Here is a 53,740-nt window from a genome sequence, read left to right as displayed (position 1 = left end):
CGAAATAAAAACCGGTCGTGTCCAGGTCATTTAGATCCGTGTTGGAGATAAGCGCCGACGCAGCCCCTATTCCAAATGCGCCCACTTGCATGAGCTTGCCTACGGTTGCATCAGTCGGAGACAACTGAGATTTATTCTTAAGTTTGAGCGGCGTGATGGCCGTGGCATCGCTGGTACCTGCGGCGACCTCAGCATCAGTTGCAATGCGAATTACACCGGCAACCGATTCTGTCGCCGGAGGCACGACAACAATTGCACGCCATGACGATCCCAGCCCCACGTTTGGGTCTGAGTTATTGTCATCAACCACCGACATCACTTCGGTCACGCCATCGTTGAGTACGATTCGATGACCGATGTCATAAGTCAGCGCCGGATTGAATTTGTACCGGCCACCCGCCTGCTGGAACACCGTATGTTGCGATAACAGATTGAGCGCACCGTTCATGTCGTCGCGTTGCGGAGCCTTGCCGCCAGTTTCTAGCGGCTGCTGCGTCTCGGGCGGAAAGCCGCTTTCCTGCGACATCCGCCCATGCCCTGCCTCGGCAGCAGTTACAGGCGGGAGCACCTTGCTAACAGAATCCTCTGCCAAGGGTTTTAAAATCAGATCAGGCTGATCCATTGTTCTAGACCTCTATGGAGCGATGGGTTCTTCAACCCACGTGTAGGAAACGCAGCCAGGGCGCGGAATCATCCAGTCAAGGTTCATGACCGTCCGTTCCCATGGCAGCAAAATAAATCGGAAGGTGTACTGGATCTGCATCGGGCCGGTTTCGAGGACGTACACATCCCCTCGCCCCTTGAACACCAGCGACATGAAGCGATTGATGGTGGGAATCGTGGCGTTGCTGATGTTCGAAGCAGCCTTGAGCATCAGGAACTTGCGGTACGCCTCATCCTCCAGACGGTAGTTGCGCGTGAGACCGCCCGCATCGAACGCGGCGTGGTTGAACGGCTGCAGGCCACTGCCGGCGAAACCGAAGCTGTTGACGGCGGAGATTTCGACGATCCGACCGAGGCCGAGAATCCGCCCCCAGTTGTCCAGCCCCCAGCCCTGCGCCTGGCTGATATCGAAGACCTTGCGGAAAAACAGTTCGATGTCTTGCGTCGGGTCAAGCTGCTTGGCCATGCCCTGAACCAGCTTGATTAGGCGCGGGCTCGATGAGTATTGAGACTGGATTGTCTCTTCGGCGGTGATCATGCGAACACCGTCAGGACGTCGGCCAAATTGGGCAGCTGGTTCGCATTGACCTCGATACTGTTGAGCTGGCCACCGCCGATGCTCAGTGTCACCGATACCAGATCCTCAACGCCGGCACTGATGACCGGCGTGTAGAAGCGCGAGGCGTATAGCGTGGAGGCCATCCGCACGCGGTCGACCGAACCGCGCCCGTAGAAGTTGTCCGTCACCGCCTTTTTGATCTTGTCGGCGATATCGCTGGGCGTGGTATCGGTGGCCTTGATTGTCGCGGTCAGCGTGATATTGAGGTTCGCGGGAACTTCGTAGTTGTAGGTGTACGTCGCCAGCGGATAGGCCGGGTCGACGTGCGTGATAGGTGTATTGCCCATCGTGGCGGCGCCACCGTCTTTCTTCTGGTAGATGGCCTTGGCGATGTCAGCACCAGCACCACCCGCTGCAGCAATAAAAAACGTGTGCGCAGGGATGGTCACGCCATGCTCAGTGATGGGTGCGCCCTTGTAGTTCTCGATCACAATTGAATCGATAACGCCCGTAACAGCGGCCACGGCGCCGTTGATGGCCACCGCTCGGCCTTGTGAGTTGTTGGCCACACTTGCCTTTCGCCGCGCCTCGAACTCTTGAGGGCTTTCAATTAAGCGCCCCTCTACGCCAGCAGCAGGATTGTCGACGGTGTCCCAACCAGGAACCGTTGTGATGATCGTGGTGACGCTGTTGGCAGGAATGACAATCGGGCCTTCCTCCACCGTGCGAAACGACACCAGAACGCGACCCGTTGGCGGGATCTCCACCGGAGCCACCGTCACCAGTCGCATTCCGGTTGCCGCCTGTACGGTACCCGAAACAGTCGTCCCCGCCAGCCCGGTGCAAAGGCATTCAACCAGTGTCGGAGCGGCACCCAGACGTTCCTGAAAGTAGATCTGGCCGAGAGCGTCTTGCCAGATCCCTTCATTCGCTGCAGGGTTAAACTGGTTGGACAGGTACAGCACCTGACGATCCTTGTCCGCCACCAGCGCAGTTTGTGAATCGATCAGTTGGCCGATGGGCGAGCCGGCGGAAACATCGACATCATTACCCAGCGCCTCTCTCCAAAGCGCTTCGGTCTCCGCTCGAATGACCGCCGTGTCGTCAGCGTAGAGGCCCGTCGCAGGATCAAAACGCAACATTTACAGTCTCTCCGAAGGTCTCAATAGAAATGACACCAGTCGCCACGCGCTGAACAACCGAGAACGCGGTCATGGTCGCGGAGTCCACGTGCCTCACCGCGAGAGCGGCGCGAATCAGGCGTTCTTTCACGACGTCCGGACTTGGGCGATGACCCAGACTGATATCGAAGTGCGGGACGCCCTCGGTCTGATTGAAATAGGCGTCCTGTGTGAACAGCCGAATGGCGTTGGCCACCGACTGCGCCACGGCCAAAGGACCGGACGCCATCGCGAACTGGCCGGATGCATCCAGCTGCAGATCCCACTCGGGAGTGAGCAGAAGAGTCTTCATTGCGGAGCGCTCGTAGGATCGCCGGGAGCCGCGCAGATGTGAGTGTGAGTGCTTAACGAGATACCGGTGCCGAGCACGTCGCCGGCGGCGGTAATGGTGCTATCGGTGGTCACCGCACCGGTGACATGCATGTCGCAATCAACTGTGAAGCCGCCCGGTGCGACCAGCTTGGCTTTCCCGTCCTGAGTCAGTTCAAGGAACACGGTCGGCGTTTGGTTCAGCACCCAGCCCACATACAGCGCGTCACCCTGATCGAACGTGCGCAGGCTTCCGGGCTGGCCAGCGCTTTTTGTCAGCTTGACCGTGGATATGTCGCGCTGGGCAAACAGCGCGATACCGATGTCGCCCGGTACCGGATCAATGATCAATGCAGCAACACCACCCTGCACGCGTGAATAGGGCACGTCGTAAATCGGCTGCGGCGGCAGCGTGTTGCCCTCTCCATCGATCTGCGGCACCAGCGGCGTGACAGCCACTCTGGGGGCTGCGGGGCTCGGGTCGACCTCATCCACCCGCACCAGCGTGCAGGTGTTGAGGGTGCCCGCCAGCATGCGCTCGACCAAGAAGCTGATGGCGTTGGTGGGCGAGTTCGCGCTACTGAGTTTCTTCGCGCCCTTGACCGGCTCGCTCATGCTTTTTCCTTTCTGTCTTTTTGGGTCTTGCCGTCGTGCGAGGCTTCCATTTCGGTGATCCAGGCATTGTCGGAACCGGGAATGTTGGCTTCGATCTGGTGCGACAGCTTGGTGATAATCCAATCGCCCGACGCCATGGGGACAATGGACTGCACGTTGATCAGGCCGCCCAGCTCCGCGTCAGGCTGGTAGTAGCCCTTGAGCTTGATGCCGTCCGATCCGAACGTGGGATAGCCGATCATTCCGGTTTCTGCGCTCATCGGGACCGGCTTGTTACTGCCCACAAACCCATCGGGCGGCGCGATCCGCAGACGGTTGTCGTCAATGAACAATTGCACGCCGGCATTGCGGCAAGCGGTGCGAGCCTTCTCGATAGGCGAGCCGTTGAGGATGGGATTCAGCAGCGAAGCCGTGACGCCAAAGTTTTCGAACTGGTATCCGATATCCTTCGCGATGCCGCTGACGATCTCTTCAATCGATACAGAGCCGCGAATGGACATCGGCGCCGCGGGCGTGACGCTCGGGTAATAGCCGGCCAGCGCCTCGACAACGAACGCGATATCAGGTGCCGAGTTGTAATCGGCAAAGGCGCTGGTGATCTCGCCCGCAAAGGCTATGGACGTCGAACCGCCCACCACACCTGCTGAAATCTGGATGAGATTTTTCTGCACCTGCAGCGGGCGGAAATTGAGCGTCGTCAGTCTGGCCATGTCATCCGGCAACAGGCCGAAGATCGTCACCGACGCGCCGTTTTTATCTGGCAAGCCCGGCTTGGTGATCTTGCAGCGCGTGGCAAGGCCGTTGACGACCTTGGTATTACCGCCCGCCGAGAACTGGCCTGCGCCCAGCGTAAAGCGGACCTCTATTTGCTTCTGCGTGAAGCTGGTCATAGTTCATCCTCAGATAGGTACAGCAAGACCCAGCGCGTATCAAGGCCGTGGTATTGGGGAGGTTCGTTGCCTTGGGTGTCGACAAGGAACAGTCCTCCCTTAAAGGGCATGGTTTTAAATTGCTTGATGTTGGTTCTGTTGTTGCAAATAGCGCCGCTGATGACGCGAGCGGTGCCCACGTCTACATCCATGTACATGCGCTCGCCCTTCTGTCGTAGGGTCAGCGTGACGTTTTGATCATCAAGAATGATTTGCAGGTTTTGACCAGGAACTGGGGACAGAGGAACTTCGATCATTTCGACCAGCCCCCGAGAATGCTTTGTCTAGGCGGCTTTGGTTGTTGCTTGCCCTTCTCTTCTGTCGAGGCGTCTGATTTGTTCTTGGCTTTGTCAGCGCTGATCGGCTTGGACGAGCCGCCGACCGGGGAAACCGAGATGCTGGTATATCGCGCCTCGATCTGGCGTATTTCTACAAGTCCAAGTTCGAGCTCCAGCAAACCAACAGCCCCGCCTTCCTTAAGCGTGTAATTCAAAGATTCAATGTTGCCGTCAAGGTATGTGTAAAACGGCGTCGTCACGTTCACCAGCTCGACCCCAGCGGCATAACGTTGGATCACGAATAGGATGTTACGCAGACGCTCAGGCGATCCCGTAATTGCAACTTGCACAGGGATGGACCAAGGCGAAACGACCTTATTGGCGGAAAAGAAGCCGCCTTTTTCGACGGGGTATCGCGTGTCTTTCGCTTCAAACTTGTAGCTCATCCCGAGGAATGAACTGATCGGAGCGATGGGCTTGTTATTCACGGCATCGGTGATTTCGTAGGTCATTGCATAACCCCCGAATCAACTGAATTAACCAGACCTTGCAGCTCGGTATTGGTCGCGCCGTTGAGCGCAGACGCAACGCCTTTGCCGTCCGTGGCTTGCGTGTTTACGGTCACGCTGCCGACCGACTGAGTGACGGTTACAGTCTTATTGCCCGCACCCGCGCCAGCGGCAATGGCGGAAGGCGAAACGGCGTCTTTGGCAGTCGGCGCACCGGCCCCTTTCGCACCAGGTGCGCCCACCTCCGCGCCCTCTTCATCGCCGCCAACGCCGAAAAATTTTGCGATACCGCCGACGACCTCGCCCATGCCGCTAAACTTTTCGCTGATCCAATCAAAAAAGGGTTGGGCCAGACTCTTGATGCCTTCCCATAGATTTGTGAATACGTCGCCGAGGCCAAGCACCGTAGATTTAAGAAACTCAAAGTCACCTGTGAACAGCCCTTTAAGTATCCCAAATGCGATTTTTGCAGGCGTAGTCAGCAAATCCCAGACGCTGGTAAATATTTGCGCAAGGCTGTCGAATATCGGTTTGATGCCGGCCCAAAAAGTATCGAAATCTCCAAGCACAGAACCGATGGCCGACTCGCCGCCATCCATCCAGACCATGAAGTCTTCGACGAGCAAGCCAATTGCAGCAGATACCAAGGCAATAATTCCTACCATTGCTATCAGCGGTAGGTTGGCCAGAACAAACATCGCACCCGCTCTAAGTGACGCCATACCGAACTTAATCATCGCAGCTGCGGCGGTCATGACTGCGTTTCTGTAAATGACGCCGAATGCTGTCGCAGCCACTCCGAGCGCCACAACAATTACTGTCCCGTGGTCTTTGACAAAATCGCCTATCGCCTTGAAGCCCTTCCCTACCGCGCTTGCAACGACTGCTACCACTTCGGCCAACATCGAGAGCGCCGGCATGATCATCGTTAAAATCGGGATGGTTGCGCGTTCGATGTCAGCTTTTGTTTTTTTCATGCTGTCTTGGAGCTTTTTAGCTTGCTCGACATCTTTGTCAGTCATCCCCCCTTTTTCTTTTTGCACCTTGATCAGTTCCAAGGTGGCTTCTCTGCCTCCGTGAATTGACTTAATGGTCGCAGCATCGATCCCCATTGTTTCACCAATGGCCACCGCCTCGCCGATGGTCATCTTGCTCAGGTGGTCGGATAGGTCAAGCATCACATCTGATGACTTACGCATGTCGCCGTTGGCGTCGCGCATGCTGATTCCGAACTTCTCGAAAGCATCAGCACCAGGGCCACCGAATCCGGCGGCGAATTCACCCACCGCCGAGTTGAGATTACCCAGAGAGTCATTGAAGCCCTCTACGGTGCCGCCCTGCGCCGCCACTGCCTGGCCCATGGCGTTGATCTGCTCGACATCTTCGCCGAGGGAGTCGGCCAATACCCCCGCCGCGATGGCTGCGTCGAAGCTGGATTTCATCAAACCGGTGAACAAGGCAATACCGCCAATTGCCGCAAAGATACTGAGCGCGTTTGCCTTCATCGTTTCAAGGGCACCTGTAGCCTCTTTCGCTCCTTCTTCAATGCCGGACGGGTCGAGGGCATAGGTAACAATGAGTGCATCAATAACGGTGGCCATGCTCAGTCCTTACTCTTCATCGCGATACGCTCATTCGCATTGTTCACGCGGATGATCTCGACCATGTTCAGCGCGTCCTCAAAGGAGTAGTACTCCTCAAGTTCGCGCAAGGTTGCGTGCTTGTTGCTGGTGATAACGCCGATTAGCCCGGAGACGTTGGCGTAGCTGTAATACCGGCGACCGTCATCTTCTGGCCCATCGATTTCGAGAGCTTGCCGAAGTCTAAAAAACTGAAGTTCAGCTTCGCCGCCTCCATACGCAATTTGAAAAGTGTCTTTACGTCTTCGATGTGGACGTCAGCGTTCGATACAGACAGGTGTTCGAAGTGGTCGCCGACCATGACTTCGCAGCAGGCCAACAGCTCGTCGTAGAGCGGCTTGGCGTGCTCATAGCTCACGCCAGACAGCGCCTTGATGCCTGCAGATGCAGCGGCGTCGGTGCTGCCAGCAAAGACAGCAGGATCAAGATCGGTATGCCCGACCAGCAAAAGAGCTCGTGCGATCCATGCTTCAAGCTTGGTCGCCGGCATCTGTGTAATGCGGAAACTCTTGTCTTCGCCGCCGTCGTTAACGCTGATTGTGATTACTTTGCGAGCCATGATTACCAGTCCTGAATGTCGAGTGATTCGAAGTCGAATTTGAAGGTGCGGATATCGAGAACTTTCTTCACGTCCGGAACCGATTTAAGGCTTTTCAATACGCCGTCTTGGAAAGTCCACGTCTGACGTAAGCCCGGTACCGAGAACGACAGCGATAGGTGATAAATCGCCATGTTCTGGTGACTGCGGGCGTTGACCAGGTCGAGTGCTTTTGCGGCTTCGCTGATTGCCTCAAGCGACAGGGTCAGTACCTTGATGGACGGCACGTAGCCGGCCACCATCTTTCCGTCCACACCCATGCGGGTTTCTGCGACGGTCTCTTCGTCCATCGCAATGGCGGCGTCAGTGGCGTAGTTCTCGAGGAGAAAACCATTCGGAAACAGCTCATCAACCGTGATGATGCCGGTGGAGTTCGCCGAGGTGATGTTGCCCTTTCTTCCTGCCATGTCATGGGCTCCTTAAACGATTGCGCGGGACGCCACGACAAGCTTCTGAATAGAGCCGCCGTAGGTGTACCAAAAATTGATAATTGGGCTCTGCCGGTCCTTGCGGGCGACGGCGCCCGGATCAAGGATCTGGATGAAGTAGCCGCTGGTTTGCAGCTGGGACGAGATGTCCATGCCAGCCTGTGCCGCGATTTCGGCCTTCTGCGATTCGCTGAGGGTGATACCGGTGTCGATGATGCCGGCGCTCAGGGCGCGCAGGATCGGATCAAGCATCCACGCCCGCACCAGTGCATAGCCCTTCGCGTTATGCGGGGAACGACCGACACTCGACAGGCCGCTCATCAGCGACACCTGCAGCGCGTTGTTCAGCCAGATGGCATTGAGGTAGGTATCCACCCACAGATAACGACCAAACATCTGGCCAGGGTAATGGAACTTGAACTGGTCGTTCGCCGTGGCCCAGTCGCCGTAATAGTTGAACCCGTTTTCGGTCAACTGGTTGGCGGTCGCCTCATCAGTCACATTGAAGACGATGCCGTCCTGCGCCTTAAAGGCGGTCGTGATGGCGCCGTCAGGGCGGTTGTAGTCAATCGACGCCGCCACGCCCATCAGGAACGCGGCGTATTCGATTTCGCCGTACTCGCCCGCTACGCCCGACAAGTCCAGGTCCTGAATCTGGCGACCGATGTTGTCGGTGTTGCCCTGTTCGATGAGGTTCGGGTTGTCCTCGTACAGCACGTACAGATGGCGCACACCCTGATCGCTCGACCACTTGGCGAACTCCAGCTGCTCAGGCTCAGTAGGGATCGAGGTCACCTTGCCTGAGGTGAACGTCACCCAGTTGGTAGTCACCCGCTTGACGGCGTCCATGCACGCTGTAGGCGATTGGGCGAGAGCGCCTTGGAATGGCATCCCCGATGCCAAGCCCAGCGCCAAGGCGGCATCGCCGGTTGGCACGGCGATAACGCCTTCGGTGGCTTTGTGACTGGAGCCAATGGTGAAACGCTTCGAGACACCATCGTAGGTGCACACCGAAGCGAGCCAAAAAGGATCGGCGGATGCAGCGGCAATCATTGCAGCCTGAACAATGGCGGCGATGTCGGAAAACGAAGTGGCTGCGCTGAAATCCAGATCGCTGATGGTTTCGGATTCGCCACCCATGGTTAGCGTAAGTTCGCCGTCGCTGACGGCCTTCAGCTCAACCAACGACAGATGTTTAACACCGATGACATAAGGGGGCGTCGCTTCAGCTGTCCAGCGAGCGATAAACAACGCCCGCGGTTTGATCGGGCTATTGTTGTAGCCGCGAAAGTAGATGCTGATCGGGGCCAGGATGTCGGCGTCTGGCGGGAAAACCGCCTTTGCATCTTCGGCTGACGCAAACGCCCAAACCGCACCAGGAGGAATCAGCGGAGTGTCGTAGGCAAAGAGCCCGTTCAACTCCAGATCGGTACCACCCGGCACCAATAGTCCCGGATTGACTTCAACAATAGCCGAGGCTGGAATGCTCATTGGATTACCTCAGTTGTAAGGGTTGCATCGTCGAACCACGGCACGGCGACGCTGGTTTCGTCCCAGTAGGAAATGGTAAGGGTGATGACGTAGCGGACGGCGAACTGATCGGTGCCGTCGGGCTTGGTCATCTCCCGTGGGGTATCAGCGAACAGCGGCGCAATGCCGTAGGGCTCGAGGAAGTCACAGAACCGGGCGGACCGGCTCAGTAGTTCAAACTTGCCCGCATTGGCCGCAGCGTCGGCGCCGACGAAATCGATCTGCACCATGGTTTCGCGCAGGACACTGTCGGTCTCTTCGCCGTCTTCCTCGGTGTCCGGATCGAACGCGAAGTCGGTCGAGTTGGTGCCTCGGCGCCCAGTGTTGATCAGTGTCATCACGGCGTAGCTGTGCGGCGGTAAAGCCACCCGATTAGGCCAAGCGCGCAGGATGTTCTCTGCTGGTGTGGATGCGAATTTTTCGACCAGGTCGTACATGGCGCCGAGAACGTCGATCATGGGTAGGCCACCCCAACAGGCCCGGTCACCTGCAGAACACCGCGCACGCACACCCAGCCGGCCTGCGAAAAGTCTTCCGGTACCGCATTGATCAGCCACCATTGGTTACGCGCATAGATCATGTCGCCGCCGGTACCATCGGGACGGAAAACGCCGCGCCAGTCGCCATTGAGGTAGAAGTGCAGAAGCTTGCTGTTGTCTCCGACGCGATCAATTAGTTTCAGCGCCGCATCACTGACAGATTGCACTCGCGCCATGGTGGGAAATGCTGGCGCGTAAGTCGGCGTGATTTTCCCTCTGTCATTTGTCTGGCCAGTGCAGCGGAAAAGCACGACCTCTTCTTGAGGCGTTACGCTATTGAGAAACCCGCCCACGAGATTATTCAGATTCACCGGGCACCACCTCGTGCTTGACGCTGTTCAGCATCAAGGTTGAATCGATCAAAGGCCGGTCTTGCTTACTGCGCTTGCGCTCAATCGTGGACGGCGCGTTGCCGCCCTCGCCTGCGATTTTGAGAATGGTTGACTGGATGTCTTTGGCCATTTGCTCGCCCAGAACATCCAGCGCCCCTTCGACGCTGTTAGCATCAAGCTGATTAGCGAAACCGTTCTTCCAGGCACCAACACGCTCAGAGACGGTTCGGCGCATGAATGAGCGCGCTGGAGTTTGCTCGTTGCCGAACTCCTGCACCCCTGCGACCATCGCTGCATCTGTGCCGTCTGGATATTTCGTATTTTCCAGAATGCCCACACGCACGCGCGCGCCCTTCGCAGCTGCAAGCTTCTTCAACGCCGCTTTCAGCTTTTCACCGCCTAATACCTTGGCTCCGCTCATCACTCCACCCACAGAAACGAACGATAAGGGGCTGTTGACTGCCATGCCTCTTGACCGTATGAGGTTTGCAACCACCAGGCTTCACTACCGATGGCGACAGGGGCAGAAATGGATATGTTGGTTGAGCCCTGCCCAGCCGAAACAATCTGGCCGACCATGTTCGGATCGCGCCGACCTATCGTTTCGATATGAGCGGTAGCGAGATACAAAATCATCTCGCGAGGATCGACAGGAATTTCAGAACCAGCCGTATTATCGATCTGCATCGCGGCACGATTGAAGCTAGCGTGCAAGGAAAGATCGGGATATTCGGGCTCAGGAAAAGCCCCCGGAAAAGTTAACCGAAACTTCGCCGGGCTGAATTCGACTATCACTTACGGGCCTGCTGGGCTGGAGCGTTTTTAACGTCAGGATCGTCGTTGCGTTGAACGCCTGGAACGTTGTCCGGGTCCATCTTTTCCAGACCGGTTTTTTCATCCTTGATTTCATCGGCTTGGGCCTTCGCTTCCTTGTCGTTTTTCGACGCGAAAATAAAGCCCCTCTTGATCGCAACGTGCTTGCCGTAGACCTTAAGCACGCCCTCCCATAGCTCGTCAGCAATATCGTTTTTGCTGCAACCAGGCACAAGGCTGTCCGGGTTATCGTCAGCTTTTTTGATGATCACAACGGAGGTGCCGATAGTGAACTTCAGGTCTCGCGGAAGCTTGGAATAGATAATCATGGTCAGATCCCGATCATGGTAGCGATGGCGTTCGGTTGATACATGACCGCCCCGAAATTTGCGCCTGAGTACTTCTGACGCAGACTCGAAAGATCGCGGACTACGCCGTGAGCTTTCAGCAGCTCGACATAGCCAAGCTCGCCAGTTTTCTGACCCATGACGTCATGCGCGATGAGCATTGCCACCCTGCCGGCGGCGGTATCCATCTCGACGGCGCTGACGATTTCCATGTTCGGATAAGCTTTCTTAAGCGAGACCACAACGGACTCACCATAAAGGCTCTTTTTGTCCAGCTCGGCCTCGGAGTCGGTATCCAAGATCAGCGACATCTTGGTCTTCTTGTTGACGCGCCCACGGTTCTGGCCAACCAACGTTTTATAAAGCAGCTTTACGTCGGCATAGATCTCTTGATCATCCTTGTCAGCCCATTCCAAATCCGAACTGGTATTTGGAAGTGGTGGAATAGCTGGGTTTAGGCGTGGATCGTTCAAGATGCCCCAGTTCGCCAAATTCTGAACGCCGTAGAACCAGATGCTGTTATGCGCCGTCTTCATTACCAAGGCAGCTGCATCCTGCTTCTGGCTGGCAGCATCAATTTTGCCCTGCGCCATGACGGCTAATTCCAGATCCCCCCAAGTGACAATGGTCTGAAAGTAAAAGGCTTCACGACTTGGCCAGTTGGCGTTGAAGCCTGCATGGCCGTCGCGCCCATAATCAGCGTATGCGCCGACAGCGCCTGTGTGCTCGATCATCGGAAAGGTCGCCGTCATGGTGCCGTAACCACCCATGCGAGAAGGGTCGAATACCTCTTCGGCGCCGAGCTTCTCGGTCAATACCTTGATCAGCTTCGGGGATGTGTACTGCGTCATCCATGCAGGTACGCCGTTGTTCGGCGTGGTGACTAACGCGGCATCCTGTGCAATGCGCGCCCGCGCCGTATCGTCCAGCCACTGCCGTGGAAGGCCGCTGATACCGATCCGCTCAAGTCGTTGAAAGTCTTGACTGCTCATAGTGCGCCTCAGTGCTTGGAAATAACGATTGCACTGCCGGCTGCGCCTGTACCTGCAACCTTCGTGACGGTGAAATCTGTTTCGGTGTGGTCGGCGATGCTTGAACCAGCCGCACCGGTTGAAATGGTCCCGTTCAAGTTCGAGGCGAAGACCTTTTGCTTGACGGAGGCGGTGGTTTTCGAAACGGCATACCAATCACCGTCAATTACACCGGTTGCGTTGAAGCCAAGCGGGATGATGTTTCCGGCCTCTTTGAGAAAGCCGCCGAACACCCCAGTTTGATCACGCATACAATAGGCATCCGGCTTACCAGCCCCCAATGGCGAGAACGTCTTACCGTTCGCGCTACCCCACAGGAACAAGCCAGGTGCGCACGCATCCTTGGCTTGCTTCACGATGGTGGAGAACGGATTTGCGCTGGCCGGATCGCCCGGCAGGCCCTCGACAAGGCCGGTACCTACTTTCTGTTGAAAAGGCACTTTTATTTCTCCTTACTCAATGGAAACGACCGAGGTCTATATCGGCGAGAACACCAGACGGTTTCGCGTCCTGTGCAATCAATGGCGGCTGGCGCTGGTTGTTTAGAACAGCAACCATGCTTTTGTGTGACTCCGCCGGATAGTCCTTTGGGTTCATTCCCTTTTGCTCTAGCGCGAATGCGTAGATACCTCCCGCACTATCGAAGGCTGAAACAGTCACTGGGCCAACCAGAGGCCGAACCTCTTCAGCTGCTACTTCCTTATCGCGGAAGTGCGCCATTACGTTGGCTGTGATTTTCTTTTCATCAACCGCAATGACTGGAGTTTCTTTTTTTGGAGTCACTTGCAACTTCTTATCCGATGCCATTGGCTCTTTCTTCGGAGGGTTCGCAGGATCTTCATCGTTTGCGATATCTTCGGCAGGCTCAGAAGGCGCGAGCGATGCAAGTTGCTGCTTTAGCTTCTCAATTTCAGCAGTAAGAATCGCGATTGGATCTTGATCGCCCGCAGGCTCATCCTTGGGCTTTTCTTCAGCATCCAAGGCCTTTTCAATTTCATCAGCGGTAATAGCCTCATCCTTGGCTAGAAGACCTTTGCCGGAAAGTAGCTTTGCCAGCGCTAGCGCCTTATCTTTAACGCTCATCATTACACCTCTTAAAAATGGGTTCGAATCCGCCACTACCACATCGGAGCCGGCGCGACCTTCTTCGACCAGGGCGACGTGATTACCCCGAATGTTCTTCATGCGCAGCTCGTAAGCCTGACCTTCGAAAGTTCCTTTTTCGATTACCGCGTCATAGCGATAACCGGCACTCAATTCCTTTTGCTTGTTTGATTCAATCAGCGCAATTGCCGTCGCATCATGGAAGACAATCGCGTTAACGATGTACGGATCTTCCCAAGCAGCACTGGTCCCGGTTGTACCTACCCGCAACGCCTTCTGTGGGTCAAATGCCGAATCCTCTTTATGCTTTATGAGGATCGGCAATCCATTAAATGTACTTACAGCTTTCTCAAGCTCATCAGCTGGACGCAGTACCTGATAGATTCTGTCCGGCTCAAGGTCGAGACTTTCCCACTCTGGTATCTCTCGCCCGTAGTAGGGATTTACCGTCGCTTTAGTTAGCGCGGAAACCTCAACATGCAAAAATCCATTTTCATCAGTTCTACGCGCTGAATCATTCGCTAAAATAGCTTTATTCATGATGCGCTTTGCAAATCCACAACAAGAGAACGCATGAGCCCCACGAAAAATCGTGAAACCGCGAAAAGATAAATAAACGTCTATATATATTTAGCCAGAAGATCGGAGAAAGCAATAAGGATTTGTATATTATTATTCGAAGCCGGGAATTACAGGCGCCGCCATGCACGTACAGTTGATTTCTTCGCCCGGTTGAATCCATTCACCATCAATAAACATACCCTTTTCCAAATCAAACTCTTTGCCGCTTGCCGCCAAATGACTAGCGCGCGGTTCTTTTGAAGCATGCGTGTGTACCCAAAGTGCCTTTTTTATTCCTAGGTCCAACTGTCTGGAACGGTTAATTACCGAAGCAGCTTTATTCGCCTGATCCCGCGCAATGAAGTCTGCGCGCTTATCAGTAACGCCGCCTATTGATAAAAGATCCTTTTTTAATGCCTCAAGGTCGCGACCATTCGACATGGCCCGCATAACCGCACCTTCGATCTGCTCAAAGTACTTTGATGGAATCGATTTAATCAGGCCGACGTTTTCTTTGGTCATTGCTGTAAGCGTATTTTGTGTCCTCCTCGACATCTGCGGCTTTACGGTCGGCATGAACTCTTTAAGCGAGCTGAACAGGCTGGATGTCGTCGTGGTGTCAGCAGTATTGATAAACCACTTCGCCAGCCCTTCTGCCCTATCCCCGTAAAACCCCTTCCATTTTCGGGTCAGCTTTGAAAGTAACTTTTGCGCCTCGGCTGCCGGACTGGCATCACCGACCACTTCACTTTCCCGACCTCGATACATGGCCGTTAGCCACCACTCGACACTTGTGAACATGCCCTGATTGAGCTGCTTCAGCTTCTGAGCGTATCGGGACTTCAGTGCTGCGTTTGCCATCGGTGGCCGAGCAACCAAACCGCCCGACTTAGACTTGAGGTTCCGGAACGATGTCGGTCGGCTCGGCGGTTTCTGTTTCGAGTCCATCAATCAATTCCTCTTCAAGCGGTGCGAGTTCGTCCAATCCCGTAAAGCCACTTTCTTCGTCTGCGGAAAGCCGCTCCCTGACCTCCTCGGGCAGCACCACACCACGATCCAGATAGATGGCATCGGCGTCGGCATTGGTCTTGCGGATGTCCGCCTGCTCGGTCGGATCGGATTCTTTCAGTGGCTCCCACACTTCGGTGATACCTGGAGTGATCGAACCAAACTCGGACAGCTCGACTAGCTCTCGCGCCATCTTGAAATTCTTGAAATACAAGATCTCCTGCCACGTCCGGATCTTGTCGTAGAAGTTGCGCATATCCCCCTCACCGGTCGCGCTGAAGCCTTGCGGGGCTGTGCCGAATAGCTTGGTAACGGGAATGCCTGAAATGAGCGCGAGCAGCTCAAGCTGTTGACCGACCAGATCCTTAAGGCCAGACATGGGCGTATCGATCTGGAACATCTCTTCACTGGTTTTGTCGATGATTGCCATGCCCAAGGTGCGCTTTGCCCCTAACATCATCTTGGCGCGCCTCTGGAGCTGCTCCTTGCCGCCCGGAAGCATGACCTGCTTTAAGTCGGTCTTCAGACCAAGAAGCGAGAAGTTGTGAACGATCTCCGCCGAAGCATCTCGCGAGCTTTCGAAGTTTTGCACGTAGCGCAATGCTAGTTGCACCAGTGGAATCCCGAAGAAGTTGTAGGCCGGCTTGAGCATGAGGCTGGGGATGTTGTTGGTGAAGCAGAGGAACCGGCTGATGTGAACCTCAACACCCTGCACGATCCATGTATCTGGCCGGAAGTACCTCGGCGACAACGGGTTCGAAGCGTCATAAAGCCCTGGATAAACCTGCATCGGCTCGACTATGGTTAAGGCCTTCAACTTGCCCTTGCCAATAGTCTTGTCCGATATCACAAGTGGAGTGACCAGCTCTTCGTCGGTGGCACCAACGTCGATGAACAGGAGGCAACCACCTTGAAAGCCGACCATCTCGGACGCGGCCTTGAATACATCGCGTAGCTCCCATTTCTCGCAGGCGTCCGTAACGCGCTTGATGTCGTCGTCCTTTACCTTTTTATCAACGCCCTGGAGCGTCACCCACTTACGTGTTGATTCATCACTGATGGTGTCCACGATCAGCCGCATCAACGGGTTCTGCTGAAGGTTGGCCAGCGCAGGATATCCGGGAAAGGAAACACCAGATCCGCCATCAACTTGGGCAATGCCACCCATTGCCTGATCTGCGGAATACACGCCCGCGCTATCGAGTGCGGCGTCCATTGCCAAGCGCGTCGCCTTCCCCTTCTCACTGGCATCACAGAGATTGATGGGGGGCTTCCACTGATCTGACATTACGACATCCTTACTGCTTGTTCCGCCATCAAACACCGTTGCTGCAAGCGCACTGATATCCATAGGGGGCATATCGGCGGCTATCACCGGGTTACGTTTTTTCTTACGTCTCATTCAAATATGCTCGCTACTTCTTCAGAAATATTTAAACCGCCTTGGACTTCAAGCTCATTCGAGAAGCACATCACCAATGCATCGGCCAAGTTAGGCGAGCTGACTCCGCGCTTCTTCATGGCGCCCTTCCCTTCAACCTTTACTTTTCCGTTCACATACTCTCGTCGAGGCTGTGAGAGCTCCGCGCATAGCTTGTCGAGTCCAGGCAAATCACCAGCTAGCGAAATAACCTTTTCCTTGTCGTAAGGCCTGCCATTGACCGCATCAAATGTGCTCTTGAATCGGTCGGCCAACGTCCACCAAGCCTGCGCCTTGAGATTCAAAAACATGTCTTGGTTTTTCTTGCCCGGCGCGTAATCCGATTCAGAGTGAATGACCGCGCCGCCTGCATTGAAACCTTCCATTTCTGGCCCCCATCGACCGCTTTCGTGAGTTGCTGCTACCTCCTCCCGAAGCGCTCCCTTTGCGCCTGCGCCTACGCCGATGTTGTCGAAGATGATCAGATCGACACTGTGTTCCAGTGCTTCGGCATATGTGGCGCGTGCAGCGCTGTTGGGATCGTTGTCGCGCCATTCTTTGCAGGTGTTCACCAAAACCCCATGACGACCTATGGTTGCGTTGCTGTCCGGCCCTTCGTCGGCCACGTCGAACCCCATGAAACGACCGCCCGTGATTTCCCATCCAAGCACCAGGTGCGCGTTGATGGCAGCAGCAATCCAAGCCGGCTTGATGATCGCCAGCGCGCTATCTGCCACTGGCTCGCCGAGGTAAACATGGCGGAACAGTTCGTAATCCTGCTCCCGCATGATGTCGAGGTCGCGCTGCAGCTCGATGGGGAACCGTGGGTTGTCGGTGTAGTTGATCTTCTTAATGATTGTGTAGCGCTGGCCGTCGATGTATTCGGGGTATGGGCACGCGGTGACAAAACGCTTGTGAGTTTCGTCCAGCGGGTTCTCGGGGTTGTAACTGACCCAGATTTCTGAGCGATTCTTGCGCAGTGTTGGAATTAGAAACTTCCAGCTCGCAGCCGTAACATTGGCAGCCTCTTCCACCCAAGCAGCATCAAAGCCTGCATAACCTTTGAGCTTTTGCTGATTGCGAAACAGGCCGTCGAACTTGATCACGCCGCCGGATATATCGCAGTGAATTTCGTTACGAAGGATTCGGAAGTATTGCTCCTGCTCGCAACGCTCGATCTCATCAATGAACTCTTGGTACACAGAGTCATCAAGCGATTTCATGATTTCTCGGAAGCACACAAGGCGCCAGCCATAATGGAGAACGTTGTTTTTCAGAATGGCCACGAAAGTGCGTGTCTTCGCCGATCCGCGACCACCATAGGCAACCTTGAACCGCGCTGGCTGCAAGTAGTCGGCATATACAGGAAAGATCTCGGTCTGCATCACTCGCTCACTATTCTGTATTCGGGAGGAGTGAGCGGGCCTGCCGGTGTCACCTCAAGCCTGTCTTTGAACATGCCCTGATGACGCCCGAGCAGCTCGACGTTTGGCGTCTTGCTGGCCAGCTTCAATACAAAGTTTCCGTGCTTGTCCCATGACCAGCCGACTATGGCCCTACGGACATGCTCTGGCAGTTTGGCGATGTCAGCAGGCTTTTCTACACGCACACTGCCAATGTCCGCAGGGTCGTAATAGGCCATCGCGGCAAGCTCTGACAGCACGCGATCCTGAGCCATGCTCGCCCGAGCTGAACGGTTAGCGATGGCAACTGCGATAGCATCGGCAACTGGGGTTTTCTGTAGTAGGTCGCGACCGATGCTCGATGCTGACTTGATGCTGTATTTGGCACGGATGGCAGCCTGAGTTGCATTCAAATCGATTAAGTACTCTTCGACGAAACGCTTCTGTTTTGGGGTCAAGGAGCTTGACTCACCGATTTCATCTACGTCATCTGCATACCCAACCGGCTCTACAACGCAGGTATCCAAACTGGTATCCAAGCTTTCATGGATACCAACTTTGGATACCTGCTTGGATACCGCTTTGGATACCTTCAGAGCCTTCTTGGAAGAAGCCTTTTTGCCAGTCCCCCGCTCCCATCCATCGCGCTTTGCACGCTTGTTGATTGCTCCATGAGTAACATCATGCTGGGCAGCTATATCCCGAAGCGTGACTACCCCTTCTCGGTACTCTTGCTCGATGCGATACCAGTCAACGTCTTTCTTCGCGCCGCTCACGATGCCCTCCGTGACGGTACATCAATTGGCTTTCCGATCATGCGGCTACAATCCCTTCGCTGATCAAGATTGCTTGAGTGCGCATAACGCCCTCGGCGTGGTACTGGCGAGCCTCTGCGCGGTCGTCGGCGCTTCTTCGGCTATCAACGTAGTCATGGCAAGCAGAGCACGCCCAGGCGCCCTGCAGGTCGTTTGGCTTCATACCCATGCCGCACGTACCGGCCATGCGGTAATGAGCAAGCACGGTGGTTTCGGGATTGCCATTGCATACGCCTGGAATGCGAATCTGGCATTCGCGACCACGGGCAGCTTTGGTCAATTTCGTTTGCTTCGCCATTACGCATAACCTCCGATCATCGCGGCAGCGTCCATTGCACCTACTTCGCTGTCGAAGTGGGCAGACAACACCAGACGCCAGCACACGTTGAACACGTCGCGGTACAGGGCCTCAAATTCGACATCGTCCATGCAGGCCCAACTGATCGACTTACGCTCCCGGCGAACACCGTCAGGCGTGTACACCAGATGAAAATGACCGGCCTCGATCGTTACCCAATCACGGAAGGATTCGCGGCTCTTGTCGACAACCGAATACCGCTCAGTGCGGGCCTGCCTGAGCCCATCGACGTATGCAGCGACCGCGACCGATAACTGTCCAGGTCGGTTATTTTGAGCTTCAAAGAACTTCGCCAGACCGTTGATGCCGCGCATCTCCTGACGTGGTATCAAGCCTCCAGCGGGCTCCCAGTAGTCATAAGCAAGGTCAAGCATCGAAAAGAACTTGCCGTGAAATTTCGGGTTGCGCATCTTCGTGAACTTGCCATGGATGACCGTCCCGAGCTTCCACTTCTGGATGACTTCGCGATCAGCTTCGGTGGCTGGTACCAATCCGTGCGCCGTGCGGACTAAGGCGATTTCAGCCATGACTACCACCCCCCCCCAATTCACCTTGTGCGGCTTGAGCTTCACGCAAGCGCTGCTTTTCAGCCTGCTTGAAGCGAGCGGCCTCCATGTCACCGTGGACATCAAGGATCTTGCGAAGAGCCTTTGCAGGTACTTCAACCATCTCGGTTTCATCTTCGTCCGCGATCCCTTTTTCGGCTCTGGCCTTGGCGATCTTGTACAAGTGCGTGTGGACGGCCTGAGGGAGTGACGACTCGAAGTTATCCAGTTCGGTAATGACGGCGCTGGTGATCTTCGATGGGAGCGATTTACCCTTGATGCTGCCCATCGTTACTTTCTTGCCACCACGCTTTTGAAGAGATTCTTCAAGTACAGTGGCGGCGCGCTCGCCATGCTCACGAATGGTCTTAATAGCTGTATCAGCACCAACCGCATTCGAGCGCACCAGAGAGCGAACACTTTCACTTGCATAAGCAAGCAGCAAGTAATCGGCTACGTGAGTTCGGCTCTTGTTAACAATCTCTGCGATTCGATCCACACCTACATTTAAGGATTCAAGTTGCTTATAAACTTCTGCCTTCTCCAGCGGGCGCAACTCAACCTGATTATTGCTGGTAATGATACGCGCTATACGAGCCTCAGGGCCTCCCTTGAATTGAACAATGTTAATCAAATCAACCGGGAGACCTTCAGCGATCAATCGACCATATGCTTCGTGGCGGCGGTAACCTTCCACAATTTCAATATTGCCGCTTGACTCGTTGATGTGGACCTCTACAGCCGGCACTATCCCGCCATTGCGCAGATGATTCACCAGGTCGTTGATCTTCTCTTCCCAGTCGCCGTCATGGTCGCGCGCATTCCAAATCGGCACAAGTTTATTGTAAGCAACCTGCAAGCCAGTTCGAGCACGGATAATTATCTTATCCCCAACCAATTTTTCCAAACTAAATTTAACTGCCATTTGTTTCACCTCGATTCTTTAAGTTATTGCGAATAGCTTCTAACGCTGACTCGGCGACTTCAGTCGATCTATGTGACTCAGGTAACGGGGCGTAAGGCTTTTCACCGTCAACAAACTTTTTGCACACTTCGCTAAACTTCCTTTTGAACAGATCCTCAACTTGGCCTTTGGGAAATTGGTTTCTATTCCGCAGGTTTTGCCATCCGGTCTGATGCGCCGCATCCCAGACAAGTCGATGAGACTTCTTGCCTGCGTAGCGTGATTCCGCCATGGCGCAGGCCTCTTCGAATGCTTGGTCCTCACACGGCACGCCGTGGATCGAAAGGAGTTGTTTCGCGAAGTTAGGCATTGCCATGCACCCCCGAAGTTCGTGGCCTGGAAAACAATTGCGCTCTGGCAGCTTCAGGATCGACGGGGACGCCGAGCGCCTCCCGAATTTGAGCCTGATTGATTTCGGCCAAGCGGTTTGCTCGATCCGCCTGCTCGCAGACAAGTTCCGGTGGGGATTGCTGTGTCACAGGGCGAACCGGGGTAACCGGGGTAACCGGTCTAGGGTTACCGGTCTTCGCTTGGGGCGTGGCCGTCGCAGGGGGTTTGGGGGTAAAGCTTTTTTTCTTATCTTTATCTAAATCTTTATTTGTAGTAGACGTAGTAGGCTTTTCCGTAGCTACAGTAGGTGTGGCGTAGCTGGCTACGTAGTTGCATATACCTTCTACTGTAGTGACAGAGCCGCCAGAGATGGCCGCTATCAGATCAGTTATGCAGCTGCTCTTGCAAAACCACTCTCCTTCCGAGCGGAATTCAGCGAGTAGCTCATGAACTGATACTTCGGACTTTTCTACGGTTTTTATCGTAGCTGCTACGGAAAGTTCTACGCCATGACTACGGCGTAGCTCGCTCAGCCTAGCCCATGGGTTCTTTGAGTATCCAATTTTCACCAGGTCAGAACTCGGCTCAGTAACGAAGTACACGTACCCCTTGAAGCCCAGGAGACTTTCGCTGCCCGGTAGATTCTTGCCACGCGGCGCAGTAAGCACAGCTGCTATATCTCGCTCAATCCTCAGATGAATCCAGCTTTCACCGTCATCCTCGAAGAACTCACTCAGCGCGCCTTGAATCTCTGGCCAGCGCTCGCTGGGTACGCGTGCAATTCTCGATAAACGAACTTTCGGAATCGGCTTTCCCGTCTGCCAGTAGTTAAAAATCAGCAACAGGTATGCGCCATGCTCCTCTGTCGTGAGGTGCATGGTGTCTGCCAGATAGTCAGCCACGTATAGTTGCATGTACGGAAGAGCGGCCATTAGGTGGCCCTCCAACAAATGAGGGTAATGCGCATGAAGAAGCAGGAAAAAACAGAACTGGCATGGAAAGTCGAAGAACTTGATCGGCGGCTGAAGGCGTCAAATGACCTGGTGATTTTTTTGCTCGCATCGATAGCAGGCACACATTCAAACCTCTCGCAGGAACTGCTTGAGCAGTTCGAGGAGATAAAACAAAGCGAGGGTCTCCCCCTGAAGCCAGAATTTGAAAAGTTAATCAACCAATCCATAGCAGCCCTTGGCGACGGGGATTTCGATTTGGACGGCATCTTGGATCTGTAAAAACGGCTCACAATTCAGCTCCAGCCATTAGTTACCTATCTCCACGCGAGCGAAAACACTCTGTCGAGAGAGGCTGAAATAGGTGTCCGGCGCATCCGTGGTAAATTTAAGTTTCCACACCAAAGGCCCAAGGAGGCCGGACATGACTCAAAAAAACTTGATACTTGATCGAAACGGGATGTTCCTCTCTGTTCACCCCACGCCAATCACGACGCCATGTGAATTTACGCTCCATGAAAACGGAGAGTTCATCATCAGGTTTTTGGAGTCCAAACCGGACTGCCCGCGAGAAACTCGGGTGACATCCGTGACGCTCTCAAAGGAAGCGTTACGCGCACTGCTTGCGGAAATTCAGCTGCTTCGAATGCATCCGGATAAGCCTCTTGAAGTGCTCGGAATATTGGATTCTCCGCAGTAATCCACAGCGTGGTGGCGCGGATTAAATCCGCGGCACTTATGCCAGTGACCGGCGCACCATCTACTGCTACGAATGCTTCACTCATGGTCTTTCTCTCCACTGGTTATAAAAACAGCTATTCCGCCGCACTGCCGGAAAGGCGATGCAACGGGCAGAATTCGTCTTGTGGTCAGCCCGCATGGCTGAGGGCCTCGGGGGTGGCAGGATTCCGAGGGTGTTCCCTGAAATAGCTCGCCAAGGTCCGGAGCGTATTGATCCGCGGATTGTCGGTAAGCCCCGTCGCGATCTTGCACAAAGTGGAGTAACCCACCCCGGTGGACGTGCAAATTTCACGTCTATCGCCACGCCTTTTTGTGAGCTCATCTCGCACAAGGCCAAGCAAATCATCTTGAAAATCGGAGTTGGTCATAGCGCTTGTCTCGAATTATTCGCATGAGACTAGCTTATCCATATACGGATAATGCAGTCAAGCCACAAACGACTTGACCCAGCGGTTATGATTATCCGAATATGGATTAGGAATATTTCTATGGGATCAGTACGCCAAACGCTGGCCAATAATCTTAAATACCTAATGGCGGGAAGCTCCGAGCTGGAGACCCAGCAAAAGCTCGCCTCGCGAGCTGGTGTGGGACAACCCACCATTGGTCGCATCCTGAGGCAGGAATCGGATGCGGGAATATCCATTGTGTCCAGTCTCGCCGGTGCATTTAAGCTTTCCGCACAAGACCTCTTGGATAAGGGGCTTATCGATAGGCTGACCGGAGAGGATTCTAATATCCGGTCCGGGGGCGGCCTATTTGCTCCCGTCCCCTTAATTTCTTGGGTGGTCGCGGGAATGCTGACTGAGAACGTAGATAATCTCGCTATGTGCGAAGTCCAAGAATGGCTTCAATGCCCATACGCTCACAGCGCGAGAGCGTTTTGTCTTCAAAATAAGGGGCTGAGTATGTCTCCCGAGTATCGTGAAGACGAAGTGCTGCTTATAGATGCCGACGTGACCCCGCTTCATAACAGCGATGTCATCGTTAGAACGCCGGGGCCAGACGCAAAGACTACCTTTAGGCGTCTTCAAGTTACCCAGGATGGAACGTTCCTCATGGCGCTTAACAAAGACTTTCCGGATCGCCTCATAGCAATGCCGTCGGGCAGCAAAATCCTCGGAACCGTAACCGGATCCTGGATGCGCCGACACTAAAGCTACCGCTCATCTTAAAGCCCTCCATCGCGAGGGCTTTTTTTTGGCATCAAAAAGCCACCAATGAATACACTTTCAAATATTTATTCCTATATGGCTTGACACGTTATCCGTATACGGATAATTTTCACTTCAGGCCGCAAATTAACCTTATTTGGATAAACGGCTTAGGGTTAGCCTCATACGTATCGCAGCAACACACCGCCGCGAAGCGGCAACCCGAACCGCTCTTTAACAATCAACGCAACACACAACAGACCGCATTGCCTCTACCGGCGACCGGCGAGCAGACAGGCCCGAAAGCCTGCCAACGACAGGAACACCCTGTACGGCTGATCGATGGTGAAACGCCTTAACCGAGTGAATGACCCGGCATGCAATGCGCCCCGCGAATCCCAGCGGCAAAGGGGGAGAGACATCGATTTCACTGGATGACCTTCTCACGAGGGTCATCTGGGAAATTAACCGCAATGGGTACGAAAAAATGATCGACCACGACGGACTTGTAGATGAGGCACATGCCGCCATCCAGGACTACGTAAACAACTGCGACTGTCTGTCTGAGGAAGAGCTGGCGCGTTCACTAGAGACGCTCCTGCTCGCAACCTCCCTAGCTCTTTCAGCCGCGAAAGGCCAGGAAAAAACAGCGGCGTATATGCATCGATTGGCGGACCTCTCCGATCAAGGGAGCTTCGCCAATGTCGCCAGTTTTGAGCGCATCAACTGAGTATTCTTGAGAGTTTCACTAATGCACTTGGTGACGGGTGCATTGGGAAACCTACCGGAAATCCCCCCATGGAAAAGACCATCACAAAAGGTGCCTGGAAAGGTCACCTTGGCCGCGGTCTTGCACCGAGAGAGCTTCAATTTTTGCTCTCTGTTGTTCAGGGCCTGACAGCAAAAGAAGTTGCACGGGAGCATGGCGTTACACCCGGCACCGTCGTAAAGCGCCTTTCAAATGCCATGTACAAACTCGGCGTGAATCGCCAGACAGCGATGATCGCCGAGGCCATGCGCCGACAGATCATTTCGCCGATGTGCTTCGTACTGGCTGCGCTCATGACGCTAAACGCAATGGTCGCAGGTGGAAGCGGCGAAACAGGCCGTCGACCTCCCTCTTCGAGAACCGCTCAAGTGCGGATCGCTCGACGCATAGAAGCTTCAGCTTAACGGGCAGTATCACTTCTGCACCTAGTGACGGGTGCAGCGGGAAATCAACCACGCAATGAGAAAACACAATGAATCTACTACGACCAGGTGTACACGCTCGCGACAAGGTTACCGGCTTTGAAGGCGTTATTACTGCGCTTCTTCAAGAGGTCAGCGAACCCAATCAAATTCGCGGTCAATTTCGGTTGGAGTCGAAATCGCATGACGGCAAGCTCGGAGAGACTCAGTGGTTCGAAATCTCGCGTATTGAAGCTGCTGGCAGAGCTGGGCCAGGTGCCGAGGACGCTACACCGACGTCGGATAGGGCGGCGTCTAAAGACACCTCAAAAGCCGAAGAAGGCCGCATATCTATCAGGGACATGATCGAGATGCTGATGTCCATGGGAATCGCAAAGGTGGTTCGTGTAGGTGGATGCGATGACCCTAGCTGCCCCGTTTGCACTGCGGCGCGCAAAGAACTGAAGACTCATTAAATTATTCGTCTTGGCGGCGCTTCACTGATGTCGCTTCCACTGAGGCGGCATTGGGAAACCAACCAAAGCAAGGAAAATGGAACATGCTTATTTTGACTCGAAAAGTCGGTGAAGTCCTGAACATTGGTGACGACATCAACGTCACCGTATTGGGTGTCAGCGGGAAGCAAGTAAGGATTGGTATCGACGCTCCAAAGGATGTTGCGGTGCATCGTGAAGAGATTACCCAATGCATCAAAGCAGGCCTGACAAAGCCGCAGTGAAGAATCAACCAGCGCCGACGACAGCCTGTCGCTAACTGCCCGATCCTCTCTATGTGAGCGCATCGGTGAGCTCTGAAGCACAACGGTTGTTTCGTTGGATGGTTCGTGGGCCATCGCTTCAGAACTCACCGATGCCCTTCCCTCAACATCAACCGGGATAAATCGAATACAAGTGAATGGCGTATATGGACATCAAGATTACGATGCCAGCAACCATTCCGAACATGAGACCAATATGCATCGGTGTCACCCTGTAGCGCCATAAATGGATGATCCCTGGACGTAGCAAGCGCCTGCATACATTTTAGATCCTGCTTTAAAAACTTGCTGATATTCCCTCCCCGTTTTCATACGCCGCCACCTTGATTAGTTGACCTTGCGGAAGTCTCTTCCGGTCAGGGTGGCGACCTATGCGCTCGAATAACTCGCAAGGAGTTGGTCATGGCCACCAGCTACGCTGATAACCGGCAGCAAGAAGAACTGGATGAGCGCCTCAGGAACCCTGTCGCACGTTGTTCGCGTTGCGGCCTGAATCCTCATAACTTCGATAACGCCGAGTTTGCGGATGCACACACTGCTCGGCTCGCCGAAAGAAACGCTCGCCAACAAGCGAAGCAGAAAGAAAACGCAAAACGTATCCGGGCCGCTGTCGACCAGATAGCCGAATTCTGGAGCCGAAAGGAGAAGTCGAATGTGCCGAAACCGTGACCGATCAATTGAGATGGTTGAGCAACAAATAGAATGGATCGGCAAATCGTCTTTTCCGGACTCCAACCTTTGCGAAGGCATGATCCAAGCAAATCTAGCCCATGGTTTTATCAACCAGGGCGAATCGCTTGAGCTGACTGAGCGTGCGTATGGCGCGGCATCAGCTCGGCGTGCCGAACTCCACCGGCAGGATACGGCCCGCCGTTTGGCCGACATCCATGCATTGTGCAGGAAAGCGCCATGACCACCTCGCCAGTAAAGAGCTTAATCGAGGAAATGGTTGACGAATTGATCTCTGACCATCTGTCACCATCTCGCGAGCCGCTGAACGAATCACTGGGACTGCCACGCGAAACGCTCGTGATGAACATTCCCGTCCGACTGGCCGTTACCTGCCAGGGTGGGCGCAAACGACTGAAGGTGCGCCATGACCAGCATTCAGCGTAGTCGCCGTCATGCCATCTGGCGCAGTGCAGGTGTGGCCCTCTTCCTCAGCGTCTTCTTTTTCGGCCACGCAATCGGCGGCCTGATTACCCAATAACCCAAACCTTCAAACGCTGCGTGCATCGCGGCAAGGATTCCCCATGTCCGCAGTAATGAAACAAGCCGACCAAGCGCCAGCCATGTCCGAGTCAGCACTTGTCGAAGTTTTGAGTGGCAGCCTGTACCCGGGCGCCGCGCACAACTCGGTCGTAATGGTCTTGGCCTACTGCCAGGCGGCACACCTGGACCCAATGCTGAAGCCGGTCCACATCGTCCCGGTCTACCAGAAGGGTCGCGGCATGGTCGACGTGGTAATGCCGGGGATCGGCCTTTACCGAATTCAGGCTGCGCGCACGGGGCAATACGCCGGCATCAGCGAACCTGAGTTCGGGCCACCAATTACAGCGAAGCTCGCAGGTGTCGATGTCACCTATCCGGAGTGGTGCCGGGTCACGGTGAAGCGGCAGATGTTGAACGGGCTTGTCGCCGAGTTCACCGCAAGCGAACGCTGGATAGAGAACTACGCAACTTCCAGCAAAGACACCGTCGCGCCGAATGCCATGTGGAAGCGCCGGGCTTTTGCCCAGCTTGCCAAATGCGCCGAGGCGCAGGCTCTGCGCAAGGCCTTTCCCGAAGTTGGATCAGCGCCAACCGCTGACGAAATGGAGGGCAAGACATTCGACGAAGGGGCTCGCGATGTAACCCCCAAGCAGCCCCAGCCTAATTCTGATCCTGAGCCCGAACCTAAACCGCCGTATTCGGATGAGAAATTCGAAAAGATGCTTCCTGTCTGGCAGGCAGGCATTGACGAGGGCAAGACGGACGCTCAGTCGCTCATCGATTTTCTAGACCTCAAATACACGCTCAGCCCAAGCCAGATCGAGGCGATCCAAAAGCTTGCGGCCATCCCTGGAGAAACAGAATGAAGATTCACAAATTAGCCCAAGGATCAGACGCCTGGCATGCGCTGCGCGCTCAGCACTTCAACGCTTCGGAAGCGCCAGCCATGATGGGCGCTTCAAAGTATCAGTCCCGCACCGAGCTGCTGACCTTGAAGAAGACGGGGATCAGTCCTGAGGTCACCGCATCGCAGCAGTACATCTTCGACAAGGGACATGCGGCTGAAGATCTTGCGCGGATCATTGTTGAACAGAAGATTGACGATGATTTGTTTCCCGTCGTTGGCACCGAAGGAAATCTTCTGGCGTCCATGGACGGCATGACCGCGCTAGGCGAGACCCTCTTCGAGCACAAGCTGTGGAATGAATCACTGGTAGCCCAGGTGCAGGATGGTGAGCTGACACCGCAATATTACTGGCAGCTTGAACAGCAGTTGCTTGTCAGTGGCGCCGAGCGTGTGATTTTTGTCTGCTCGGATGGCACTGAAGAAAACTTCGTTTCGATGGAGTATCGAGCCGTACCAGGTCGCGCCGAGCAGCTGGTCGCAGGCTGGAAACAGTTCGAAGCTGACCTTGCCAATTTCGAATTGCAGGGCGCGCAATCAATCGTTGTCGGAAAGGCGCCAGACGAGCTGCCTGCCCTACGTATTGAACTCACCGGCATGGTTACCGCCAGCAACCTGAAAGTGTTTGAAGAGTCCGCGCTGGCGGTTATTGACTCGGTCAAGACCGAGCTGGAAACCGATCAAGACTTCGCGGACGCCAAAAAAGCTGTGAAGTGGTGCGGCGATGTTGAAGAGGCTGTCGCAACAGCCAAGAAGCAGGCGCTGTCACAAACCGAGTCCATTGAAGAACTGTTCCGCGCACTGGATCGCATCAGCGCGCATGCTCGTGACACCCGCTTGAAGGTCAACGGGTTGGTCAAGGCTAAAGAGCTTTTGGTCAAGACCAACATTAAGCAAAAGGCCGAGAAGGCTTTAGCTGGGCACGTCGCGGCGATCAACAAGACACTGGGCAAAGTGATTCTTCCGGCGGTACCGGTGGATTTCGCGGGTGCTATGAAGAACAAGCGCACCATCGCTAGCCTTCAGGATGCCGTGGATACCGAACTTGCCCGAGCGAAGATCGATACCAGTCAGGTCGCAGACTGCATTCGCTTTAACCTGGTCAGCCTGGCTGAGCTGACCGTAGATCACGAGTTTCTCTTCGGTGACATCCAGCAACTCGTGATGAAGGCCAACGACGACCTGGTGGCCACGATCAAAATGCGGATCGCAAATCACAAGGAGGCCGAAGATAAAAAGGCAGAGGCTCAGCGTCAACAAATCCGGGCGGAAGAATTGCAGCGGATCGAGGACGAAGAAAAAGCCAAGCAAGTCGCTGATCCGGTTGTTGAATATGCATCGGTCACCACCAAGGCTTCGGCAAAGCCCGCGCAGACTTATCAGGAGGCATCCAAACCGACAGCAGCATCCGGTCAGTCAGTAACATTGCAGGCTGAAGTCTTCGACTTTGAAGCTCTGTTCGAGGCCGTTGTTAGTGGCGAAGTTCCGCTCTCGGTGCTCGCTGTCAGCTGGGATGGACTTGATGCGCTCACTGCTGGAAAGGGATCCGACTTCACTCTGCCGGGCGTTCGGATGGTTGGCGCCTGCGCTGCCTGACCTAAGCGATGCCTTCCCCTTGGCGCCCCTCTCGGGGCGTCCTTTTTCGCTGATACCGGAAGACACCTTGACCACAGGGTGGCTTGCCAGTGCCTGCAATACTTCCAGCATGGAAGTAGTCATGCCCATGGATGCCTCAGATCGTTCCGGACATTCGTCGCATCGCGTCTTCGGCGACTTCAATGCTTCGTATTTTAGCTGCATCAAAACTCAGATAGACAGCCGTTTCGCGAAGTGTCCGTTCTTGGGCTCCCGGTGCAGTTACTTTGATATTGAAGCCCAGCGGGATTGGATTGTCTTCAGCACCCCAAACGAACTCGATACGGGCCGTTTCTCGATAGGGACCGTGCCAATCGATTGAACGGGGTCTTTCGTTAAGATCTTTCATCTTTCCTCCCTAAATCCGGGGATATACCGGATCACCAAGCAATAGCTCACCTCAACGCATCACGCCAGCCGGCGAGGACGACTCATGGTGTCTGATCCAAAAAAGCTAGAGCGCATCATCCGCAAAATAAAACGCTGCATGGCTCTTTCGCAAAGCTCAAACGAGAACGAAGCGGCAACAGCCATAAGGCATGCGCAGTCACTGATGCGTGAGTATCGACTGACCGAGACTGATGTTCGGCTAAGCGATGTCGGCGAGGTAGAATCCTCTGTGTCGCGACCTCGGCGCCCTGCGTGGGATCGCTATCTGAGCACGATAGTGGCTGAGGTATTTGGCTGCCAATCGCTCCGCTATACGCATTGGTGCAAAGCCACCGGTCGACGAGTTGAACGAGCTACGTTCGTTGGCGTTACACCTGCTCAGCACATCGCTTTGTACGCTTATGAATCTCTACTGACCAAGGTTACGCTTGCCCGCAGGGAGTACGCGGCGGGCGTCCGATCTGGAGTCCATAGAAGCAACTACTGCGCCGGAACAGCAGCGGATCATTTCGCCATCGCCTGGGTGCTCCAGGTGCGCGACAAGCTGGAAGCTCTGATTCCCAAAGGGGAATCGGACGCTCTCATAGAGCAAGCTGGTAACGGCAGCAGTCTGGTTGCCGTGGTCGCTCAGGACAAAGCGCTGATTGAACAATTTTTATCGGGCAAGCAAATAGGTAAATCCCGTAAAGCCGCCGAGTTCGAGCTAGATTTAGATGCGCAGATTGCCGGGATGCTGGCGGGATCTAAAGTGGAGCTGCATGCAGGCCTGGCTACCGGCGGCCAGAGCCTTTTCCTCACCGAAAACGCGTAGCGCTGCGTTACGCCTCTCCAACTATCTTCACAGCCAATCCTCACTCGCCACCAGGGAAACCCCTACACCACCAGCCAATGGAGGTATCGCCATGCCCACGCCTAAAACCAGCTTTCGCAATCGGCGGTACCGGCACAGGGAAACCAGAAAGCGGTACCTGGTCATCGATGAGCATGACGATATCTGTGATCTAGAAGGCGTTGATCGGCACTGCATCGAAGTCACGCGAATTAAATTAACCACCTGCGACACATGGGAGCGCATGCCATGAAGCACGAACCACCTGATAAACAATTGGAAGACGCGGCTAAACCCCTCCTATGGATGGGCGCCGTACTGGTGATTTTGGGAGTTATCGGGCTCGTATGGATGTTGCTATGAAAAAGATCCTTTTCGTGTTGCTGCTCACCCTCACCGGCTGCAGCAAAGTCATAACCATCGCGCACGACGAAGCACACGGGGTGACCTGCTGGGTTTCTTCCTCGAATGACATCAGCTGCCTGCCAGATGCTGCTGTTTTGAATTGCAGTGAGCATGACCATCAATCAGAGCAGGCGACGGCTCCTGCCTCGCACACCGAGGAGAGGTTTCGGCTATGACCGATAAAATCGAAATTTCGCGGGAACTGGTAGAGCGGATGGCGAAAGCCGCACGATCTATTGGCCTGTCCATCTCAGACGAAATCTACCAAGCCATAGATGCCGCCCCAGTCGTCGAGCTCCAGAATGACCCCGCGAAGCTTAACTTTCCAACCATGCTGCGCAAGATGTGGTCAGGCGGCGAGGTCCAACGCTGGATCGATGAACAAGGGCCGCTCTATCGACACCCTGAAAATCCCCGACATGGCGATTCTGCAATTTCGTCAACCGGAATTGATGGCTGTTCGGGCGATCTGTCAACCGAGCAGCACCAGGGCGAGAGCCCATTGAGCGAATTGGCCGTACTACGACAGACCTGCGCCCAGCTCGAACAATTCAGGGATCAGGTTGTCGCCGCTCGGCTCAAGCTTGAGCTGGAGGAAACTGAGATGCGGCGGAAGGTAATTCGTGAAGCTGGTTTTTGCACTAAATGCCACGGAAGCCGAATGATCCGCGGAACCTACGACTGCATGCCGTGCGATCAGTGTTGCTGAGAATGGTGCCCGCCCGACCCTGACCCACAGCTCACGTCGATAGAAGATCAGTGCCGGACGAACGGCGCAGACAATACAACAACATCCCTTCTTTTCAAAGTCATCCGCTATAGCGGTAAGGAATCCCTATGCCTCTCGAAAACATGCCCGTCATGAAGGGCGTCAACATCAAATCCATTCCTATGCACCTGCTCATGCCCTACGAGCGACAGGCAGTACGCAATCACAGTCAATCCCTGCAGCGTCTTGCCGAGCGCGGCGGGATGTGTCCGACCGAGATCCTCGGAATTATTCGAGGACTCAGCTGGATCCAGCTCAAGGTTCGCCCTGACGATGAAGCCGAGCTGATCAAGTGGGTCCAGAAACAATCCGCGCCCACCGACAGGCGCATTGAGCCAACGGTCTCCATGGCGCCAGCAAGTACCAGGAGCGAGCCAGCGCCGGAACTCCTGAATCCCTTGAGCCCCGTCAGCCCTCTGAATCCGATCAACCAGATCGACAACTACGAACCGCCCCGCTCCCACAGCCATTGCGAACCGAGCAGCTCCAGCAGTAGCTACTCAGGCGGCAGCTCGTCCAGTTCGAGTGATTACGGCTCCATCTCAAGCAACAACGGTTCCAGCTGCAGCAGTGACTAATTCAATTCCCCACCTTCTGCCGCCATAGGGCGGCATTCAAAAGCCAGCCATCACCGGTGTGGCGAGGAGTCTCCATGGCCAGAACAAAGCAACCAACCGTTGATGACCCTGCCGCCCTAGTCGTCGACAAGGTTTTAGAAAGACGGCTCGCCGAGCTCACCGGTTTAACCCAAAAGGCGCTGGAGCACAGGCGCCTATCTGGAGAAATCCCGCGAGACGTCTGGGAAAAAGTTGGCGGTCGAATCATGTACAGCTTGGAGCGATATAACAAATGGGCAGAAAATCAGTGGGCCTCCCTGATGGCGTCGAGACCAGGGGCAATAGCGTGCGAGTCCGTTTTACTTGGAACGGTCAGCGTCGGAGCGAGTCGACCTCCTATCAGCCGACGCCGAAAGGCATCGCAGCAGCCGGCAATCTCCGTGCTCGTGTAAAGGAACTGATTCGGCTCGGCGCCCTGACAGATGATCTGTATGCCGAGCTGTTCCCCGATTCAAGTTACACCCTAGAGAGAAGGACACCGACGTTCGGGGAGTTCGCGCAAATCTGGCTCGACAGTCGGGATATCGTAGACGGCACCCGAGCGGATTATAAAAGTATCTTTAATCGGTTTTGGATGCCGCCCTTCTCCGCCAAGCGCATCGACAACATCACGTCAGCCGATATCCGGAAAATGGTGTCTGCCACTGACTTTGGGCCTGTCGGCGTTCGTCGAAACGCCATGAACAAGCTGTCCAGCCTGATGGGGGCCGCTGTTCTTGATGGGCATATTTCGCGAAATCCGTGCGTGTCGATTCCTCGGACCAAACAGCTAAAGCGCCCGATCGATCCATTCGAGCGCGAGGAAGCTGAACGCATCATTGTGGATATGTACGAGCAGTTGACCGGTCCAACCCGAATTTACGCGGCATATTTCGAGTTCGCGTTTTTCACCGGCATGCGACCAGGTGAGCAGCGCGCACTGAAATGGTCGGAGGTCAACGAAGAGAAGTGCCGAGCGCATGTGTGCAGGGGTGTCGTGAAAGGCAGACTGTACGAGCGAGTCAAAACGAAAAACGTTCGTGATGTCCTGCTGAACCCTAGAGCGCTGAACGCCATCAGGGAGGCGCGCTCGCTGGCAAAAGAAGGTGCGGAGTTTGTATTTCCGCCAACGGAAGGACCAAGCGAGTTTATCAAGTCCGATGCAACCACGAAAAAGCACTTCCTGCCTTCCCTGAAGCGTTTGGGCATCCGTCGGCGTCGGCAGTACGACAGTCGACACACGTACGCAACGATGTGCCTGATGAAAAATATGAACGTCGCCTTCATTGCGGATCAGCTCGGGCACAGTGTACAAATGCTGCTCTCGACATACGCCAAGTGGATCAATTCCGCTTCGGATTGGGCGGAGCTGAACAAGCTTTAAACCTCGCAAAATGGCCCACTATTGGCCCAGCCAACTAAACAACCTAGCTGAAGCCCAGCAAAATAAGGACCTAACAGGTGGCGTGCGACATCTAACTACAAGGTCGTCCGCCAATTCGTCATCGCGACTGTTTTCTGGGGTGTCGTGGGCATGGCGATGGGGGTATGGATCGCCTCGCAACTGGTCTGGCCGCAGATGAATCTGGACGTGCCGTGGACCACCTTCGGCCGCTTGCGACCGTTGCACACCAGCCTGGTGATTTTCGGTTTCGCCGGTAGCGCGCAATTCGCTGCCAGCTACTACGCGGTGCAGCGCACCTGCCAGGTGAGACTGTATTCGGACAAGCTCGCCGCATTCACTTTTTGGGGCTGGCAATCGGTGATCGTGATCATGTTGATCACCCTGCCGCTGGGCTACACCACCACCAAGGAATACGCCGAGATCGAGTTCTCCGGCGCCGTGTGGATGGCTGTGGTCTGGGTCGCCTACGCCGTGGTGTTCTTCACCACTGTGGTGCAGCGCAAGACCAAACACATCTACGTCGGCAACTGGTTCTTCGGTGCGTTCATTCTGGTGATCGCCATGTTGCACGTGGTCAATCACCTGTCGATTCCGGTGGACTGGTTCAAATCCTATCCAGTCTATTCAGGCGCCACCGATGCCATGGTGCAGTGGTGGTACGGGCACAACGCGGTGGGTTTCTTCCTGACCACGGGTTTCCTCGGGATGATGTATTACTTCGTGCCGAAACAGGTCAATCGGCCGGTGTATTCGTACCGGTTGTCGATCGTGCATTTCTGGGCGCTGATCACCCTGTACATCTGGGCCGGCCCGCACCACTTGCACTACACCGCACTGCCGGACTGGGCGCAGTCGCTGGGCATGGCGATGTCACTGATCCTGTTGGCGCCGAGTTGGGGCGGGATGATCAACGGCATGATGACCTTGTCCGGTGCCTGGCATAAATTGCGTACCGACCCGATCCTGCGCTTTCTGGTGCTGTCGCTGGCGTTTTACGGCATGTCGACGTTTGAAGGGCCGATGATGGCAATCAAAACGGTCAACGCCCTCTCCCATTACACCGACTGGACCATCGGCCACGTACACGCCGGCGCACTCGGCTGGGTGGCGATGATCACCTTCGGCGCGACGTATCACATGGTGCCGAAAGTGTTCGGCCGCGAGCAGATGTACAGCACGCCGCTGATCAACCTGCACTTCTGGCTGGCGACCATCGGCACCGTGTTGTACATCGCTTCGATGTGGGTCAACGGCATCACGCAGGGCCTGATGTGGCGGGCAATCAACGAGGATGGCACGCTGACCTACTCGTTCGTCGAAGCACTACAGGCCAGTCATCCGGGGTTCATCGTGCGTTTTGCTGGCGGGGTGTTTTTCCTGACCGGGATGTTGCTGATGGCTTACAACGTCTGGCGTACGGTGCGGGTTGCGGACGTGGCACTGGCCCACCGTGAAGCGCAGATCGCCTGAGGCAGGGAGCCGGTCATGTTCGAATTTTTCTTGAATGGGTTGGGCGTGGTGTTTCTGTGGCTGGCGGTGGAGTACTGCTTGCGCCGTGAGACCGCGGACAGTCTGGATGAGGCCAGCATGGTGCCGTTTGCCGATGACCCGGAGGTGGCGCGAAGGGTTGAGCTGGCGACGGGCAAAACCGTGAAAGCGGTGGCTCCGGAGGTGGCGAAGCCGGGTTGGGTCAACCTGGATATGTGAGGGGTGTCAGGTGGACTGCCCTCACCCTAGCCCTCTCCCAAAGGGAGAGGGGACTGACCGAGTGGTTTATACGAGCTACGTCGACCTGAAGTATCGAAAGTGAATGCAATTTCAAAAACAACGGAAATCTGCTGTGTTCATCACCGAACGCAGATTTCGGCGACGACGAAGATCTGCTCCCTCCCGCCGAACGCAGATTTCGACGACAACGAAGATCTGCTCCCTTTCCCCCTCGCCCCCTTGGGGGAAAGGGCTGGGGTGAGGGGGTAGCTTTTGATCTTAACCGCGATCACGAGGGATCAAGCTCTGCAACTGCAACGCCAGAAAATCCGCATCAAACGCAAACGTATCCGGGTCTTTCAAGCCGTTGGTCTTGCGCCACTGCCACTCCCCACCCGGCAGCCCCACCAGCGAAATACTGCCGTAACGCGCCGCCGTTAAACCCATCACCGCCAACGAAATCTGCCCCGCGCTGCCCATCACATCCGGCACAAACTCGACCGGTTTGCCGGCAATCACGATGGTCAGTTTTTCAGTCTTGAAGGTCGACGTCTCGACTGGCGTGCTCGGCCCGAACGCGACATAGGCCTCACGGCTGACCTCCAGCAGATTTGGTGCCTGCACCGGTTCAAGCCATTGCTGGATTTGCCCGAACAATTCGGTAATCCGCGTTGCCCACGTCTGCGACTGGGTTTCGAACAGTTGCTTCTTGTGCGCCTCACTCTCGGCATAGTGACGAAGCATTTCGCCCAGTTGTTGTACGTCGTTCATGGGTACATTCCTCTGAGGGAGCCTGCGATACCTGATAGTGACAGATCGAAGCAGCGGCGTACGTTAAACCTCGAAGGCAGGCACCGTGACACTTTGCGGCTGGATCAACGGTACAGTTACTTTGCACTGGCGCACGTCTGGGAACAAATAGACACTCTGTTCCGGCCCAGCCTTTCGCCAGGGCCCGAGCCTTGGGGGAATCGAATGCGCACTATCGGCCTGATCGGCGGCATGAGCTGGGAGTCCAGCGCTGAATACTATCGCCTCATCAATCAACAAGTCCGCGATCGACTCGGCCCGTTGCGGTCGGCGCAGATGCTGATGTACAGCGTCGACTTCGGCCCTGTCGAGCAAGCCCAGCACGCCGGACGCTGGGATGACGCGGCGGCGATTCTGGTGGACGCCGCGCGCAGGCTCGAAACCGGCGGCGCCGAATGTGTGGTGCTGTGTACCAACACCATGCACAAGGTGGCCGAGCAGATTCAGGCAGCCATCAACATTCCGTTCCTGCACATTGCCGAACCGGCAGCGCAGGCGGCTTTAAAGATTGAGGCGCTTACGGTCGGGCTGCTGGGCACGGCGTTCACCATGGAGCAGGATTTTCTCAAGCAGCGATTGATCGCCCAAGGCTTGACGGTGTTGGTGCCGGACGACGCTGAGCGCAAGGACGTGCACCGGATAATCTACGACGAACTGTGTGTCGGCGTGATCAGCGAGGCGTCGCGCAAGGTCTACCAGCAGGTGATTGAATCCCTCACCGCGCGTGGCGCTCAGGCAATCATTCTGGGCTGCACGGAAATCGGCATGCTGATCAAACCCGAACACAGCGCCCTGCCCCTGCTCGACACCACCGAGTTGCATGCGCAGTCGGCGGTGGCGTTCGCGCTGGGCGACTGACTCAGGTTTTGGGACGATTGCGCAGACGGGCCATGCTCAGGGTGTCCACCCACTGCCCATCGCGCACGGCGTAGTCGCGGAACAGGCCTTCGGTCTCGAAACCGAACTTGCGGTAGAGACCGATGGCTGCCTCGTTGTCGGCGTACACCGAAAGCTCGACGCGGTGCAGGTTCATCCAGTTGTCGGCCACATCCAGCGCCGCTGCCAACAATTTCGAACCCACGCCTTTGCCCTGCCAAGCCGTCGCGACACCCATGCCAAAACTACCGGCGTGACTGCGACGAATCCGCGAAAAATGCTCCAGCCCCAAGTGGCCGACCACTACGCCCTGATGGAGCGCCACCAATTTCACTGCCCGCTCGTTATCGGCTTGTATCCGTTGGCGCCAAACCTCGGCGGACTGATACGGCATCTGCAACACCTGCCGGGCGACGGCGGCGTCGTTGTACAGCGCGGTGACACCCTCGACGTGGGATTCGTTGAAGCGCTCGAGATGAATGGCGGGGTCGTGGTCTGGCATGGCGGATCTGTCCGTGATCGATGTGTGGCCGGCCACTCTAAACCGCCCATTATCAATTTGGCGAGATCAAAAACTGTGGGAGCGAGCTTGCTCGCGAAGGCGGTGTGTCATTAAGCATTCATGCCGACTGATCGAACGCATTCGCGAGCAAGCTCGCTCCCACAGGGGATTGGGGTACTGGGGGTTTGGATTAAGTCTCAAACCACTCCTGGCGTTCGTTGAAGGTGTGGTGGATGAGTTCGATCAGGGTTTGCACTTCACTGACATGCTGCGAATCGGCATTCACGGCCAGCCACGCATGCAGTTGCATCGGCTGCTCAAACAAGCCCGGCAGCGCCACCAGTCCACGGTCATAGCGACTCATGTACATGGGTAGCAAGCCGATGCACGCGCTGCAACGGATCATCTCCAGCATCAGTTCGTAGGACTGCATCTGCACCACGCCGGCCAGACGTTGTTCCACCAGTTCGTTCCATGGTCGAAAGCTGTCGATCTGGCGGTCGTGCTGCCATTGCACCAGCATGAAATCGGCGAGGTCGTCGGGGCTTTCCGGGCGTGCGGTGACGCGTGAATAGCGTTTGGCAATGTGCGGCAGGTAGTCCAGGCTCGCCAGCCGTTGCGGCGGATTGGTGGCGAAGGTCGGACCGGGCGTGGGCGTGTCACCGTGGGCCAGCCAGAGGACGACGTCGGCGCTGACCGCTCGCAGGGCCAATTCACTGTCGAGAGCGATGATATCCAGGCGCACGCTGGCGTTGCGGCGCAACAACGCGATCAAGTCGCGACCGAGGATGTCATGCAGGATCGACTCGGCGACGGCCAGACGAATCAGCGGCTGCTCGACCACCGGCAGTTTGCATTCGCGGGCCAAGGCGACCAGTTTTGCCTGCAACTGCTGGCCTTCACGGGTAAGGCTCAGCGCACTGCCCTGGAAACTGAACAAAGTGTGCTGGAGTGCCTGCTCAAGCTGCGCCAACTGTTTGCGCAGCAAGGTCGAGCGCACATTGAGGCTGCGCGCGGCCTGCATGAAGCAACCGCAGCGGGCGCTAACCAGAAAGTATTGCGCGACGTCGGCGTCGATGGTCGCGGCTTGCGCCAGCCAGGGTTCACTGTTGTCCTGCGCCCAGCGAAAATCGGCGCTGCCCTGTCGTCCTGCGGGTTCGGTGAATGACATCGATGACTCCCTGTCGATCTTTGTTGTTTGTCTTGAATGCACCACTGAACCCATGTGGGAGCGAGCTTGCTCGCGAAGGCGTCGGAACATCCAATATCAGCGTTACCTGATACACCGCTTTCGCGAGCAAGCTCGCTCCCACAGGTTCTGCGGCAGCTTTGAGTCTATTTATTTGTTTCCAGGGCCCTGTTCAGTTCAGCACCATCAATACTCAGCGTCGCGGTATTGAGCATCCCCTCCAGATACGCCTGGGCGATCTGCTCCTGACGCTGGGCACGCAAGGCCTGGGTCAGTTGATCGCGCAGTTCATCCAGCGTCGCGGTGCGCGCCGGTTGTTGCTCGGTGAGTTTGATCACATGAAAACCGGCCGCACTTTGTACGGGATCTGAGACAGCGCCGACCTTGAGCCGCGCCACTGCATCACGCACTTGCGGCACCAATTGCTGCAACGGTTGCAAACCAGTGTCGCCACCACGTTCAGCCGTGACGCGATCCTGCGAGAACTGGGTCGCCAGCGCAGCAAAATCTCCCGGCGTCGCCTGCGCCTTTTTGCTCAGTTCCGCTGCCTGTTTGCGCACCGCGTCAAGGTTCTGCGGATCGTTCACCCCCAGGAAAATCTGGCTGACCCGATACAACGCCGGGGTCTGCCAATTCGCCTTCCCTTCGTCATAAGCCTTCTGCAGTTCGGCTGCACTCGGGTAGTCCGCCGGCACCTCGCTGACCGAGCGCAGATAATCGCGGAAGACGATCTGCTCGCTCGCTGCACGGGTTTGTTGCGCGACGTCCGGACGCTGCGCCCAACCCTGTGCGTCGGCCTGTTCCAACACCGCTTTCTCGGCCAGACGTGCACGAATCAAACGTTCCAGCGCTTCGCGATTGCCGCGCAGTTGCTCACGGCTCGCCGCTGGAACGGTCGCCAGCAACGCCTGCAATTCCGCAGGGGTGACCTGCTGACTGCCCAACCGCGCCACCGCCGGCCCCGTAGCAACCGCCACCACTGGCGACGATTGCTGGGCGGCGACCGGGTCACTGCCCGGTCGCACCACCAGCGCCACGGCCACCACTAATAGCGCTACAGCTCCCGCGCCGATCACCATGGCTGGTTTTTTCACAGCGCGACTTCCTCTTGCTCGGCGACGGCCACTTTGGCGGTCTGGGGCGTTGCACCGTTCTGGGTGAAATCACGCAGATAAACGATGAACTCCTGCAACAAACGATCCCACAATTCCAGGTTGCCACGCAGGTGATCGTTGCTGACGCCAGCGGCCAGCACCACGTCCATTTCCATCACCAGAAACTCGCCCTGCACCGACAAACGCGCAAAGCGCCGGGTTGCGTTCCACTGCTCGGCCACACCCTGCGGCAACTCACCCTGCACGCGCAGCGCACAGCTGAACGTGAAATCGACGTAGCTGCCCTGCTCCACCGCCGGGTTGCCGAAACGCACGGCATAGCCGATACCCTGGCTGGCGCTGAGCAACTGGACGATGCCGTTCTGTTCAGTCTGATTGACGCGATAACCGGCGGCTTGCAGGACGTCGGTCAAGGATTGCGGGGAAACGTGGCTGATCAATTGAGTCATTACTTCTTCCTTGTCTATCAGTGTGCGATCGCGGCTTGCGGCGCGTCGAATTGTGTCTTGTAGAGATCGTCGCCAAACCCTTGGGCCAGTTCATCGAACTTGACCCGGGCGCTACCCGCGAAGGGCTGACGGATCTTCATCACCTCGGCCACATCGATGTTTTCGTAGGCCGTGAGGATCTGTTTGGCGACGCCATACATCTGCTGATTCTTGACTGAACATTGCTGCACTTGTGTGTCACGTTCAGTCAATTGCGCCTGAAGCTTCGACCGCTCCGCTTCTTTGGCTCGGGCCATGACCAGCAACTCGTCATAGGCTTTTTTGAACTTGCCGGTCTGCTCCGTGCTGGCCGCGACTTGCGCCTGGGCCTGCCTGTGCAGGCTCTGCTGTTGCCCGGCCAGTTGCTCGGCGACGCCTTTGGCCTTGGCCAGTTCGGCGCTCAGTTGCTTGATTTGCGCTTGCGCTGCCTTCACTTCGCTCTGCGCCGCCAGTTGCGCGGCGCTGGCCTGGGCCTGCTGACTTTGCAGGGCCTGAAGCTGCTGGGTGGTGCTGCGCAATTGCGTGCGCAAGCGTTCTTCCATGCCTTCGGCACTGGCGCCTGTGGCGATCAGCATGCCCAACCCGAGCAGCGCTGCCCCTTGCAAAAACAACCGCGTTCTCATAACCCTCTCCCGGCGCCTTAGAAGCGCGTGTTGATCTCAAGCTGCAAGACGTCGATATCGAACGGCGCGCCGTACACCGCTTCGGTGCTCAACCAGCGACCGGTCGCAGAGACGTTCTTCGCCAGGCCGTAGTTGCCGCCGATGAAGTAACCCTTGGCGTTGGTGCCACCGAGGTGGAATGACGAATCGTTGAAGCCGTCCGGCAAGGCATCCGGCTGGATGTATTTGTAGCCGGCGAACAGGTTCCAGTCGCCCTGCTTCTTCAGGTCCAGCGCGTTGCCGAGGGAGAACTGCACCATCCACGCGTTGGCGCCGCTCTCGATCTCGCCGTTGCTGTCGAGGTTGTTGACGATCTGCCCGGCCGAACGCTTGCGCATTTCGCCTTCGTCGTAGCTGAGGTTGTGGATGTAGTTGCCCTGGCTGCGCAACTTGAAGTCTTCCGGCAAATCGGCGTCCCACACCACGTTCAAGTCGAGCAAGTTGAACTCGGACGCAAGGCCGACAAACTGCGGTTGCGCCGTGGTCGTCGGGTTGAGCGGGTTCGGCGTGATGTCACGCAGCAGGAACACGCTGTTGCCTTTCTGCATGAACGCCGCGCGGGTGCCGTCGCTGTCGCAACCGGGCTCACCGGCCCACGGTTCGCAAGGGCTGGAACGCTGGCCTTGAATATCGTCGAAGCGGTAGTAAGCCAACGCGCCCTTCAAACGGTTGTTGCTGTTGATCGCCCACTTGGCGCCGAGCTGCGCGCCGTACAGCCATTTGTTGTCGCTTTCTTCTTTATCGAAACCGTTGCTGCTGGTGGTGTCGTTGGTGTAATCCACCGGGAACGCACCGACGGTGCCGAACACGCCCCAATCGCGGTTGAGTTTGTGGTCAAAAATCGCCGCCACGCCATCGAAGTTGAGGTCGTTGGAATAGAGCATGTCGGTGGACATGAACGGGTTGGCGAAGCGGCCACCGGTCAGGGTCAACTCATCCGACGGCTTCCAGTTCAGGTAACCCTGATCGAGCCAGATATCCTTTTTGGCGAAGCCGCCGCCGAGGCTTTGCGTGGTCGACACCGGGTTGTTATCCGAGCCGGTGCCGATGCGGATGCCTGCGGTCCATTCCGGCGAGATCACCGCTTTCATGCCAAGACGGGCGCGAATGCGGAACTGGTTTTCGCGGTCCTCGCGGGTATTGAGCAACGGCGGCAGGCTGGTGCTGCTGTTGGGGTTCACGTCGTACGGGCCGTTGTTGTTGAGCTTGGCAAAGTCGACGATTTCATTGCTGTTGTTGCCCGAGTAGTAGCGCGATTCGTCACGCAGACGGATGTCGCCGTCGAAGCTGATGCGCGAGGCCCATTCCGGGAAGGTGTTGGGCGCGGCCCAGTTTTCCTGTTTGGCGGTGGCCATGACTTCGGCTTTGACCTGATCACGAATCTGGTCACGCACCGCCGCTGGCACGTACTGCACACGCACGTCGCCCGGTGCCGCAACCGGCCCGGCCGCCACCGCTGTTGAGGTCGCCGCCTGCTTGGCTTGGGCGGCTTCGTTCTGCGCCTGAGCGATCAGCGCGTCGGCCTTGTCCTGTTTCAGAATGCCCTGCTCGACCAGCAAGCGGATCAGATTGATCGTGGCGTTTTCCGAGGGCGCAGGCGCTGCCACGGCCTGACCGACCAGGGTCGCAATGACCATGCCGACCGCCAGGGACAATCGATTCACGTTGGAAATCATCTGCACACAACTCCTTTTGGCAAAATTCTAAAAATGGGGTTAACCCGGACGCCGCCCTTGCAGGGACAGGCGCACAGGCAAAGTCATGGAGGCCGGTGGCCGTTCGCTTAAGTGCGGCGCGTTGCGCAGCGCCGCTAAAACCTGGGTGTCTATTTCAGGATTGCCGCTGGACTTGATCATCTCGACCCGAGTGATTTCACCGACGCTGCTCAGCCAGATATCGGCCTGCAAGGTGAACGCGAGGTTGCGCAACTCGGGGTTCTCGCGCAGCAGCTTCTGAAAAGTGAACGCCAGAAACTGGCTGTAAGTCCCGGTGCCCAGCCGTCCGCCACCGGCGCCCGCCATGCCGCCACCCTTGCCGGCGCCGATGTTGAAGGCGTCGTTGCCGGACTGCGCATCGCCGTCCATCTGCATCGGGTTGGCCAGGTCGTCCGCCGGTGAAGGCGGCGCCTCTTCTTCAGGCTTGACCTCTTCTGGCTCAGGCGTTGGCTCGGGCTCGACGACTTTTTCTTCCACCGGAGTTTCCGGCTCTGGCGGTTTCTCCGGCGGCGGTGGCGGTGGTGGCGGCAACGGAATGATCGTCGGTACCTTCGGCGCTTCGCGGCGGACACCACTCATGTCGTTGGCCCACTGCCACAGCAGATACGCGGCGATGGCGCCAAGCAGCAGCCCAGCGCCCCACTTCACAAAACGCAGCGGCGACTTTTTCACGGGCAGCGGCTCGATGGGCAGTTGTGCGGTCATGTCTCAGCCCTGACTCGGTTTGCCGGTCACGAGACCGACCTGGGACAGTTCGAGCCGGCGCAACAGATCCAGCACTTCGATGACCTTCTGGTACTGCACCGTCGCGTCGCCGCGCACGATCACCGGAAAGTCCGGGTTCTGCGCTTTCTCGATGCGCAGGCGTTCTTCCAGCTCGGCCAAGGTCACCGGGTAGGCATCGAGGAACACCTGGCCGCCGTCGTTGACCGAAATCGCCTTGGTCTTGGCCTCTGACAGCGACACCGACGCGCTGGCCTTGGGCAAGTTGATCTGGATACCGGAGACCTGCGCGGTGGCGGTGAGGATGAACATCACCAGCACCACCATCAGCACATCGACCAGCGGAGTGATATTGATGCTGTCCACCGCAGCATCTTCATCATCGTCGTGGGAGGCATTTACGGACGCCATGTCAGTGCTCCTCAGGCCGGTACGGAAGTGTTGGCGTGATGGCCGCGCTGATGCGCCGCTTCACGGGACTGGCTCTCGCCGTGCATCTCCGCCAGACGGGTGATGAACTCGTCGACGAACACGCGCATGTCGGCGCTGACTTCCTTGTTGCGGGTGATCAGGCGGTTGTAGCCAAACAGCGCCGGGATCGCGACGAACAGGCCCATCGCGGTGGCAAGCAAAGCCGCAGCCATGCCCGGTGCGATGGCGTTGATGTTGACGTCGCCGGCCATCGCGGTGCCGAGAAACACCACCATGATCCCCAACACGGTGCCGAGCAGGCCGATGTACGGGCCGCCGGCAATGGCGTTGGACAGGGTCGAGAGTTTTGAGCTGAGCGCCTGGTTTTCGCGGGTGCGCACGCCGTCCATCGAACAGCGAATGGCTTCGATGGTCGCGGCGGAAACCGATGAGGTATCGGCACCCTGCTCGCGGCGGGTGCGGATCTCTTTCACCGCCACCAGGTACAGGCGCCACAACGACGAATGCTGCAAGCGCTGGGCGAGTTGGGTGTCGTCGGCGAACATCTCCAGGCGCGTGCCGACCTTGGCGAACTGTTCGCGGAACGCTTCGTTGGCCTTGCTGACACGGCCCAGGGTGCGGTTCTTGCGCAGCATGATGACCCACGACTGGAACATCATCAGCACCAGCACGGCGATGATCACCCAGGCATCGATTGGCACCGCGTTGAGCAAGAAGCCGAGGCTGCCGAAACCGTAGCCGGACTGCTCTTCATCGACGCCGTAAGCCACCAGTTTCGACTCGGCACCTTGCGACGTGGCGTCGGCCAACAACAGCGGCGCCGGGCGCGAGACTTTCGACAGGCGCAGTTCGTCGATAGCGCCCACGAACGGTTGGAAAGAACCTTCTTGCAGATCCGCGCCAATGGCCATGACCGAGTTGAACGCCGGCATCGCCAACGCCAACGTCGCCCCTTCGCGACCGTTGATGAACAGCGTGACCTTGGCGCCTTCAGCGGTGAGTGCAACGTGTTGCCATTGGCCCGGATTCAGCGGCTGAGTGGCGATTGCACGCTGGCCGTCGATTTCCACAAACGGCACACCTTGGTTGACGCCAATCAGCAGGCTGTTGGCGCCCTCACGGCGGGCCAGAATCAGTTGCTCGCCAATGGCCTGGTCCAGTCGCAGCCAGGCACTGAAGGTGAACGCGCTGCCAGTGTTGTGCTGCAACGAAGGGCTGGCCGGCAGCAGCAACGGTTGGCCGCTGAACTGCAACGCTCGCCCCACTACGCCGTCAATCGCCGCACCGGTCGCGCTCTGCGCGGTGTTGCCGTAGGCAGTGGTGTCTTTGGCCGGGGTGCCGGTGGCGCCGTCGAAGTGATAGAGCGCGGTGTAATTGGGGTCGAACGTCAGTTGGCCGTTGCCAGTGGCCGGGGCTTTCTGGTTGCCGTAGTACATCCAGATGTCCTGACGCTGACCACCCTCGACATTCGGCACATCGACCCAGATCAGCGCCATGCCCATCAGCGCATCGAAGCTTTCGATCTGATGGTTGAGCACGGTCTTGTCATCGGCCGCGACAAAGCGCAGGTCCGAACCATCCTCTTTCACCCCGTCGAAGGTGAAGTTCCCGGTGTGCAGGCGCACCAGCAACGCGGTGCGGCCCAGGGCCTGATTGATCGCTGCGCCTTGCGGCGTGGTGTCGACGCTGACCTGTTTGCGGTAATGCCAGTCGTCCTGCCACCAGGCCTGAGCCGTGGCCGGGAGCACGAAGCCCAGGCAGATCAACAACGAAAGGAAGAGGCGCTGCATGAACGTGCTCCTTGTCAGAAAGTGGCTTGAAGGTTGAAGTGCAGGCGCGATTCCTGTTTCGAGGTGTTCGGCCCTTCGAGTAGCGGGTAGCCCCAGTCGAGGCTGCCGGACAGCCATTTGCTCAGGCTGGCGCGGGTGCCGAGGCCGACGCTGGCCAAGGCGTAATTGGCGTCCTGATCCGGCAGTTCGTCGCGCAGGTACAGTTGCGCGCCTTCGGCGAAGGCGTAGAAACGCCAGTCCTGCATCCACGTGCCGGCGAACTTGGCCAGCGAAGGGGTGCGCAGTTCCTGGCTCAGCAGGTAGCCGTCATCGGCGGTGCGTTCAGCGGCCAGATAGCCACGCACTGATGTCGCGCCGCCGGCAGAGAATTGTTCGTTGGAAATCAGTGGCCCCGAGGCAAGTTGAAACGCGGCTTTGCTCGCGCTCTGCCAGTCGCTGTCAAAGGTCCAGGTGTAATTGGTGTCGCCCTTGAGCACGGCGAAACTCGGCTTGGCGCGGTAGCGTTTGTAGTCGAAATCTTCGTCGTCGCTGCCGTAGCCGAAGACGCTGCGCGTGGCCGCGACCAGACTCAGGCCGAGGCCGAGCTGGCTCTTTTCGGTGTAGCGATAGCCGTTGTAGGCGAAGGTGAATGGCGCGTATTGCAGCGGCACCTTGTCGCTTTCGCCGGACAGGGTCAGGCGCTCGTCGAAGTCCTTGAAGTCGATGCCGGCCGACAGCGAGTTCGACCAATTGCCGCTGGACGGCAGCGTGTAAACCGCCGCAACGCCATAGGAGTGGCCCTTGCCGAGCACGTTGCTGCCGCCGATGGTGGCGACGTTGCTGTCGGACTGGTAACCGGAGAACTGCACGCTCCAGCGATCCGTGAGTGGAGCGGTGTAGGAACCGGACCAGACCTTGGCGTTATCGGTCTCTTGCGGTGCAGTGAAGAACGTCAGGTTGACGCTGTGACCGAGCTGCCAAAGGTTGTTGTAACCGAGGCTGGTGACGGTGCGCAGTTTTTCAGTGTCAGCGCTGTAGTCGTTGTTCAGACCCACGCTGGCGGTCCACGGGTTCTGGTCTTCAACCTGCAAATCAACGTCCATGGTGCCGGGGCGCTGACCTTCACGCACCAGCGGCATGACCTGACGGCCTGGAGTCTTGTTGAGCTGAGCCAGCTCGCCCTGGACCTTGGCGAAGTCCGGTACCTCACCTTCCTTCAGCGCCGGGACATCGTCTCGGATGTCCAGCGGCGAATAGTGTTTGGCACCCACCACACGCACGCGGCCGACCTTGGTTTCACTGACTTGCAGATAGACGATGCCGTCCGCCACCGCCTGTTCCGGCAACTCGACGAACACCGATTGATAGCCGCGTTGCTGATAGGCCTTCTGCAACGCATCCCGCGCGCCTTCGATGTCGGTCAGGGCTTTTTGCGGGCCGAGAAACGGGTACACCGCTTCTTCAATCGCTCGCGCATCGAGCACGGTATTGCCGCGCACGAAGTATTCGTTGACGTCGACCAGACGCTGCGCCGCTGCACTTTCGGCAGCCTCTTCGGCCAGCGCCGGCTGCACGCCCGCCGTCACCAGCAGCCAGCCCCACAGCGCCAGCCGTGACTTGAAAATCTGTCCCACACTACCCCCTGAAATTCGCGTTGAGCTGTCGGCGTTCAAACGCCCTGTGCATCAGTTATTGGCTATCGAGGCGCAGGCGTGTTTGCCGAGCCAGGTGTGCAGCAGCGCGAAGTTCAAGGAGAACTCGGGCATTTGCAGCAAGGCACCGCAGAACACTTCGCCGATGATTTTCTGGATGAGTTGCACCGCACGCGGGTTATTGAGCAGCGTGGCGATGTCGCGACTTAGGACGTTGAAACTCCAGACTTTCTGGTTCAGGCCCAGGCCGACAAACCAGCGGAACAGCAGGTTGTAACTGAGCTGTTCATAGAGCTGCTGCTCGCTGGGCACCGAATACAGCAGTTGCAGGAGCAGGATGTGCATGACCGTTTGCGCGGGGATCAGCATGCCGGGCTCGGCATTGAGGACGTGCAGGAGGTCGCGATGGGCGTCGAGCAAGTCGTCGATCTGTGGGCGCAGCAAGACCAGCGAATGGCCCGGCGGGATGTAGCTGGAAACCTCTTTCAAGGCGCCCTGCCAGTCATCCTGCGAGACGATCCAGACCCACGGCGCGCCGTAGCGATACACCGAAACCGGTTTCTTGCGCGCGGCTTCGACGATCTTCGACAGGCGTTGATCGAGTTCCTGCATGCCCACTTTCGAGTAGCGTTCCATAGTCCCCACTGCCTCACTCCCGGCGTCCCGCCTCGGCTTGTGAAAAACGACCCGAAGGCCCCCTCAAGCGCGTTACATAGGCATGACCGGACAGGCAGAGTGCTACCGAACTTTTGTCATAAAAGCTTCATTACAGAAGTTGCTGATAGCTCAACAAGCACCACAAACCACTGTGGGAGCTGGCTTGCCAGCGATAGCGGAGTCACTGGCAAAAAAACAGTGAAAGTACCGGCCTCATCGCTGGCAAGCCAGCTCCCACAGGGTTATGTGTTGTCACCGCCCTCTCTGTTTCGGCCCTTTGCCCGATATTTGCGGGTTTAAATTTCGCTGCGTTCAGGCGTATAACCTGTACAGACTTTTTGATCTGCACGCGGACATCAACACGGGGTAGCGACATGACCACAGCAAACATCCTTGGCAACCTGTTCCCTTCTGTCAGCGACATCCCGGAAAAATACCGCCTCGACGGTCAGGTCGAGCAACGCGAATACCTGGTCGACGGTGAGTTGCGCCGCTGGGACGGCCCGCTGGCCACTGTGCGCAGCCCGGTCTACTTGCGTGGCGACAATGGCGACGAACAAGTGATCCTCGGCAGCACGCCGCTGCTCGACGCTGACACCGCCCTCACCGCGCTGGACGCCGCCGTCCGCGCCTACGACCGTGGCCAGGGCCTGTGGCCGACCATGCGTGTGGCCGAACGCATCCAGCATGTTGAAGCTTTCCTCGGGCGCATGCGCCAGCAGCGTGACGCGGTGGTCAAGCTGCTGATGTGGGAAATCGGCAAGAACCTCAAGGACTCGGAAAAAGAATTCGATCGCACCTGCGACTACATCGTCGACACCATCAATGCACTGAAAGAACTCGACCGTCGCTCCAGCCGTTTCGAACTGGAACAGGACACGCTCGGGCAAATTCGCCGCGTGCCACTCGGCGTGGCGCTGTGTATGGGCCCTTACAACTATCCGCTGAACGAGACCTTCACCACGCTGATTCCGGCGCTGATCATGGGCAACACCGTGGTATTCAAACCGGCCAAGCTCGGCGTGCTGCTGATTCGCCCATTGCTCGAAGCGTTCCGCGACAGCTTCCCGACCGGCGTGATCAACGTCATCTACGGCAGTGGCCGCGAAACCGTCAGCGCGCTAATGGCCAGCGGCAAGATCGACATCTTCGCTTTCATCGGCACCAACAAAGCCGCCAGTGACTTGAAGAAGTTGCACCCAAAACCACACCGTTTGCGTGCAGCGCTGGGGCTGGATGCGAAGAACCCCGGCATCGTTCTGCCGGAAGTCGATCTGGACAACGCCGTCAGCGAAGCAGTCACCGGTTCCCTGTCATTCAACGGCCAGCGCTGCACCGCGCTGAAAATACTGTTCGTCCATGAGGATGTGGTCGACAGCTTCATCGAGAAATTCAACGCCAAACTGGCCACGCTGAAACCGGGCATGCCGTGGGACAGCGGGGTGTCGCTGACACCGCTGCCGGAGTCGGGCAAGGTCGATTACCTGCATGGGTTGGTGGCGGATGCGCGCAGCAAGGGTGCCGAAGTGGTCAACCCCAATGGTGGTGAGTCGCGTGAGTCGTTCTTCTACCCGGCGGTGCTGTACCCGGTAAACCCGCAGATGCGCGTGTATCAGGAAGAACAGTTTGGCCCGGTGGTGCCGATCGTCCCGTACCGTCACCTCGATACAGTGATCGATTACGTGCTGGAATCGGACTTCGGCCAGCAGTTGAGCATCTTCGGCACCAACCCGGTGGCCGTCGGCCGGCTGGTCGACACGTTCGCCAATCAGGTCGGCCGGATCAACCTCAACGCCCAGTGCCAGCGCGGCCCGGACACTTATCCGTTCAATGGCCGCAAGAACTCCGCCGAAGGCACGTTGTCGGTACACGATGCGCTACGGGTGTTTTCGATCCGCACGCTGGTGGCCACCAAGTTCCAGGACAGCAACAAGGATCTGATCAGCGAGATCATTCGCGGACGCGATTCGAGCTTCCTGACCACCGACTACATCTTCTGACGAGGGCCTTGCACTGAGTACATTCAGCAACCACCGACTGCCACCGCTGTTGCGCCGAATACTGCGTCCGCTGCTGGACCCGTACCGGCGCTACCGTCACGCCCGACTGATCCATGCGGTGCGGGTGGCATTGGGGTTGCTGGCTACTATATTGCTGACTACCGGCATCAACTTGCCCCACGGAGAATGGGCGTCGGTGACAATGCTGGTGGTCATCGGCGGTTTGCAGCACCACGGCAACATCGGCAAAAAAGCCGCCGAACGCGCCACCGGCACCTTGATTGGTGCCGGCGTCGGTTTGTTGCTGGTGGCGCAGGAGGCATGGCTCGGCATGCCGTGGCTGACCTACTTTGCCATGGCCGTGGTGTGCGGTTTCTTCTCCTATCACGCCATCGGCAAGGGCGGCTACACCGCCCTGCTCTCGGCGATCACCGTATTTATCGTCGCCGGACACGGCGACAACCCGATCACTGATGGTTTGTGGCGCGGGGTCGACATCCTGATCGGCATTGCCCTGGCGCTGGCGTTTTCCTTCGCGCTGCCGCTGTACGCGGTGTACTCGTGGCGCTACAACCTGGCCGATGCCTTGCGCGACTGCGCCACGGTATATGGACGCATCATCAGCGGGCAACCGGTCAGTGCCGACGAACATTTGAAACTGATGGGCCGCCTGGGCGCGGTGATGGTGCAGCTGCGTTCGCTGATGCCGTCAGTGTCCAAGGAAGTGAAGATTTCCATGACCGAACTCGATGCCATCCAGCGCAACCTGCGCATGTGCATTAGCACCCTGGAGATCCTCGGCAACACACGCCCCGATGCCAACGACCCCGACGCCATGGCGCACCTGCAATCCGCGTTGAAGGCCGAGCACCGGCAGATTCGCGTGCAACTGATCGGCATGGCGCGGGCCCTGAAATCCGGCGCTGCGCAGCGCCTGGATCGACCATCGGAGTTACCGGACACCAGCCTCGATGCGCCGGTTTATAGCGCACTGGATGGCTATCGACTGCTCACCCGGCAACTCGCGGCGAACATCGGCGAAATGCGCCAGCGCCTGGCGAAAACCGCGCCGCACTGGAACATCTGAGGCTTATTGCGCGGCCAGTCGCCGAGCCTTGAAACCCCATCCCTGTTGCATGCCGGCGGCGGCCAGCAGAATCGCCGCCACGCCCACCCATTGCAGGACTTCCAGACGATGACCGAAGGCCAGCCAGTCGACGAAGATCGCGGCAATCGGGTAGATAAACGACAGCGCGCCCGTCAACGCTGTCGGCAACTTCTGGATCGCGCCGTACAGCAGCACATACATCAGGCCGGTGTGAACGATGCCCAGCGTCACCAGACTGGCCCATGCACTCGGCGCTTGCGGCAGCGCTGAAAAATGCGCAAACGGCGCGAGCAACAGCACACCCGCGCAGACCTGGATCAGCGCGATCAAGTGCGGTGGCGTGCCCGTCAGGCGCTTGATGATCAACGCGGCAATCGCATAGAGAAACGCCGCGCCCAATGCCAGGGCAATCCCAAGCAAATACTCACTACCGCCCTCGCCTTGCTGGCCATGGGCACTGACAATCGCCAGCATGCCCATAAAAGAAATCGCCAGCCAAAACAGTTTCTGCACGGTGATTTTTTCGCCAAGGAACAGCGCCGCCAAGCCGACCAACATGAACGGCTGCACGTTGTACACCGCCGTGCCGATGGCTATCGACGCACGGGAATAAGACGCGAACAACAGCACCCAGTTGCCGACAATTGCCACCCCGCTGAGTACAGCCAGCAAGAAGGTAGTGCGCGTCAGTATGCCGGGGCGCAAAAAGCCGAATGCCGCGCAGATCAGCAGCAACGTGCCGGCCCCGAACACACAGCGCCAGAACACCACGTCCAGCACTGGTTGGCCGGAAACCAGCACGAACCAGCCGATCGTCCCGGATATCAGCATTGCCGCGGTCATTTCAAATGAGCCGCGACGGATCGGGTTGTCCATCATCAATCTCCTCAGCGTTTGGCGAAAGCGTGGCAAAAGTATGCCAAGCCGACGCAAGGCCACTCCAGCGTAAAAAGCAGGCTAAACTCGGTTTCTGCCTTTTTTATCGAGGGTAGTTTTTGTTAATTGCCTAATGCTGGAGATTGACCATGACCGATGACATCGACCAGATCCTCATCAGTGCGTTGATGGAGGATTCGCGGCGCTCGTTAAAAGCCCTGGCGCAGATCAGCGGTCTGTCGTCGCCCAGTGTCTCCGAGCGTTTGCGTCGACTGGAAGAACGCGGCGTGCTCAAGGGCTACACCGTCGAAATCGACCCAAAGTGCTTCGGCTATCAATTGCAGGCCATCGTCCGGGTGCGACCGCTGCCGGGTCAGCTCCAAGAAGTGGAGCGGCAAATTCAGTCGATTCCTGAATTTACCGAGTGCGACAAGGTCACTGGCGAGGACTGCTTTATCGCCCGCCTGCACGTCCGCTCGATGGAGCAATTGGACACCCTGCTCGACCGGCTGAATACGCTCGCCGAAACCAATACTGCGATCGTCAAGAAGACGCCAGTCAAGCGCCGGCTGCCGCCGATGGCATAGATGCTTTTTGCCTGCTTTCGGCGTAGATTGAGGATTCTTCCAGCTAAGGATTGGCGGTATGAAAATTCAGGCAATGATGCTGGCGACGCTGATGCTCGCCGGTTGCGGGACGGTGCAGACCGTGGTGCGCAGTGATCAGGTTGCGGCGGACTATCTGAAAGAAAATAAATCCCACTGCGGAGCCGTTCCGCGGATTTACAGCGGTGTGACCTATGATTTCTGCCTGCTGCACGCAGAGCGGCCAGATGATGTCGATGCGTTCAACTACAACAACGCTACGCCCGGCGTGCTGGTGGATGCCGCATTGTCAGGGGTTCTGGACACACTGCTGTTGCCTTACACAATCTATAAGCAACATGCCGATGGCAGCATCGTGATCAATTGATCACCTTTTCTGCAGGCAACAAAAAACCCGCCTAAGCGGGTTTTTTGTTATTTCATGGGCTGCGATCAGTCGTCGCGGCTCATGATGCCGAGGATCTGCAACAAGCTGATGAACAGGTTGTAGATCGATACATACAGGCTGATGGTCGCCATGATGTAGTTACGCTCGCCGCCGTGAATGATGGCGCTGGTCTGGTACAGGATGCAGACCGACGAGAACAGTACGAAACCTGCGCTGATCGCCAGTTGCAAGCCGCTGACCTGGAAGAAGAAGCTCGCCAGTGTGGCACCCAGCAGGACGAAGAAACCGGCGGTGATGAAACCACCGAGGAAGCTCATGTCCTTGCGGCTGATCAGCACGTAAGCCGACAGACCACCGAACACCAGTGCCGTCATCGCGAACGCGGAGCTGACCACTTCAGCGCCGCCCTGCATGCCCAGGTAACGATTGAGGATCGGGCCGAGCAGGAAACCCATGAAACCGGTCAACGCAAAGGCGGACACCAGGCCCCACGCGGAATCACGGAGTTTGTTGGTGAGGAAGAAAAGCCCGTAGAAGCCAATCAGCACCACGAAAATGTTCGGGTAGCCAACACGCATCTGCTGGGCCACGAACGCCATCACGCCGCTGAATGCGAGGGTGAGAGCGAGTAGACCATAAGTGTTGCGCAGGACGCGGCTAACCTCTAGCTGCTCAGCCTGCACGCTGTTATTAACTGCGTAATCCTGTTCGCGCATGGC

68 protein-coding genes are annotated in these 53,740 nt (G+C 56.9%); 24 read left to right on the top strand and 44 right to left on the bottom strand.

Annotated elements, in window-relative coordinates; genetic code table 11:
* The 29 genes from ACIQVE_RS21465 to ACIQVE_RS21325 all read right to left on the bottom strand — a co-directional run.
* Positions 1 to 622 (bottom strand): hypothetical protein (locus ACIQVE_RS21465; RefSeq protein ID WP_402811841.1); only part of this gene is annotated, 622 nt, incomplete at its 3' end.
* Between the two features lie 12 nt (positions 623 to 634).
* A complete protein-coding gene (locus tag ACIQVE_RS21460) occupies positions 635 to 1,201 on the bottom strand; it encodes a DUF2612 domain-containing protein (protein WP_402811839.1) in 567 nt (188 codons plus the stop codon).
* A complete protein-coding gene (locus ACIQVE_RS21455; protein ID WP_402811837.1) occupies positions 1,198 to 2,364 on the bottom strand; it encodes a baseplate J/gp47 family protein in 1,167 nt (388 codons plus the stop codon). Before ACIQVE_RS21455 ends, ACIQVE_RS21460 begins: the two co-directional genes overlap by 4 nt.
* Positions 2,351 to 2,695, bottom strand: coding sequence for a hypothetical protein (locus ACIQVE_RS21450; protein WP_402811835.1), 345 nt, complete (start codon positions 2,693 to 2,695; stop codon positions 2,351 to 2,353). The genes ACIQVE_RS21455 and ACIQVE_RS21450 overlap by 14 nt, the downstream gene beginning before the upstream one ends.
* Complete coding sequence (locus ACIQVE_RS21445) at positions 2,692 to 3,327, bottom strand: hypothetical protein (protein WP_402811833.1); 636 nt, start codon at positions 3,325 to 3,327, stop codon at positions 2,692 to 2,694. Before ACIQVE_RS21445 ends, ACIQVE_RS21450 begins: the two co-directional genes overlap by 4 nt.
* Positions 3,324 to 4,217: a baseplate hub protein gene (locus tag ACIQVE_RS21440; protein WP_402811830.1), complete on the bottom strand. Its 894-nt coding sequence runs from the start codon at positions 4,215 to 4,217 to the stop codon at positions 3,324 to 3,326. The genes ACIQVE_RS21445 and ACIQVE_RS21440 overlap by 4 nt, the downstream gene beginning before the upstream one ends.
* Positions 4,214 to 4,513 carry a hypothetical protein gene (locus ACIQVE_RS21435; RefSeq protein WP_402811827.1) on the bottom strand — a complete coding sequence of 100 codons (300 nt, stop codon included), beginning with the start codon at positions 4,511 to 4,513 and terminating at the stop codon, positions 4,214 to 4,216. Before ACIQVE_RS21435 ends, ACIQVE_RS21440 begins: the two co-directional genes overlap by 4 nt.
* Complete coding sequence (locus ACIQVE_RS21430; RefSeq protein ID WP_402811825.1) at positions 4,510 to 5,046, bottom strand: phage baseplate protein; 537 nt, start codon at positions 5,044 to 5,046, stop codon at positions 4,510 to 4,512. Before ACIQVE_RS21430 ends, ACIQVE_RS21435 begins: the two co-directional genes overlap by 4 nt.
* Entirely contained in the window at positions 5,043 to 6,644 is a 1,602-nt protein-coding gene (locus ACIQVE_RS21425) for a hypothetical protein (RefSeq protein WP_402811823.1), read from the bottom strand. Before ACIQVE_RS21425 ends, ACIQVE_RS21430 begins: the two co-directional genes overlap by 4 nt.
* 142 nt (positions 6,645 to 6,786) lie before the next feature.
* Complete coding sequence (locus ACIQVE_RS21420) at positions 6,787 to 7,242, bottom strand: hypothetical protein (RefSeq protein WP_402811821.1); 456 nt, start codon at positions 7,240 to 7,242, stop codon at positions 6,787 to 6,789.
* Between the two features lie 2 nt (positions 7,243 to 7,244).
* Positions 7,245 to 7,688: a phage tail fiber protein gene (locus ACIQVE_RS21415; protein WP_402811819.1), complete on the bottom strand. Its 444-nt coding sequence runs from the start codon at positions 7,686 to 7,688 to the stop codon at positions 7,245 to 7,247.
* A gap of 12 nt (positions 7,689 to 7,700) precedes the next feature.
* On the bottom strand, positions 7,701 to 9,200 hold the full coding sequence (locus tag ACIQVE_RS21410) for a DUF3383 domain-containing protein (RefSeq protein WP_402811816.1): 1,500 nt from the start codon (positions 9,198 to 9,200) through the stop codon (positions 7,701 to 7,703).
* On the bottom strand, positions 9,197 to 9,697 hold the full coding sequence (locus tag ACIQVE_RS21405) for an LIC_12616 family protein (RefSeq protein WP_402811813.1): 501 nt from the start codon (positions 9,695 to 9,697) through the stop codon (positions 9,197 to 9,199). The genes ACIQVE_RS21410 and ACIQVE_RS21405 overlap by 4 nt, the downstream gene beginning before the upstream one ends.
* Positions 9,694 to 10,089 (bottom strand): hypothetical protein, encoded by a 396-nt coding sequence (locus tag ACIQVE_RS21400; protein ID WP_402811810.1) that lies wholly within the window; start codon positions 10,087 to 10,089, stop codon positions 9,694 to 9,696. The genes ACIQVE_RS21405 and ACIQVE_RS21400 overlap by 4 nt, the downstream gene beginning before the upstream one ends.
* A complete protein-coding gene (locus ACIQVE_RS21395; RefSeq protein WP_402811807.1) occupies positions 10,076 to 10,531 on the bottom strand; it encodes a hypothetical protein in 456 nt (151 codons plus the stop codon). The genes ACIQVE_RS21400 and ACIQVE_RS21395 overlap by 14 nt, the downstream gene beginning before the upstream one ends.
* Positions 10,531 to 10,905 (bottom strand): DUF4054 domain-containing protein, encoded by a 375-nt coding sequence (locus ACIQVE_RS21390; RefSeq protein ID WP_402811805.1) that lies wholly within the window; start codon positions 10,903 to 10,905, stop codon positions 10,531 to 10,533. The genes ACIQVE_RS21395 and ACIQVE_RS21390 overlap by 1 nt, the downstream gene beginning before the upstream one ends.
* The gene (locus tag ACIQVE_RS21385) at positions 10,902 to 11,252 is read right to left on the bottom strand and encodes a hypothetical protein (protein ID WP_402811803.1); all 351 of its coding nucleotides are present in this window, start codon (positions 11,250 to 11,252) and stop codon (positions 10,902 to 10,904) included. The genes ACIQVE_RS21390 and ACIQVE_RS21385 overlap by 4 nt, the downstream gene beginning before the upstream one ends.
* Positions 11,253 to 11,254: 2 nt before the next feature.
* A complete protein-coding gene (locus ACIQVE_RS21380; protein WP_402811800.1) occupies positions 11,255 to 12,262 on the bottom strand; it encodes a hypothetical protein in 1,008 nt (335 codons plus the stop codon).
* 8 nt (positions 12,263 to 12,270) lie between these two features.
* A complete protein-coding gene (locus ACIQVE_RS21375) occupies positions 12,271 to 12,741 on the bottom strand; it encodes a hypothetical protein (protein ID WP_402811797.1) in 471 nt (156 codons plus the stop codon).
* Between the two features lie 16 nt (positions 12,742 to 12,757).
* Entirely contained in the window at positions 12,758 to 13,945 is a 1,188-nt protein-coding gene (locus ACIQVE_RS21370) for a DUF2213 domain-containing protein (RefSeq protein WP_402811794.1), read from the bottom strand.
* A 132-nt stretch (positions 13,946 to 14,077) separates the two neighbouring features.
* On the bottom strand, positions 14,078 to 14,827 hold the full coding sequence (locus ACIQVE_RS21365) for a phage minor head protein (RefSeq protein ID WP_402811791.1): 750 nt from the start codon (positions 14,825 to 14,827) through the stop codon (positions 14,078 to 14,080).
* A 28-nt stretch (positions 14,828 to 14,855) separates the two neighbouring features.
* Positions 14,856 to 16,376 (bottom strand): anti-CBASS protein Acb1 family protein, encoded by a 1,521-nt coding sequence (locus ACIQVE_RS21360; RefSeq protein WP_402811789.1) that lies wholly within the window; start codon positions 16,374 to 16,376, stop codon positions 14,856 to 14,858.
* Positions 16,373 to 17,779 carry a PBSX family phage terminase large subunit gene (locus ACIQVE_RS21355; protein WP_402811786.1) on the bottom strand — a complete coding sequence of 469 codons (1,407 nt, stop codon included), beginning with the start codon at positions 17,777 to 17,779 and terminating at the stop codon, positions 16,373 to 16,375. The genes ACIQVE_RS21360 and ACIQVE_RS21355 overlap by 4 nt, the downstream gene beginning before the upstream one ends.
* Positions 17,779 to 18,573 carry a terminase small subunit gene (locus ACIQVE_RS21350; protein WP_402811783.1) on the bottom strand — a complete coding sequence of 265 codons (795 nt, stop codon included), beginning with the start codon at positions 18,571 to 18,573 and terminating at the stop codon, positions 17,779 to 17,781. The genes ACIQVE_RS21355 and ACIQVE_RS21350 overlap by 1 nt, the downstream gene beginning before the upstream one ends.
* Positions 18,574 to 18,610: 37 nt before the next feature.
* A complete protein-coding gene (locus ACIQVE_RS21345; protein ID WP_402811780.1) occupies positions 18,611 to 18,910 on the bottom strand; it encodes a DUF1364 domain-containing protein in 300 nt (99 codons plus the stop codon).
* Positions 18,910 to 19,497 carry a DUF1367 family protein gene (locus ACIQVE_RS21340; protein WP_402811778.1) on the bottom strand — a complete coding sequence of 196 codons (588 nt, stop codon included), beginning with the start codon at positions 19,495 to 19,497 and terminating at the stop codon, positions 18,910 to 18,912. Before ACIQVE_RS21340 ends, ACIQVE_RS21345 begins: the two co-directional genes overlap by 1 nt.
* Positions 19,490 to 20,440 (bottom strand): ParB/RepB/Spo0J family partition protein, encoded by a 951-nt coding sequence (locus ACIQVE_RS21335; RefSeq protein WP_402811775.1) that lies wholly within the window; start codon positions 20,438 to 20,440, stop codon positions 19,490 to 19,492. Before ACIQVE_RS21335 ends, ACIQVE_RS21340 begins: the two co-directional genes overlap by 8 nt.
* Entirely contained in the window at positions 20,430 to 20,789 is a 360-nt protein-coding gene (locus tag ACIQVE_RS21330) for a hypothetical protein (protein WP_402811772.1), read from the bottom strand. The genes ACIQVE_RS21335 and ACIQVE_RS21330 overlap by 11 nt, the downstream gene beginning before the upstream one ends.
* Positions 20,782 to 21,741: a DUF1376 domain-containing protein gene (locus tag ACIQVE_RS21325; RefSeq protein WP_402811770.1), complete on the bottom strand. Its 960-nt coding sequence runs from the start codon at positions 21,739 to 21,741 to the stop codon at positions 20,782 to 20,784. The genes ACIQVE_RS21330 and ACIQVE_RS21325 overlap by 8 nt, the downstream gene beginning before the upstream one ends.
* 33 nt (positions 21,742 to 21,774) lie before the next feature.
* On the opposite strand from ACIQVE_RS21325, the gene ACIQVE_RS21320 reads away from it, so the two are divergent.
* From ACIQVE_RS21320 to ACIQVE_RS21265, 12 genes are all read left to right on the top strand, one after another.
* Positions 21,775 to 22,041: a hypothetical protein gene (locus ACIQVE_RS21320; protein ID WP_402811768.1), complete on the top strand. Its 267-nt coding sequence runs from the start codon at positions 21,775 to 21,777 to the stop codon at positions 22,039 to 22,041.
* A gap of 142 nt (positions 22,042 to 22,183) precedes the next feature.
* On the top strand, positions 22,184 to 22,459 hold the full coding sequence (locus ACIQVE_RS21315) for a hypothetical protein (RefSeq protein WP_402811766.1): 276 nt from the start codon (positions 22,184 to 22,186) through the stop codon (positions 22,457 to 22,459).
* A gap of 529 nt (positions 22,460 to 22,988) precedes the next feature.
* Entirely contained in the window at positions 22,989 to 23,657 is a 669-nt protein-coding gene (locus ACIQVE_RS21310) for a LexA family protein (protein ID WP_402811764.1), read from the top strand.
* A gap of 484 nt (positions 23,658 to 24,141) precedes the next feature.
* On the top strand, positions 24,142 to 24,384 hold the full coding sequence (locus tag ACIQVE_RS21305) for a hypothetical protein (RefSeq protein ID WP_402806106.1): 243 nt from the start codon (positions 24,142 to 24,144) through the stop codon (positions 24,382 to 24,384).
* A gap of 68 nt (positions 24,385 to 24,452) precedes the next feature.
* Positions 24,453 to 24,827, top strand: coding sequence for a response regulator transcription factor (locus ACIQVE_RS21300; protein WP_402811762.1), 375 nt, complete (start codon positions 24,453 to 24,455; stop codon positions 24,825 to 24,827).
* 68 nt (positions 24,828 to 24,895) lie between these two features.
* Complete coding sequence (locus tag ACIQVE_RS21295) at positions 24,896 to 25,300, top strand: hypothetical protein (protein ID WP_402806110.1); 405 nt, start codon at positions 24,896 to 24,898, stop codon at positions 25,298 to 25,300.
* A gap of 83 nt (positions 25,301 to 25,383) precedes the next feature.
* Positions 25,384 to 25,563 (top strand): carbon storage regulator CsrA, encoded by a 180-nt coding sequence (gene csrA, locus ACIQVE_RS21290; RefSeq protein WP_402811759.1) that lies wholly within the window; start codon positions 25,384 to 25,386, stop codon positions 25,561 to 25,563.
* A 441-nt stretch (positions 25,564 to 26,004) separates the two neighbouring features.
* Positions 26,005 to 26,271 (top strand): hypothetical protein, encoded by a 267-nt coding sequence (locus ACIQVE_RS21285; protein ID WP_402811756.1) that lies wholly within the window; start codon positions 26,005 to 26,007, stop codon positions 26,269 to 26,271.
* Positions 26,255 to 26,515: a hypothetical protein gene (locus ACIQVE_RS21280; protein WP_402811754.1), complete on the top strand. Its 261-nt coding sequence runs from the start codon at positions 26,255 to 26,257 to the stop codon at positions 26,513 to 26,515. The genes ACIQVE_RS21285 and ACIQVE_RS21280 overlap by 17 nt, the downstream gene beginning before the upstream one ends.
* Positions 26,512 to 26,718, top strand: a complete 207-nt coding sequence (locus ACIQVE_RS21275) for a hypothetical protein (protein WP_402811751.1) — start codon at positions 26,512 to 26,514, stop codon at positions 26,716 to 26,718. Before ACIQVE_RS21280 ends, ACIQVE_RS21275 begins: the two co-directional genes overlap by 4 nt.
* 149 nt (positions 26,719 to 26,867) lie before the next feature.
* Entirely contained in the window at positions 26,868 to 27,680 is an 813-nt protein-coding gene (gene bet, locus ACIQVE_RS21270; protein ID WP_402811851.1) for a phage recombination protein Bet, read from the top strand.
* Entirely contained in the window at positions 27,677 to 29,314 is a 1,638-nt protein-coding gene (locus ACIQVE_RS21265; RefSeq protein ID WP_402811748.1) for a YqaJ viral recombinase family protein, read from the top strand. Before bet ends, ACIQVE_RS21265 begins: the two co-directional genes overlap by 4 nt.
* A gap of 136 nt (positions 29,315 to 29,450) precedes the next feature.
* Here the strand turns inward: ACIQVE_RS21265 and ACIQVE_RS21260 are convergent, their stop codons facing one another.
* Positions 29,451 to 29,702, bottom strand: coding sequence for a hypothetical protein (locus ACIQVE_RS21260; RefSeq protein ID WP_402811745.1), 252 nt, complete (start codon positions 29,700 to 29,702; stop codon positions 29,451 to 29,453).
* Positions 29,703 to 29,786: 84 nt separating this feature from the next.
* On the opposite strand from ACIQVE_RS21260, the gene ACIQVE_RS21255 reads away from it, so the two are divergent.
* The 7 genes from ACIQVE_RS21255 to ACIQVE_RS21225 all read left to right on the top strand — a co-directional run bounded on the left by ACIQVE_RS21255 (position 29,787) and on the right by ACIQVE_RS21225 (position 35,454).
* A complete protein-coding gene (locus tag ACIQVE_RS21255) occupies positions 29,787 to 30,554 on the top strand; it encodes a DUF2786 domain-containing protein (RefSeq protein WP_402811742.1) in 768 nt (255 codons plus the stop codon).
* 377 nt (positions 30,555 to 30,931) lie between these two features.
* Complete coding sequence (locus ACIQVE_RS21250; protein WP_402811739.1) at positions 30,932 to 31,153, top strand: hypothetical protein; 222 nt, start codon at positions 30,932 to 30,934, stop codon at positions 31,151 to 31,153.
* Positions 31,150 to 31,686 (top strand): hypothetical protein, encoded by a 537-nt coding sequence (locus tag ACIQVE_RS21245; RefSeq protein WP_402811737.1) that lies wholly within the window; start codon positions 31,150 to 31,152, stop codon positions 31,684 to 31,686. Before ACIQVE_RS21250 ends, ACIQVE_RS21245 begins: the two co-directional genes overlap by 4 nt.
* Before the next feature lie 128 nt (positions 31,687 to 31,814).
* Positions 31,815 to 32,324 carry a hypothetical protein gene (locus tag ACIQVE_RS21240; protein WP_402811735.1) on the top strand — a complete coding sequence of 170 codons (510 nt, stop codon included), beginning with the start codon at positions 31,815 to 31,817 and terminating at the stop codon, positions 32,322 to 32,324.
* Between the two features lie 271 nt (positions 32,325 to 32,595).
* The gene (locus ACIQVE_RS21235; protein ID WP_402811733.1) at positions 32,596 to 33,726 is read left to right on the top strand and encodes a tyrosine-type recombinase/integrase; all 1,131 of its coding nucleotides are present in this window, start codon (positions 32,596 to 32,598) and stop codon (positions 33,724 to 33,726) included.
* 120 nt (positions 33,727 to 33,846) lie between these two features.
* A complete protein-coding gene (gene ccoN / locus ACIQVE_RS21230; RefSeq protein ID WP_402811848.1) occupies positions 33,847 to 35,217 on the top strand; it encodes a cytochrome-c oxidase, cbb3-type subunit I in 1,371 nt (456 codons plus the stop codon).
* 15 nt (positions 35,218 to 35,232) lie between these two features.
* Complete coding sequence (locus tag ACIQVE_RS21225; protein WP_402811730.1) at positions 35,233 to 35,454, top strand: cbb3-type cytochrome c oxidase subunit 3; 222 nt, start codon at positions 35,233 to 35,235, stop codon at positions 35,452 to 35,454.
* Positions 35,455 to 35,733: 279 nt separating this feature from the next.
* Here the strand turns inward: ACIQVE_RS21225 and ACIQVE_RS21220 are convergent, their stop codons facing one another.
* Complete coding sequence (locus ACIQVE_RS21220; protein ID WP_402811728.1) at positions 35,734 to 36,225, bottom strand: hypothetical protein; 492 nt, start codon at positions 36,223 to 36,225, stop codon at positions 35,734 to 35,736.
* A gap of 204 nt (positions 36,226 to 36,429) precedes the next feature.
* Here ACIQVE_RS21220 and ACIQVE_RS21215 point away from each other — a divergent pair, with 204 nt between their 5' ends.
* Positions 36,430 to 37,122 (top strand): aspartate/glutamate racemase family protein, encoded by a 693-nt coding sequence (locus ACIQVE_RS21215; protein WP_402811725.1) that lies wholly within the window; start codon positions 36,430 to 36,432, stop codon positions 37,120 to 37,122.
* 1 nt (position 37,123) lies between these two features.
* On the opposite strand, the gene ACIQVE_RS21210 is transcribed toward ACIQVE_RS21215, so the two are convergent.
* The 11 genes from ACIQVE_RS21210 to ACIQVE_RS21160 all read right to left on the bottom strand — a co-directional run bounded on the left by ACIQVE_RS21210 (position 37,124) and on the right by ACIQVE_RS21160 (position 48,032).
* Positions 37,124 to 37,642, bottom strand: coding sequence for a GNAT family N-acetyltransferase (locus ACIQVE_RS21210; RefSeq protein WP_402811722.1), 519 nt, complete (start codon positions 37,640 to 37,642; stop codon positions 37,124 to 37,126).
* Positions 37,643 to 37,832: 190 nt separating this feature from the next.
* Positions 37,833 to 38,813, bottom strand: coding sequence for a LysR substrate-binding domain-containing protein (locus tag ACIQVE_RS21205; RefSeq protein WP_402811720.1), 981 nt, complete (start codon positions 38,811 to 38,813; stop codon positions 37,833 to 37,835).
* Positions 38,814 to 38,977: 164 nt separating this feature from the next.
* Entirely contained in the window at positions 38,978 to 39,925 is a 948-nt protein-coding gene (locus ACIQVE_RS21200; RefSeq protein ID WP_402811717.1) for a peptidylprolyl isomerase, read from the bottom strand.
* Positions 39,922 to 40,395 (bottom strand): YbjN domain-containing protein, encoded by a 474-nt coding sequence (locus ACIQVE_RS21195; protein WP_402811714.1) that lies wholly within the window; start codon positions 40,393 to 40,395, stop codon positions 39,922 to 39,924. Before ACIQVE_RS21195 ends, ACIQVE_RS21200 begins: the two co-directional genes overlap by 4 nt.
* A 17-nt stretch (positions 40,396 to 40,412) precedes the next feature.
* Positions 40,413 to 41,057, bottom strand: a complete 645-nt coding sequence (locus tag ACIQVE_RS21190; protein WP_402811713.1) for a DNA repair protein — start codon at positions 41,055 to 41,057, stop codon at positions 40,413 to 40,415.
* A 17-nt stretch (positions 41,058 to 41,074) separates the two neighbouring features.
* Positions 41,075 to 42,772: a putative porin gene (locus ACIQVE_RS21185; RefSeq protein ID WP_402811710.1), complete on the bottom strand. Its 1,698-nt coding sequence runs from the start codon at positions 42,770 to 42,772 to the stop codon at positions 41,075 to 41,077.
* A gap of 39 nt (positions 42,773 to 42,811) precedes the next feature.
* Entirely contained in the window at positions 42,812 to 43,516 is a 705-nt protein-coding gene (locus ACIQVE_RS21180; RefSeq protein WP_402811707.1) for an energy transducer TonB, read from the bottom strand.
* A gap of 3 nt (positions 43,517 to 43,519) precedes the next feature.
* Entirely contained in the window at positions 43,520 to 43,945 is a 426-nt protein-coding gene (locus ACIQVE_RS21175) for a biopolymer transporter ExbD (RefSeq protein WP_115147927.1), read from the bottom strand.
* An 11-nt stretch (positions 43,946 to 43,956) separates the two neighbouring features.
* Positions 43,957 to 45,756 (bottom strand): DUF2341 domain-containing protein, encoded by a 1,800-nt coding sequence (locus ACIQVE_RS21170; RefSeq protein WP_402811704.1) that lies wholly within the window; start codon positions 45,754 to 45,756, stop codon positions 43,957 to 43,959.
* Between the two features lie 14 nt (positions 45,757 to 45,770).
* Positions 45,771 to 47,369 carry a ShlB/FhaC/HecB family hemolysin secretion/activation protein gene (locus ACIQVE_RS21165; protein ID WP_402811701.1) on the bottom strand — a complete coding sequence of 533 codons (1,599 nt, stop codon included), beginning with the start codon at positions 47,367 to 47,369 and terminating at the stop codon, positions 45,771 to 45,773.
* A 51-nt stretch (positions 47,370 to 47,420) separates the two neighbouring features.
* Complete coding sequence (locus ACIQVE_RS21160) at positions 47,421 to 48,032, bottom strand: transposase (RefSeq protein ID WP_402811698.1); 612 nt, start codon at positions 48,030 to 48,032, stop codon at positions 47,421 to 47,423.
* 386 nt (positions 48,033 to 48,418) lie between these two features.
* Between ACIQVE_RS21160 and ACIQVE_RS21155 the strand changes: the two genes are divergently transcribed.
* Positions 48,419 to 50,044 carry an NADP-dependent glyceraldehyde-3-phosphate dehydrogenase gene (locus ACIQVE_RS21155; protein WP_402811695.1) on the top strand — a complete coding sequence of 542 codons (1,626 nt, stop codon included), beginning with the start codon at positions 48,419 to 48,421 and terminating at the stop codon, positions 50,042 to 50,044.
* A gap of 46 nt (positions 50,045 to 50,090) precedes the next feature.
* The gene (locus ACIQVE_RS21150) at positions 50,091 to 51,131 is read left to right on the top strand and encodes an FUSC family protein (protein ID WP_402811846.1); all 1,041 of its coding nucleotides are present in this window, start codon (positions 50,091 to 50,093) and stop codon (positions 51,129 to 51,131) included.
* A gap of 3 nt (positions 51,132 to 51,134) precedes the next feature.
* On the opposite strand, the gene ACIQVE_RS21145 is transcribed toward ACIQVE_RS21150, so the two are convergent.
* Positions 51,135 to 52,028, bottom strand: a complete 894-nt coding sequence (locus tag ACIQVE_RS21145; protein ID WP_402811692.1) for a DMT family transporter — start codon at positions 52,026 to 52,028, stop codon at positions 51,135 to 51,137.
* A 149-nt stretch (positions 52,029 to 52,177) separates the two neighbouring features.
* On the opposite strand from ACIQVE_RS21145, the gene ACIQVE_RS21140 reads away from it, so the two are divergent.
* Together ACIQVE_RS21140 and ACIQVE_RS21135 are read left to right on the top strand one after the other, a co-directional pair.
* Positions 52,178 to 52,615 carry an Lrp/AsnC family transcriptional regulator gene (locus tag ACIQVE_RS21140; RefSeq protein ID WP_402811689.1) on the top strand — a complete coding sequence of 146 codons (438 nt, stop codon included), beginning with the start codon at positions 52,178 to 52,180 and terminating at the stop codon, positions 52,613 to 52,615.
* A gap of 58 nt (positions 52,616 to 52,673) precedes the next feature.
* Positions 52,674 to 53,000, top strand: coding sequence for a YceK/YidQ family lipoprotein (locus ACIQVE_RS21135; protein WP_402811686.1), 327 nt, complete (start codon positions 52,674 to 52,676; stop codon positions 52,998 to 53,000).
* Positions 53,001 to 53,065: 65 nt separating this feature from the next.
* Here the strand turns inward: ACIQVE_RS21135 and ACIQVE_RS21130 are convergent, their stop codons facing one another.
* Positions 53,066 to 53,737 (bottom strand): Bax inhibitor-1/YccA family protein, encoded by a 672-nt coding sequence (locus ACIQVE_RS21130; RefSeq protein WP_402811843.1) that lies wholly within the window; start codon positions 53,735 to 53,737, stop codon positions 53,066 to 53,068.
* Positions 53,738 to 53,740: the final 3 nt, after the last annotated feature.

The organism is Pseudomonas sp. NPDC098747 (assembly GCF_044760045.1).
GTDB lineage: Bacteria > Pseudomonadota > Gammaproteobacteria > Pseudomonadales > Pseudomonadaceae > Aquipseudomonas.
Note: the sequence above shows the minus strand (reverse complement) of the source record. Positions and strands in the feature narration are given on the sequence as shown.

Bases quoted from the DNA above. Each gene is read 5' to 3' on its own strand.
- bet (WP_402811851.1), top strand. From the start codon at position 26,868: ATGAAACAAGCCGACCAAGCGCCAGCCATGTCCGAGTCAGCACTTGTC.
- ACIQVE_RS21300 (WP_402811762.1), top strand. From the start codon at position 24,453: ATGGAAAAGACCATCACAAAAGGTGCCTGGAAAGGTCACCTTGGCCGC.
- ACIQVE_RS21275 (WP_402811751.1), top strand. From the start codon at position 26,512: ATGACCACCTCGCCAGTAAAGAGCTTAATCGAGGAAATGGTTGACGAA.
- ACIQVE_RS21280 (WP_402811754.1), top strand. From the start codon at position 26,255: ATGTGCCGAAACCGTGACCGATCAATTGAGATGGTTGAGCAACAAATA.
- ACIQVE_RS21250 (WP_402811739.1), top strand. From the start codon at position 30,932: ATGAAAAAGATCCTTTTCGTGTTGCTGCTCACCCTCACCGGCTGCAGC.
- ACIQVE_RS21325 (WP_402811770.1), bottom strand. From the start codon at position 21,741: ATGGCCGCTCTTCCGTACATGCAACTATACGTGGCTGACTATCTGGCA.
- ACIQVE_RS21260 (WP_402811745.1), bottom strand. From the start codon at position 29,702: ATGAAAGATCTTAACGAAAGACCCCGTTCAATCGATTGGCACGGTCCC.
- ACIQVE_RS21245 (WP_402811737.1), top strand. From the start codon at position 31,150: ATGACCGATAAAATCGAAATTTCGCGGGAACTGGTAGAGCGGATGGCG.
- ACIQVE_RS21185 (WP_402811710.1), bottom strand. From the start codon at position 42,772: ATGATTTCCAACGTGAATCGATTGTCCCTGGCGGTCGGCATGGTCATT.
- ACIQVE_RS21410 (WP_402811816.1), bottom strand. From the start codon at position 9,200: ATGAGCATTCCAGCCTCGGCTATTGTTGAAGTCAATCCGGGACTATTG.
- csrA (WP_402811759.1), top strand. From the start codon at position 25,384: ATGCTTATTTTGACTCGAAAAGTCGGTGAAGTCCTGAACATTGGTGAC.
- ACIQVE_RS21380 (WP_402811800.1), bottom strand. From the start codon at position 12,262: ATGAGCAGTCAAGACTTTCAACGACTTGAGCGGATCGGTATCAGCGGC.
- ACIQVE_RS21295 (WP_402806110.1), top strand. From the start codon at position 24,896: ATGAATCTACTACGACCAGGTGTACACGCTCGCGACAAGGTTACCGGC.
- ACIQVE_RS21205 (WP_402811720.1), bottom strand. From the start codon at position 38,813: ATGTCATTCACCGAACCCGCAGGACGACAGGGCAGCGCCGATTTTCGC.
- ACIQVE_RS21440 (WP_402811830.1), bottom strand. From the start codon at position 4,217: ATGACCAGCTTCACGCAGAAGCAAATAGAGGTCCGCTTTACGCTGGGC.
- ACIQVE_RS21460 (WP_402811839.1), bottom strand. From the start codon at position 1,201: ATGATCACCGCCGAAGAGACAATCCAGTCTCAATACTCATCGAGCCCG.
- ACIQVE_RS21195 (WP_402811714.1), bottom strand. From the start codon at position 40,395: ATGACTCAATTGATCAGCCACGTTTCCCCGCAATCCTTGACCGACGTC.
- ACIQVE_RS21180 (WP_402811707.1), bottom strand. From the start codon at position 43,516: ATGACCGCACAACTGCCCATCGAGCCGCTGCCCGTGAAAAAGTCGCCG.
- ACIQVE_RS21145 (WP_402811692.1), bottom strand. From the start codon at position 52,028: ATGGACAACCCGATCCGTCGCGGCTCATTTGAAATGACCGCGGCAATG.
- ACIQVE_RS21225 (WP_402811730.1), top strand. From the start codon at position 35,233: ATGTTCGAATTTTTCTTGAATGGGTTGGGCGTGGTGTTTCTGTGGCTG.
- ACIQVE_RS21175 (WP_115147927.1), bottom strand. From the start codon at position 43,945: ATGGCGTCCGTAAATGCCTCCCACGACGATGATGAAGATGCTGCGGTG.
- ACIQVE_RS21430 (WP_402811825.1), bottom strand. From the start codon at position 5,046: ATGACCTACGAAATCACCGATGCCGTGAATAACAAGCCCATCGCTCCG.
- ACIQVE_RS21155 (WP_402811695.1), top strand. From the start codon at position 48,419: ATGACCACAGCAAACATCCTTGGCAACCTGTTCCCTTCTGTCAGCGAC.
- ACIQVE_RS21140 (WP_402811689.1), top strand. From the start codon at position 52,178: ATGACCGATGACATCGACCAGATCCTCATCAGTGCGTTGATGGAGGAT.
- ACIQVE_RS21365 (WP_402811791.1), bottom strand. From the start codon at position 14,827: ATGGCAAACGCAGCACTGAAGTCCCGATACGCTCAGAAGCTGAAGCAG.
- ACIQVE_RS21240 (WP_402811735.1), top strand. From the start codon at position 31,815: ATGCCTCTCGAAAACATGCCCGTCATGAAGGGCGTCAACATCAAATCC.
- ACIQVE_RS21370 (WP_402811794.1), bottom strand. From the start codon at position 13,945: ATGAATAAAGCTATTTTAGCGAATGATTCAGCGCGTAGAACTGATGAA.
- ACIQVE_RS21445 (WP_402811833.1), bottom strand. From the start codon at position 3,327: ATGAGCGAGCCGGTCAAGGGCGCGAAGAAACTCAGTAGCGCGAACTCG.
- ACIQVE_RS21420 (WP_402811821.1), bottom strand. From the start codon at position 7,242: ATGGCTCGCAAAGTAATCACAATCAGCGTTAACGACGGCGGCGAAGAC.
- ACIQVE_RS21190 (WP_402811713.1), bottom strand. From the start codon at position 41,057: ATGAGAACGCGGTTGTTTTTGCAAGGGGCAGCGCTGCTCGGGTTGGGC.
- ACIQVE_RS21455 (WP_402811837.1), bottom strand. From the start codon at position 2,364: ATGTTGCGTTTTGATCCTGCGACGGGCCTCTACGCTGACGACACGGCG.
- ACIQVE_RS21170 (WP_402811704.1), bottom strand. From the start codon at position 45,756: ATGCAGCGCCTCTTCCTTTCGTTGTTGATCTGCCTGGGCTTCGTGCTC.
- ACIQVE_RS21425 (WP_402811823.1), bottom strand. From the start codon at position 6,644: ATGGCCACCGTTATTGATGCACTCATTGTTACCTATGCCCTCGACCCG.
- ACIQVE_RS21405 (WP_402811813.1), bottom strand. From the start codon at position 9,697: ATGATCGACGTTCTCGGCGCCATGTACGACCTGGTCGAAAAATTCGCA.
- ACIQVE_RS21135 (WP_402811686.1), top strand. From the start codon at position 52,674: ATGAAAATTCAGGCAATGATGCTGGCGACGCTGATGCTCGCCGGTTGC.
- ACIQVE_RS21450 (WP_402811835.1), bottom strand. From the start codon at position 2,695: ATGAAGACTCTTCTGCTCACTCCCGAGTGGGATCTGCAGCTGGATGCA.
- ACIQVE_RS21360 (WP_402811789.1), bottom strand. From the start codon at position 16,376: ATGAGACGTAAGAAAAAACGTAACCCGGTGATAGCCGCCGATATGCCC.
- ACIQVE_RS21385 (WP_402811803.1), bottom strand. From the start codon at position 11,252: ATGATTATCTATTCCAAGCTTCCGCGAGACCTGAAGTTCACTATCGGC.
- ACIQVE_RS21330 (WP_402811772.1), bottom strand. From the start codon at position 20,789: ATGCCTAACTTCGCGAAACAACTCCTTTCGATCCACGGCGTGCCGTGT.
- ACIQVE_RS21310 (WP_402811764.1), top strand. From the start codon at position 22,989: ATGGGATCAGTACGCCAAACGCTGGCCAATAATCTTAAATACCTAATG.
- ACIQVE_RS21210 (WP_402811722.1), bottom strand. From the start codon at position 37,642: ATGCCAGACCACGACCCCGCCATTCATCTCGAGCGCTTCAACGAATCC.
- ACIQVE_RS21215 (WP_402811725.1), top strand. From the start codon at position 36,430: ATGCGCACTATCGGCCTGATCGGCGGCATGAGCTGGGAGTCCAGCGCT.
- ACIQVE_RS21255 (WP_402811742.1), top strand. From the start codon at position 29,787: ATGGTGTCTGATCCAAAAAAGCTAGAGCGCATCATCCGCAAAATAAAA.
- ACIQVE_RS21220 (WP_402811728.1), bottom strand. From the start codon at position 36,225: ATGAACGACGTACAACAACTGGGCGAAATGCTTCGTCACTATGCCGAG.
- ACIQVE_RS21265 (WP_402811748.1), top strand. From the start codon at position 27,677: ATGAAGATTCACAAATTAGCCCAAGGATCAGACGCCTGGCATGCGCTG.
- ACIQVE_RS21395 (WP_402811807.1), bottom strand. From the start codon at position 10,531: ATGAGCGGAGCCAAGGTATTAGGCGGTGAAAAGCTGAAAGCGGCGTTG.
- ACIQVE_RS21340 (WP_402811778.1), bottom strand. From the start codon at position 19,497: ATGGCTGAAATCGCCTTAGTCCGCACGGCGCACGGATTGGTACCAGCC.
- ACIQVE_RS21315 (WP_402811766.1), top strand. From the start codon at position 22,184: ATGACTCAAAAAAACTTGATACTTGATCGAAACGGGATGTTCCTCTCT.
- ACIQVE_RS21320 (WP_402811768.1), top strand. From the start codon at position 21,775: ATGAAGAAGCAGGAAAAAACAGAACTGGCATGGAAAGTCGAAGAACTT.
- ACIQVE_RS21355 (WP_402811786.1), bottom strand. From the start codon at position 17,779: ATGCAGACCGAGATCTTTCCTGTATATGCCGACTACTTGCAGCCAGCG.
- ACIQVE_RS21345 (WP_402811780.1), bottom strand. From the start codon at position 18,910: ATGGCGAAGCAAACGAAATTGACCAAAGCTGCCCGTGGTCGCGAATGC.
- ACIQVE_RS21285 (WP_402811756.1), top strand. From the start codon at position 26,005: ATGGCCACCAGCTACGCTGATAACCGGCAGCAAGAAGAACTGGATGAG.
- ACIQVE_RS21235 (WP_402811733.1), top strand. From the start codon at position 32,596: ATGGGCAGAAAATCAGTGGGCCTCCCTGATGGCGTCGAGACCAGGGGC.
- ACIQVE_RS21435 (WP_402811827.1), bottom strand. From the start codon at position 4,513: ATGATCGAAGTTCCTCTGTCCCCAGTTCCTGGTCAAAACCTGCAAATC.
- ACIQVE_RS21305 (WP_402806106.1), top strand. From the start codon at position 24,142: ATGATCGACCACGACGGACTTGTAGATGAGGCACATGCCGCCATCCAG.
- ACIQVE_RS21130 (WP_402811843.1), bottom strand. From the start codon at position 53,737: ATGCGCGAACAGGATTACGCAGTTAATAACAGCGTGCAGGCTGAGCAG.
- ACIQVE_RS21335 (WP_402811775.1), bottom strand. From the start codon at position 20,440: ATGGCAGTTAAATTTAGTTTGGAAAAATTGGTTGGGGATAAGATAATT.
- ACIQVE_RS21415 (WP_402811819.1), bottom strand. From the start codon at position 7,688: ATGGCAGGAAGAAAGGGCAACATCACCTCGGCGAACTCCACCGGCATC.